Annotated in this window: 49 protein-coding genes and 1 tRNA gene; 27 read left to right on the plus strand and 23 right to left on the minus strand. The window is 64.3% G+C overall.

All coding sequences use genetic code 11. The annotated features are described in order from the left end of the window. On the minus strand, positions 1-703 hold a 703-nt coding region (locus FJ941_RS27115; RefSeq protein WP_140510492.1), incomplete at its 3' end, for a chloride channel protein. A gap of 199 nt (positions 704-902) precedes the next feature. Continuing rightward, a complete protein-coding gene (locus FJ941_RS27120; protein ID WP_140510494.1) occupies positions 903-1,202 on the minus strand; it encodes a hypothetical protein in 300 nt (99 codons plus the stop codon). Between the two features lie 243 nt (positions 1,203-1,445). Here FJ941_RS27120 and rlmN point away from each other — a divergent pair, with 243 nt between their 5' ends. From rlmN to FJ941_RS27135, 3 genes are read left to right on the plus strand one after another with little or no spacing between them, the layout of a single operon-like run. After that, entirely contained in the window at positions 1,446-2,681 is a 1,236-nt protein-coding gene (rlmN, locus tag FJ941_RS27125; RefSeq protein ID WP_140510496.1) for a 23S rRNA (adenine(2503)-C(2))-methyltransferase RlmN, read from the plus strand. Then, positions 2,678-3,124 carry a hypothetical protein gene (locus FJ941_RS27130; RefSeq protein ID WP_140510497.1) on the plus strand — a complete coding sequence of 149 codons (447 nt, stop codon included), beginning with the start codon at positions 2,678-2,680 and terminating at the stop codon, positions 3,122-3,124. Before rlmN ends, FJ941_RS27130 begins: the two co-directional genes overlap by 4 nt. Further along, positions 3,124-3,606 (plus strand): hypothetical protein, encoded by a 483-nt coding sequence (locus tag FJ941_RS27135; protein ID WP_140510499.1) that lies wholly within the window; start codon positions 3,124-3,126, stop codon positions 3,604-3,606. Before FJ941_RS27130 ends, FJ941_RS27135 begins: the two co-directional genes overlap by 1 nt. Here the strand turns inward: FJ941_RS27135 and FJ941_RS27140 are convergent. Continuing rightward, on the minus strand, positions 3,578-4,219 hold the full coding sequence (locus FJ941_RS27140) for a LysE family translocator (RefSeq protein ID WP_019862084.1): 642 nt from the start codon (positions 4,217-4,219) through the stop codon (positions 3,578-3,580). The genes FJ941_RS27135 and FJ941_RS27140 overlap by 29 nt on opposite strands. A 192-nt stretch (positions 4,220-4,411) precedes the next feature. On the opposite strand from FJ941_RS27140, the gene FJ941_RS27145 reads away from it, so the two are divergent. Continuing rightward, entirely contained in the window at positions 4,412-5,635 is a 1,224-nt protein-coding gene (locus FJ941_RS27145) for an argininosuccinate synthase (protein ID WP_140510500.1), read from the plus strand. Positions 5,636-6,007: 372 nt separating this feature from the next. On the opposite strand, the gene FJ941_RS27155 is transcribed toward FJ941_RS27145, so the two are convergent. Further along, complete coding sequence (locus FJ941_RS27155) at positions 6,008-6,805, minus strand: lytic transglycosylase domain-containing protein (protein WP_140510503.1); 798 nt, start codon at positions 6,803-6,805, stop codon at positions 6,008-6,010. 293 nt (positions 6,806-7,098) lie between these two features. Between FJ941_RS27155 and FJ941_RS27160 the strand changes: the two genes are divergently transcribed. The 7 genes from FJ941_RS27160 (at position 7,099) to FJ941_RS27195 (ending at position 13,749) form a co-directional block, all read left to right on the plus strand. Beyond that, the gene (locus FJ941_RS27160) at positions 7,099-8,193 is read left to right on the plus strand and encodes a putative zinc-binding metallopeptidase (protein WP_140510505.1); all 1,095 of its coding nucleotides are present in this window, start codon (positions 7,099-7,101) and stop codon (positions 8,191-8,193) included. Between the two features lie 63 nt (positions 8,194-8,256). After that, on the plus strand, positions 8,257-8,853 hold the full coding sequence (locus FJ941_RS27165; protein WP_140510507.1) for a DUF1236 domain-containing protein: 597 nt from the start codon (positions 8,257-8,259) through the stop codon (positions 8,851-8,853). Positions 8,854-9,027: 174 nt separating this feature from the next. Continuing rightward, the gene (locus FJ941_RS27170; RefSeq protein ID WP_140510509.1) at positions 9,028-9,981 is read left to right on the plus strand and encodes a type II CAAX endopeptidase family protein; all 954 of its coding nucleotides are present in this window, start codon (positions 9,028-9,030) and stop codon (positions 9,979-9,981) included. A 392-nt stretch (positions 9,982-10,373) separates the two neighbouring features. After that, positions 10,374-11,969 (plus strand): signal recognition particle protein, encoded by a 1,596-nt coding sequence (ffh, locus tag FJ941_RS27180; RefSeq protein WP_140510511.1) that lies wholly within the window; start codon positions 10,374-10,376, stop codon positions 11,967-11,969. Positions 11,970-11,976: 7 nt separating this feature from the next. Continuing rightward, positions 11,977-12,303 (plus strand): chorismate mutase, encoded by a 327-nt coding sequence (locus FJ941_RS27185; protein WP_027146221.1) that lies wholly within the window; start codon positions 11,977-11,979, stop codon positions 12,301-12,303. Positions 12,304-12,352: 49 nt separating this feature from the next. Next, positions 12,353-12,754: a 30S ribosomal protein S16 gene (gene rpsP, locus FJ941_RS27190; protein WP_027146222.1), complete on the plus strand. Its 402-nt coding sequence runs from the start codon at positions 12,353-12,355 to the stop codon at positions 12,752-12,754. A gap of 149 nt (positions 12,755-12,903) precedes the next feature. Next, positions 12,904-13,749 (plus strand): acyl-CoA thioester hydrolase/BAAT C-terminal domain-containing protein, encoded by an 846-nt coding sequence (locus FJ941_RS27195; RefSeq protein WP_140510512.1) that lies wholly within the window; start codon positions 12,904-12,906, stop codon positions 13,747-13,749. A 103-nt stretch (positions 13,750-13,852) separates the two neighbouring features. On the opposite strand, the gene FJ941_RS27200 is transcribed toward FJ941_RS27195, so the two are convergent. Together FJ941_RS27200 and FJ941_RS27205 are read right to left on the minus strand one after the other, a co-directional pair. Beyond that, positions 13,853-14,116 (minus strand): YMGG-like glycine zipper-containing protein, encoded by a 264-nt coding sequence (locus tag FJ941_RS27200; protein WP_027146224.1) that lies wholly within the window; start codon positions 14,114-14,116, stop codon positions 13,853-13,855. Positions 14,117-14,239: 123 nt separating this feature from the next. Continuing rightward, positions 14,240-14,650: a DoxX family protein gene (locus tag FJ941_RS27205; RefSeq protein ID WP_140510514.1), complete on the minus strand. Its 411-nt coding sequence runs from the start codon at positions 14,648-14,650 to the stop codon at positions 14,240-14,242. A gap of 199 nt (positions 14,651-14,849) precedes the next feature. Between FJ941_RS27205 and FJ941_RS27210 the strand changes: the two genes are divergently transcribed. Further along, a complete protein-coding gene (locus FJ941_RS27210; RefSeq protein WP_140510516.1) occupies positions 14,850-15,257 on the plus strand; it encodes an ACT domain-containing protein in 408 nt (135 codons plus the stop codon). Positions 15,258-15,481: 224 nt separating this feature from the next. On the opposite strand, the gene FJ941_RS27215 is transcribed toward FJ941_RS27210, so the two are convergent. Next, positions 15,482-16,516 carry an aspartate-semialdehyde dehydrogenase gene (locus tag FJ941_RS27215; RefSeq protein ID WP_140510518.1) on the minus strand — a complete coding sequence of 345 codons (1,035 nt, stop codon included), beginning with the start codon at positions 16,514-16,516 and terminating at the stop codon, positions 15,482-15,484. Between the two features lie 550 nt (positions 16,517-17,066). On the opposite strand from FJ941_RS27215, the gene FJ941_RS27220 reads away from it, so the two are divergent. From FJ941_RS27220 to FJ941_RS27235, 4 genes are all read left to right on the plus strand, one after another. After that, on the plus strand, positions 17,067-18,935 hold the full coding sequence (locus tag FJ941_RS27220) for a DEAD/DEAH box helicase (protein ID WP_140510520.1): 1,869 nt from the start codon (positions 17,067-17,069) through the stop codon (positions 18,933-18,935). Between the two features lie 130 nt (positions 18,936-19,065). Further along, positions 19,066-19,785: a DUF805 domain-containing protein gene (locus tag FJ941_RS27225; protein ID WP_140510522.1), complete on the plus strand. Its 720-nt coding sequence runs from the start codon at positions 19,066-19,068 to the stop codon at positions 19,783-19,785. A gap of 135 nt (positions 19,786-19,920) precedes the next feature. After that, positions 19,921-20,349 (plus strand): polyketide cyclase, encoded by a 429-nt coding sequence (locus FJ941_RS27230; protein WP_140510524.1) that lies wholly within the window; start codon positions 19,921-19,923, stop codon positions 20,347-20,349. After that, positions 20,342-20,791 carry a MarR family winged helix-turn-helix transcriptional regulator gene (locus FJ941_RS27235; RefSeq protein WP_140510526.1) on the plus strand — a complete coding sequence of 150 codons (450 nt, stop codon included), beginning with the start codon at positions 20,342-20,344 and terminating at the stop codon, positions 20,789-20,791. Before FJ941_RS27230 ends, FJ941_RS27235 begins: the two co-directional genes overlap by 8 nt. On the opposite strand, the gene leuB is transcribed toward FJ941_RS27235, so the two are convergent. From leuB to leuD, 6 genes are all read right to left on the minus strand, one after another. Further along, the gene (gene leuB, locus FJ941_RS27240; RefSeq protein WP_140510528.1) at positions 20,792-21,895 is read right to left on the minus strand and encodes a 3-isopropylmalate dehydrogenase; all 1,104 of its coding nucleotides are present in this window, start codon (positions 21,893-21,895) and stop codon (positions 20,792-20,794) included. A 228-nt stretch (positions 21,896-22,123) separates the two neighbouring features. Then, entirely contained in the window at positions 22,124-22,474 is a 351-nt protein-coding gene (locus FJ941_RS27245; protein ID WP_140510530.1) for a VOC family protein, read from the minus strand. 13 nt (positions 22,475-22,487) lie between these two features. Then, on the minus strand, positions 22,488-22,871 hold the full coding sequence (locus tag FJ941_RS27250; RefSeq protein ID WP_140510531.1) for a RidA family protein: 384 nt from the start codon (positions 22,869-22,871) through the stop codon (positions 22,488-22,490). A gap of 182 nt (positions 22,872-23,053) precedes the next feature. After that, entirely contained in the window at positions 23,054-24,205 is a 1,152-nt protein-coding gene (locus FJ941_RS27255) for a L,D-transpeptidase (RefSeq protein WP_246674028.1), read from the minus strand. A gap of 112 nt (positions 24,206-24,317) precedes the next feature. After that, positions 24,318-25,235 (minus strand): hypothetical protein, encoded by a 918-nt coding sequence (locus FJ941_RS27260; RefSeq protein ID WP_140510533.1) that lies wholly within the window; start codon positions 25,233-25,235, stop codon positions 24,318-24,320. Positions 25,236-25,289: 54 nt separating this feature from the next. Beyond that, entirely contained in the window at positions 25,290-25,895 is a 606-nt protein-coding gene (gene leuD / locus FJ941_RS27265) for a 3-isopropylmalate dehydratase small subunit (protein ID WP_027145969.1), read from the minus strand. Between the two features lie 156 nt (positions 25,896-26,051). Here leuD and FJ941_RS27270 point away from each other — a divergent pair, with 156 nt between their 5' ends. The 5 genes from FJ941_RS27270 (at position 26,052) to FJ941_RS27290 (ending at position 28,704) form a co-directional block, all read left to right on the plus strand. Next, entirely contained in the window at positions 26,052-26,537 is a 486-nt protein-coding gene (locus FJ941_RS27270; RefSeq protein ID WP_140510535.1) for a GNAT family N-acetyltransferase, read from the plus strand. A gap of 75 nt (positions 26,538-26,612) precedes the next feature. Beyond that, positions 26,613-26,930: a metalloregulator ArsR/SmtB family transcription factor gene (locus tag FJ941_RS27275; protein ID WP_084636878.1), complete on the plus strand. Its 318-nt coding sequence runs from the start codon at positions 26,613-26,615 to the stop codon at positions 26,928-26,930. After that, positions 26,930-27,376, plus strand: coding sequence for an SRPBCC family protein (locus FJ941_RS27280; protein WP_140510536.1), 447 nt, complete (start codon positions 26,930-26,932; stop codon positions 27,374-27,376). Before FJ941_RS27275 ends, FJ941_RS27280 begins: the two co-directional genes overlap by 1 nt. Positions 27,377-27,416: 40 nt before the next feature. Beyond that, positions 27,417-27,908: an SRPBCC domain-containing protein gene (locus tag FJ941_RS27285; protein WP_140510538.1), complete on the plus strand. Its 492-nt coding sequence runs from the start codon at positions 27,417-27,419 to the stop codon at positions 27,906-27,908. Between the two features lie 70 nt (positions 27,909-27,978). After that, the gene (locus FJ941_RS27290; RefSeq protein ID WP_140510540.1) at positions 27,979-28,704 is read left to right on the plus strand and encodes a DUF72 domain-containing protein; all 726 of its coding nucleotides are present in this window, start codon (positions 27,979-27,981) and stop codon (positions 28,702-28,704) included. Positions 28,705-28,757: 53 nt separating this feature from the next. Here FJ941_RS27290 and FJ941_RS27295 read toward each other — a convergent pair whose 3' ends face one another. Genes FJ941_RS27295 through FJ941_RS27310 form a run of 4 tightly spaced genes read right to left on the minus strand, consistent with a single transcriptional unit; the run spans position 28,758 to position 32,608 of the window. After that, positions 28,758-29,924 carry an FAD-binding oxidoreductase gene (locus FJ941_RS27295; protein WP_140510541.1) on the minus strand — a complete coding sequence of 389 codons (1,167 nt, stop codon included), beginning with the start codon at positions 29,922-29,924 and terminating at the stop codon, positions 28,758-28,760. A gap of 24 nt (positions 29,925-29,948) precedes the next feature. After that, entirely contained in the window at positions 29,949-31,544 is a 1,596-nt protein-coding gene (locus FJ941_RS27300; protein WP_140510543.1) for an ATP-binding protein, read from the minus strand. Further along, positions 31,535-32,227, minus strand: coding sequence for a response regulator transcription factor (locus tag FJ941_RS27305; protein ID WP_140510545.1), 693 nt, complete (start codon positions 32,225-32,227; stop codon positions 31,535-31,537). Before FJ941_RS27305 ends, FJ941_RS27300 begins: the two co-directional genes overlap by 10 nt. A 3-nt stretch (positions 32,228-32,230) precedes the next feature. After that, complete coding sequence (locus tag FJ941_RS27310) at positions 32,231-32,608, minus strand: DUF4173 domain-containing protein (RefSeq protein WP_246674030.1); 378 nt, start codon at positions 32,606-32,608, stop codon at positions 32,231-32,233. Positions 32,609-33,096: 488 nt separating this feature from the next. Here FJ941_RS27310 and FJ941_RS27320 point away from each other — a divergent pair, with 488 nt between their 5' ends. Continuing rightward, positions 33,097-33,987, plus strand: coding sequence for a CoA ester lyase (locus FJ941_RS27320; RefSeq protein WP_140510547.1), 891 nt, complete (start codon positions 33,097-33,099; stop codon positions 33,985-33,987). A 37-nt stretch (positions 33,988-34,024) separates the two neighbouring features. Continuing rightward, on the plus strand, positions 34,025-34,231 hold the full coding sequence (locus FJ941_RS27325; RefSeq protein WP_027145959.1) for a DUF1737 domain-containing protein: 207 nt from the start codon (positions 34,025-34,027) through the stop codon (positions 34,229-34,231). A gap of 94 nt (positions 34,232-34,325) precedes the next feature. Here FJ941_RS27325 and FJ941_RS27330 read toward each other — a convergent pair whose 3' ends face one another. After that, positions 34,326-34,748, minus strand: coding sequence for a metallopeptidase family protein (locus FJ941_RS27330; RefSeq protein ID WP_140510548.1), 423 nt, complete (start codon positions 34,746-34,748; stop codon positions 34,326-34,328). 176 nt (positions 34,749-34,924) lie between these two features. Between FJ941_RS27330 and FJ941_RS29565 the strand changes: the two genes are divergently transcribed. The 3 genes from FJ941_RS29565 to FJ941_RS27345 are packed head-to-tail and all read left to right on the plus strand — an operon-like array spanning position 34,925 to position 40,723. Continuing rightward, positions 34,925-35,968 (plus strand): hypothetical protein, encoded by a 1,044-nt coding sequence (locus tag FJ941_RS29565; RefSeq protein ID WP_140510549.1) that lies wholly within the window; start codon positions 34,925-34,927, stop codon positions 35,966-35,968. After that, positions 35,910-37,388: a DUF6504 family protein gene (locus FJ941_RS27340; RefSeq protein ID WP_140510550.1), complete on the plus strand. Its 1,479-nt coding sequence runs from the start codon at positions 35,910-35,912 to the stop codon at positions 37,386-37,388. Before FJ941_RS29565 ends, FJ941_RS27340 begins: the two co-directional genes overlap by 59 nt. Further along, positions 37,385-40,723 (plus strand): error-prone DNA polymerase, encoded by a 3,339-nt coding sequence (locus FJ941_RS27345; protein ID WP_140510551.1) that lies wholly within the window; start codon positions 37,385-37,387, stop codon positions 40,721-40,723. The genes FJ941_RS27340 and FJ941_RS27345 overlap by 4 nt, the downstream gene beginning before the upstream one ends. Before the next feature lie 71 nt (positions 40,724-40,794). On the opposite strand, the gene FJ941_RS27350 is transcribed toward FJ941_RS27345, so the two are convergent. From FJ941_RS27350 to FJ941_RS27365, 4 genes are all read right to left on the minus strand, one after another. Then, positions 40,795-41,046, minus strand: a complete 252-nt coding sequence (locus FJ941_RS27350) for a Trm112 family protein (protein WP_140510552.1) — start codon at positions 41,044-41,046, stop codon at positions 40,795-40,797. 36 nt (positions 41,047-41,082) lie between these two features. Continuing rightward, positions 41,083-41,754, minus strand: coding sequence for an LON peptidase substrate-binding domain-containing protein (locus tag FJ941_RS27355; RefSeq protein WP_140510553.1), 672 nt, complete (start codon positions 41,752-41,754; stop codon positions 41,083-41,085). Positions 41,755-41,861: 107 nt separating this feature from the next. Further along, the gene (gene trxA / locus FJ941_RS27360; RefSeq protein WP_140510555.1) at positions 41,862-42,869 is read right to left on the minus strand and encodes a thioredoxin; all 1,008 of its coding nucleotides are present in this window, start codon (positions 42,867-42,869) and stop codon (positions 41,862-41,864) included. Positions 42,870-42,953: 84 nt separating this feature from the next. Continuing rightward, on the minus strand, positions 42,954-43,451 hold the full coding sequence (locus FJ941_RS27365; protein ID WP_140510557.1) for a prolyl-tRNA synthetase associated domain-containing protein: 498 nt from the start codon (positions 43,449-43,451) through the stop codon (positions 42,954-42,956). 209 nt (positions 43,452-43,660) lie between these two features. Here FJ941_RS27365 and FJ941_RS27370 point away from each other — a divergent pair. Then, positions 43,661-43,735, plus strand: a tRNA-Gly gene (locus FJ941_RS27370). Between the two features lie 420 nt (positions 43,736-44,155). Here the strand turns inward: FJ941_RS27370 and FJ941_RS29570 are convergent. After that, positions 44,156-44,338: a DUF2934 domain-containing protein gene (locus tag FJ941_RS29570; protein ID WP_181170014.1), complete on the minus strand. Its 183-nt coding sequence runs from the start codon at positions 44,336-44,338 to the stop codon at positions 44,156-44,158. Positions 44,339-44,402: the final 64 nt, after the last annotated feature.

Raw genomic sequence — 44,402 nt, forward strand, 5'->3', positions numbered from 1 at the left:
AGATCGTCTCCTTGGACAGGCCGAAATAGGTGTAGTTGCCGAGCACGCCGAGCGAGGCGAGGCCGGCCAGGATGACCGCCGTCAGCACCAGCCCGTTGGTGCGCGCCTCATAGGTGCGGCCCATTTCCTCGATGGCAAAGACGATGCCGGCAAGCGGCGTGTTGAAGGCGGCGGCGATGCCGGCGGCCGATCCCGCCAGGATCAGGCCCCGCGCCTGCGCCATGCCGCCCCAGCGCGCCGCCTGCAGCATCAGCGACGCGCCGACCTGCACGGTCGGCCCCTCGCGGCCGATGGACGCACCGCAGAACAGGCCGACAAGGGTGAGCGCTATCTTGCCCGCCACCAGCCTGAGCGACAGGATATGGCTGCGGTCGTCGTCGTCGCGCAGGTGCCGGGCGGCGATCGCTTGCGGAATGCCGCTGCCTTGCGAGCCCGGAAAGAAGGCGTGCGCCAGCCACGCGCACAGGACAAAGCCGAGCGGCGTGATCGCCAGCGGCAGATAGAAGCGCCAGCCGCCATCATTGCCGATCACCACATGAAACAGCGCCTGTGCCTTGTCGGCCAGCACGGCAAACAACACGCTGATCAGGCCGATCGAGATCGCACCGGCCCAGAACACAAGGCGCGGCTGCCAGACGCGGCGCGAGGCCCACATGGCGCGCGAACGCCGCAGCATGGGATGTCTTCGCGATTGGCCGGCCATGTCTGTCCTCGCGGGGAAAACCCAGCCCTAGCACAGGCATGACACCGATCAAGCAAGAGTCTGACGATCGGCCGGGATCAACGGGCCGCGGTGTTGGGCGTCCGCTCGCGCGCATGATCCAGAGAGCGCCTCCGTCAATCGAAGTGAAAGCTGCGCGACCCGCCGACCTCCACGCCGGCGGGCAATCGTTGCGAGATCGTCACATGGCCATTTTTTCACATTCGGCCTGGGCCTTCTTGGTCGACGTGTCGATCATATACGCCTTGCCCTTGGCGTCGGTCATTATCATCATGCAGTGCTTGATCGGCTTGGCCATCTTCATCATATCGGCGCCCATCTTCGCGTCCGGCATCATGGTGCCCATGTGCCCGTCCGGCATGATCGCCGTTACTTGCCCACCTTTCATCATGGTCATGGTACCCATCGTGTCCTCGGCGAACGCCTGCGAGGCGCAGAGAGCGGCGAGGCCGGCAATGACGGCGAGCTTGATCGATTTCATTCCACATACTCCCATTGTGCAGGGGCACAGTTGCCCCTTCAGGGTTCGCGGATGGCGCGCCGGCCGTTACGCTGACACGAATATGTGATCGATCGCGCACTGGGGGAGCACCACTGCCCGGCGGCGGGACAGGCTGCCCGATCGCCCGCGGCATGACTCTGCCGCCAAGCTGTGCTATGCGCCCCGCTTGAGATCAGGCACGATGGATGAAATCGGCCGTAAACCGCTTATATCTGTGCAACCATGACCCTTTCACTCAACCCCACCGCCGAAGGTGCCCGTGACGCCTTGCGTACCCGCGCCATGCCGGCCGAAAAACCGTCGCTGATTGGCCTGACACGGGCCGAGCTCGCGGAGGCCCTGGTCGCTGCAGGCATCGTGCCGGAGCGTCAGGCAAAAATGCGCGCACAGCAGCTCTGGCACTGGATGTATGTACGCGGCGTTTCCGACTTCGCCGGCATGTTCAACATCTCCAAGGACCTGCGCGCCGAGCTCAACAGGCATTTCACCGTCGCCCGGCCCGAGATTGTAGAGGAGCAGATTTCCGCCGACGGCACGCGAAAGTGGCTGTTCCGCTTTCCGCCGCGCGGCGCCGGCCGGCCGGTCGAGATCGAAACCGTCTATATCCCCGAGGAAGGCCGCGGCACGCTCTGCATCTCCTCGCAGGTCGGCTGCACGCTGACCTGCTCGTTCTGCCACACCGGCACGCAGAAGCTGGTGCGCAATTTGACGGCTGAGGAAATCCTCGCCCAGTTGCTCACCGCCCGCGACCGGCTCGGCGACTTCCCCGACCGCGACACGCCGGATGGCGCCATCGTGCCCGCCGAGGGCCGGAAAGTATCCAACGTCGTCATGATGGGCATGGGCGAGCCGCTCTATAATTTCGAGGCGGTCAAGAAGGCGCTGCTGATCGCCTCCGACGGCGACGGACTTTCCCTGTCGAAGCGCCGCATCACGCTGTCGACCTCCGGCGTCGTGCCGGAGATCTTCCGCACCGGCGAGGAGATCGGCGTCATGCTGGCGATCTCGCTGCATGCCACCAATGACGATCTGCGCGACCTCTTGGTGCCGATCAACAAGAAGTATCCGCTCAAGGAGCTGATCGCCGCCTGCCGCGCCTATCCCGGCCTGTCCAACGCCAGGCGCATCACCTTCGAATATGTGATGCTGAAGGACGTCAACGATTCCATTGAGGACGCCAAGGGGCTGATCAAGCTGCTCAAGGGCATTCCGGCCAAGATCAACCTGATCCCGTTCAACCCGTGGCCTGGCACCAACTACCAGTGCTCGGACTGGGAGACGATCGAGAAGTTCGCCGACTATATCAACAATGCCGGCTATGCCTCGCCGATCCGCACGCCGCGCGGCCGCGACATCCTGGCCGCCTGCGGCCAGCTGAAGTCGGAATCGGAGCGCATGCGCAAGGTCGACCGGCTGGCGCTGGAAGCCATGATGATCGCGGGGCACGGCGAGGTGTGAGCCGTCTCGTCGCCTGCTCGAAGCGCTTCGCCATCATAACAGTCGGCTACGTCGCCGCTGTGCTCACCTCCATCCTGGTGCCGGTGCTGCTGATCGTTCTTCTGGCCGGGATCGAGGACGGCAACTGGTCGATCATTTTCACATTCGACTGGCTGGCCTCCTTCCCGCTCGCCGTGTTGACCGTGGCGATCTGCGCGCTGCTGATCGTCGGCCCAGCGATCTTCGTCGCCGAACGGCTGGCGCTGCGAGGATGGTTCTACTTTGCCGTCACGGGCGCGGTCACGTCGATCGCCTTCGGTGTTTTTGTCCCAGGCTCCGCCGGCGGCTTCGTTTTCAATCCGGGCTTCCTCGGTTTTCTGGCCGCGGCCGGTATTGCCGCCGGCTGGGTCTACTGGCTTCTGGCTGGACACAAGTCCGGTCATCTCACGGGCCGTGATCCCTGATGAACCGTCTCGTCGCCTATATCGTGCGCTTCGCCGTCATCCTATTCGGCTACACCATCGCCTCGCTGGCGGCGAGCGCCTTCCTCAACATCCTGTTCCTGGCCTCGCTCGGTTACGCGCCGGCGCAAGCCCATCCGGCGGCGACGGCATCGCTCTATTTTTCAATTCCTTTCGTCGCTCTGTTTGTCGCTTATTTCGGCTTCATGCCGGCCGCGGTCGTCATCCTGATTGCCGAAATCCTCGGCCGGCGCGACTGGCTGTTCTACGCGCTGGCGGGCGCGCTGGTGTCGGGGGTTTTCCTGGGCCTCGTCGACAATATCCGCGATTCCGCTTTTGCCGTCACCGAGACCAGCGCGATCATGGCGGTGCTCGGTGGTGGCATGGTCGGCGGCATCTTCTATTGGCTCAGCGCCGGCCGCTGGGCCGGAAGCTGGTGGAAGGACGAGAAAGCTCCTACTTCGCCTGGGCCGTCAGGATCTTGAGCGCGAAGGCCGAGAAAACGCCGGCGAAGAGATAGTCGACCACGCGCGTCACGCGCGGGCTGGCCTTCATCGCCGCCGAGAATTTTTCCGCCGCCAGCACCATGGGTGCCGTCACCGGGATCGACAGCACGATGAACATGGAGCCAAGGAAGAACAGCTTCCCGGGCGCATTCGGATCGTGCGCGGACACGAATTGCGGCAGGAAGGTCATGAAGAACAGGATGATCTTCGGATTGAGCAGGTTGACGCCAAGCCCCGCGGCCCAGCTGCGCAGCAGCGAGATCTGCGGGCCCGTCTTCTTTTCCGGCGAAAAGGCCGAGCCCTTGGCGATCGCCTGCCAGGCCAGGAAGACGAGATAGCCGGCGCCAAAGATCTTCAGCACGAAGAAAGCCATAGGCGAGGCGACGATCAGCGCCGAGACGCCGACCACCACCAGCGTGGTATGGATCAGCGTGCCGCACAGCGCGCCGGCCATCGAGGCAAAGCCGGTGGCCCGACCCTGGCTCAGCGTGCGCGACACGAACAGCGTCATGTCAGGGCCTGGCGTGATCGCCAGGATCACGGTGGCTATCGCGAACTGGATCAGCGTGGCGGTGTCGGGAATGAAGGACATGGGCAGGCCTTTGGGTTGGGGACGTCAGGCTATAGAGGATGCCGCCCCTTCTTGCCAGCGGCCGGACGGCAAGAGTGCTGATCCAGCCCTGCTCGATCCTGGTGTCACCACCTGCCTCGTGTTCATCCCTTGCGCAGCCTGGAAGCGGCGTGATACCTCGCGCGCCGAGAACTCCTGTCGTGGAACTGCCAAATGTCCAAGATCAAAGACGTCAAGAAGGTCGTGCTCGCTTATTCCGGCGGTCTCGACACATCCATCATCCTGAAATGGCTGCAGACCGAACTCGGCGCCGAAGTCGTCACCTTCACCGCCGATCTCGGCCAGGGCGGCGAGCTGGAGCCGGCGCGCCGCAAGGCCGAGATGATGGGCATCAAGGACATCCGCGTCGTCGACGTGCGCGAGGAATTCGTATCCGACTTCGTCTTCCCGATGTTCCGCGCCAACACCGTCTATGAAGGCACTTACCTGCTGGGAACCTCGATCGCACGACCGCTGATTTCCAAGCACCTGGTCGAGATCGCCAGGGAGACCGGCGCCGATGCGATTGCCCATGGCGCCACCGGCAAGGGCAACGACCAGGTTCGCTTCGAGCTTTCCGCCTACGCGCTCAACCCCGACATCAAGGTCATCGCGCCGTGGCGCGACTGGTCGTTCAAGTCGCGCACCGACCTGATGAACTTCGCCGAACAGCACCAGATCCCGGTGCCGAAGGACAAGAAGGGCGATGCGCCGTTCTCGGTCGACGCGAATCTGCTGCACTCCTCGTCCGAGGGCAAGGTGCTGGAGGATCCATGGGTGGAGCCGCCGGAATTCGTGCATCAGCGCACCGTGTCGCCAATGGACGCGCCGGATGCCGTCACCGAGATCGAGATCGAGTTCCTGAAGGGCGACCCGGTCGCGCTCAACGGCAAGAAACTGTCGCCGGCGACCATGCTGGCCGCCCTCAACGATCTCGGCCGTGATAATGGCATCGGCCGGCTCGACCTTGTCGAGAACCGTTTCGTCGGCATGAAATCGCGGGGTGTGTATGAAACGCCCGGCGGCGCCATCCTGATCGTGGCCCATCGCGCCATCGAATCGATCACGCTCGACCGCGGTGCCGCGCACCTCAAGGACGAGTTCATGCCGCGCTATGCCGAGCTCATCTACAACGGCTTCTGGTTCTCGCCCGAGCGCCTGATGCTGCAGGCGATGATCGACAAGAGCCAGGAAGACGTCGAAGGCACGGTGCGGCTGAAGCTCTACAAGGGCAATGTCATGGTCACCGGCCGCAAGTCTGGGAAGACGCTCTATTCCGACGCGCTGGTCACCTTCGAGGATGACCGTGGCGCCTACGACCAGAAGGACGCTGCCGGCTTCATCCGCCTCAATGCGCTGAGGCTGCGGACATTGGCCGCGCGCAACCGCAACAGCTAGACGGAATGCGCTGTCCCGGTCGATGCCTGGTGCCGCTGGGCGGCAGGAACCGCGTCCCGCCAACTCGTTAATTGTCGATGTTGGCGCCGCCCCTCATTGCCCTGCCGGGCATTTCTCCCCGTATAGTGACGGGGAGAAAAACGCCATAATCAACGCTTTCGTCAATCGCCAGCGCTGCAGAACGAGCGCCAACATCGCCGCAAATCCCTTCTCCCCGTCACTATACGGGGAGAAGGTGCCGGCAGGCGGATGAGGGGCAGCGCAAACGCTCGAAGAGAGCCCGTGACCGGGCTCGCCATCGAGATGTTGCTTAGACACAACTCCTGACGGAAATCGTTTCACACCTTCCCTGGAATTGTTGAGAGATTTCGATCAGTCGGCGTCGATCGCGGTGGCGATGCGGGCGATGGCCTGCTGATAGACGCTTGCGGAATTCCAGCCGGCGATCGCGCCTATATTCGACTGCGCGCTGGCGCCAGCCCGCCAGCCGTGACCCTTGAGGAAGTTGGCGGTGGAGGCCAAAGCGGTGGCCTTGTCGCGCAGGTTTCCGCTGCCGACCGCATATTTCAGGACGTTTCCGGGCAGGAACTGCGTGTGGCCGATCTCACCATGCATGGCGCCGACCGACGAGGCGGTCAACGCGCCGCGATCAACCAGCTTCAGGGCCGCGATGGCGTGCGGGCGAAAATAGTCGGGGCGGCGGCAATCATAGGCAAGCGTCAAAATGGCGGAGACCGTGTTCTGGTTGCCCATCGAGGCGCCGAAGCCGGTCTCCATGCCCCAGATGGCGAGCAGCACGCCCGGCGACACGCCGTAGTTCTGTTCGATCTGGTTGAACAGCGCCGCGTTCGACTTCTTCAGCGAACGGCCCTTGGAAATAATAGCGGACCCGCCACGGCGCTTCATGAAATCGTCCACCGAGCCGCTGAACGCCTTGTGGATAGCGCGGTCGGCGGAGATGGTCCTTGTTGCATAGGTCGCGCCGGCCAGAGCGGCCAGCCCCCTCGACCCGACACCTTCGGACTTGGCCTCGGCCGCGAAATCCTGTTTCCAGGCATCGAAGCCGGCGCCGGTCTTGCCGCAGCTGGCCGCCGCTTGCGCGCCCGTTGCCAGCCCCAGCACCGCCACCACCGCAGCTGCTAAAATCCTACCCTTGGCAAGAAATGCCATGTTGTTCTCCTGGTTGCCTGATTCACGTCCCGATTGCGAATTTGCCAGCGAAAGGCACATTTGTCACCGTCTGTGGCGCGATGCTGGCGAATGCCGGGGAATTTGCCTACGATCAAGTGATTATTATGGCGAGGCCATGCATGAAAGACGTTGATGCCGGCCGTGGACCGCATCGGAGCGCCTGGACCAGCGAAGCGAGATAGTCTCGCCGGACCGCGGAACACCGGCCGGTGGCTCGCGTTTGGGCACGGGCCGCCATGCATCCTGTGCCCTTCTGATGAATTGAGACCGAGATGAAACTTTTCGACTGCCCGCATTGCGGCCACCGTCTCTATTTCGAGAACGCCCAGTGCCTGAACTGCAGCAGTCTCGTGCTCTATGATCCTGAGCGCGCGCGCTTTGTCCTGTCCGGCGTCGACGGCGCCATCCAGTGCACCAATGCCGACGAATGCGCCTGCAACTGGATGGCCGAGCCGGGGCAGGTCTTCTGCCGTGCCTGCGTGCTGAACCAGCTGATCCCCGACCTCTCGGTCGACGGCAACCGCCGCCGCTGGATCCGCGTCGAGGCGGCGAAGAAGCGCGCCATCTATTCGCTGCTCGCCTTCGGCCTTCCGGTGGCGCCCAAGCAAAGCCCGACGGACGAGATCGGGCTGGCCTTCGACTTCCTCGCCGATCCGATCGGCGGCGGCCCGGGCGGCGAACGGATTCTCACCGGCCACGACAATGGCCTGATCACGCTGAACGTCGCCGAGGCCGATTCAGCCGAGCGCGAAAAACGTCGCGTCGAGATGGGCGAGAACTACCGCACGCTGCTCGGCCATTTCCGCCACGAGCTCGGCCATTATTACTGGGACCGCCTGATCCGCGACGATCCGCAAGGGCTGGAAGCGTTCCGCGCTTTGTTCGGCGACGAACGCGCCGACTACGAACAGGCGCTGAAGGCCTACTACGCCAATGGCGCCGCGCCCGACTGGCAGCAAGACCACATCTCGGCCTACGCCACCTCGCATCCGTGGGAGGACTGGGCCGAGACCTGGGCTCACCATCTGCACATCACCGACACGCTGGAGATGGTCCATGCGTTGAACTTCCCGCTCGGCCGGCTGGAGACGGTGGAGGCGGCCGAACTGCCCCAGGGCGATACTGGTGGCGGGCTGCAGGCAGCGCCGTCGGAGCCTGCAAAGACGCCCGAGCCCTTCGACAAGATTCTTGCCCGGTGGCTGGTGCTGTCGGAAGCCTCCAATTCGATCAACCGCTGCATGGGCCTGCCCGACCTCTACCCCTTCGTCATTTCGGACGTGACGGCGCAGAAACTGGCCTTTGTTCACGATCTTGTGGCCGGCTTGCCGAAAGATACGGGAAATCGTGAGTTGGCTCGCGCGTTTTAACCGGAACGCATGCGCCGCTGCCCCGTTTTCGCTGGCGAGGGACCACGAAAACGGAGAGAAACCATGAAATCCGTATTGTTTCCCGCAATCGCCGGAGTGTTCACCATGATGTCGGGCGCCGCATTGGCGGACACCGCCGTATCGGCGGTCACCGATCTCAACGTGCGCGCTGGCCCGGGTCCGCAATATCCGGTGATCGGCGTGCTGGCCGCTGGCCAGTCGGCGACGCTCAATGGCTGCATCGAAAACAGCAAATGGTGCACGATCGCAGAAGCCGGCGGCCAGGGCTGGGTCTATTCCGACTACGTCACCGCCGATTTCGGCGGCAGCCGCGTGGTGCTGACGCAGCGTCGCTCCGCCGTTGCCGTCGTCTCACCGCCGGACGACATCGGCAACTATTCCACCGAGTACACCGGAGCGATCGTCACCGGCGAGCCGATCGACACCGTCGTCCGGCCTCCGGCCGAGGTCAGGACCTACGTCGACACCCATCGCCTCGACCCCGTCTATCTCGAAGGCGAGGTGGTGACCGGCGCAACCCTGCCCGACACCGTGGAGTTGCGCGAAATTCCCGACTACAAGTATCGCTATGTCTACGTGAACGGTCAGCCGACGCTGGTCGACCCGCAGACCCGGCGCATCATGTACGTGGTGCGTTGACAGAGGCCAGAGGTCGCCGAAGCGGCGGCTGACGACACTAGCAAGACCGTACCGGCACCGGACGGCGCTTGGGTGCCGCACGATCCGTTTACGATATCGATTCCGATTTCCGAGGCCATCGGCTAGATCAAGGACAGCTGGATCAGCAGCGATGGATTCGGATCGAGGACAAGCGTGACAATCGACGACACTGCCTTCGAGCGCTATCGCAACACGCCGAACGCCAGGACGACTTTGTTGCGTCTATTTCTGGGGACGCTGATCGTCGTCCTGCTCTGGGGCGCCACCACCGCGGCCGTGCTGTTGGGTGGCACACATGTCTACTTCGCCTGGCAGGTGACGGCTTCGCCATATGGCATGGAGGGTTTTCTCGCCTCGCCCATTGGCATCCTCAGCGCGCTCACCTCCTTCGCCGGGATCTGGATCGGTCTGTGGATCGCGATGCGCTGGGTGCATGGCGAGCCGCTGTCGGCCCTCCTCGGCACCGGCCGCCGCGTATCGCGACCGGACTTCCTCAAGGGTCTGATCGCGGTGCTGATCACCTCGGCTTTGTCCGAAATCCTGCTCTATTTGCTAGCGCCGGGGATCGCTCGCGGCACGATCAGCCTGTCGTCCTGGCTGCTGTTCGCGATCCCGATCGTCGCGCTCACCTTGCTGCAGACCTCGTCGGAAGAGGTGCTGTTTCGCGGCTATCTGCTGCGCGGCCTCGCCAGCCGGTTCCGCAGCCCTTTCATCTGGGCGCTGCTGCCCGGCCTGCTGTTCACCTCGCTGCACTGGAGCGGCGGTTCGTCGGCCGCCATCAATGCCTGCGTGCTGGTTTCGATCGCCGCTTTCGCGCTGCTTCTGACACTCATGGTCTACGCCACCGGCAATCTCGGCGCAGCACTTGGCGCCCATCTCGGCAACAACCTCACCGGCTTCCTGCTGATCTCGCATCAGCAGAGCTACAATTCCTTCGCCTTGTTCACCGCCAAGCCGCTCGAAGGGCCGGGATGGATGATGTCGGATGCAATTCTCATCGCCCTCATCGGCATCGCCTGCAGCTTGCTGACGATTGCTCTATTGCTGCACCCACGCTCGCCGCTCAGGGTCTCGGCCGAGGTCCCGAACGCCGTGGGTCCGGCCTGATCGCGGTCCGGGAAACGCGCGACACCGGCCTTGCCTTGACTCTCGCGCCGATTTCCTGTCTACAGCCCACCAATTCCGCGACGAGTATTCCTCCGAGCAAGCCGACCAGGACGCCGAAGCCTCTTGAGGCCAAGTGCTGTAAACAGATCCTGGAGGCCAACACCCGGCAGCGCTGTGCGCCCCCGGGTGCTTTTTGGTTTTGGGCTTTTGCTTGGACTGGCTTTTGCTTGGAGACTGGGCGCGAACGCATTACCTCTCGGGCACCATCCGGGTGCCAGGGAAAGGAAAACGAATGTTTGAATCGCTGCAGCAGCGCACAAGAGGCGTGGAGGGCCATCGGCCCGACAGGGATCACTATGACTCCAAGGCGCTCTCGCGCGGTGGGTTGATCAATGTTTGAGTCCCTGCAAGAGCGCCTTGGCTCCATCCTGAACGGCCTGACCGGCCGCGGCGCGCTTTCCGAGGCTGATGTCTCGGCGGCGTTGCGTGAGGTGCGCCGTGCGCTGCTCGAGGCCGACGTGGCGCTGGAGGTCGTGCGTTCCTTCACCGACAAGGTGCGCGAGAAGGCCGTCGGCGCCGCCGTGCTGAAGTCGATCAAGCCCGGACAGATGGTCGTCAAGATCGTCCATGACGAGCTGATCGACATGCTGGGCGCCGAGGGCGTCGCCATCGACCTCAACGCGCCTGCTCCGGTCGTCGTCATGATGGTCGGCCTGCAGGGCTCCGGAAAGACGACGACTTCGGCCAAGATCGCCAAGCGCCTGACCGAGCGGCAGAACAAGAAGGTCCTGATGGCTTCGCTCGACACGCGGCGCCCCGCCGCGCAGGAGCAGTTGCGCCAGCTCGGCGAGCAGGTCAAGGTCGCGACGCTGCCTGTGATAGCAGGCCAGAACCCGGTCGATATCGCCAGGCGCGCCGTGCAGGCGGCCAAGCTCGGCGGCCATGACGTCGTCGTCCTCGACACCGCCGGCCGCACCCATATCGACGAGCCGCTGATGGTCGAGATGGCCGAAATCAAGAAGGTGTCGAGCCCGCACGAGATCCTGCTGGTCGCCGACTCCCTGACCGGCCAGGATGCCGTCAACCTGGCGAAAAGCTTCGACGAGCGCGTCGGCATCACCGGCCTTGTGCTGACCCGCATGGACGGCGACGGCCGTGGCGGTGCCGCGCTATCGATGCGCGCCGTCACCGGCAAGCCGATCAAGCTGATCGGCACCGGCGAAAAGATGGACGGGCTGGAGGAATTCCACCCCAAGCGCATCGCCGACCGCATCCTGGGCATGGGCGACATCGTCTCGCTCGTCGAGAAGGCGGCGGAAAACATCGACGCCGAGCAGGCGGCGGCGATGGCCAAGAAGATGCAGTCGGGGAAGTTCGACCTGAACGACCTCGCCCAGCAGCTTCAGCAGATGTCGAAGATGGGCGGCATGGGCGGCATCATGGGCATGATGCCCGGCATGGGCAAGATGAAGGACCAGATGGCCGCCGCCGGCCTCGACGACAAGATGTTCGGCCGCCAGCTCGCCATCATCTCCTCGATGACCAAGGCCGAGCGCGCCAATCCCGATATACTGAAACACTCGCGCAAGAAGCGCATCGCCGCCGGCTCCGGCACCGATGCGGCCGAGATCAACAAGCTCTTGAAGATGCATCGCGGCATGGCCGACATGATGAAGGCGATGGGGGGCAAGGGCAAAGGCGGCGGGCTGATGCGCGGCATGATGGGCGGCCTCGCCTCCAAGATGGGCCTTGGCGGCATGGTGCCCGGGGGCGGCATGGGCGGCATGATGGGCGGCAGCATGCCCGACCTGTCCAAGATGGATCCCAAGCAGCTCGAGGCCTTGCAGAAACAGGCGCAGGCCGCCGGCCTCGGTGGCATGAAGGGCTTGCCCGCCCCAGGCGGCGGCTTGCCCGGCCTGCCTGGCGGCATGAAGCTTCCCGGCCTTGGCGGTGGTGGCGGCCTGCCCGGTCTCGGCAAGAAAAAGTGAGGACGCTATGAACGAAGAAAAGGACATGGCCGACGCCCGCACCATCCTGGCCGGCTATCGCGCCTCGATCGACAACATCGATGCCGCCCTCATCCATATGCTGGCCGAGCGCTTCCGCTGCACCAAGGCGGTCGGCATGCTCAAGGCCGAGCATGGCCTGCCGCCGGCCGACCCGGCGCGCGAGCAGCAGCAGATCGCCCGTCTTCGCCAGCTTGCGAAAGATGCGCATCTCGACCCGGATTTCGCGGAAAAATTCCTCAACTTCGTCGTCCGCGAAGTGATCCGGCACCACGAACAGATCGCCGCTGCCAACGGCGTGACGAAAACCGGCTGACAACCAGCCTGAACAATCAACGAAATCAGAGCTTTTAGGAGAAAAGAAAATGGCACTGAAGATCAGACTGGCCCGTGCGGGCTCGAAGAAGCGTCCTTACTACCACGTCGTCGTCGCCGACGCCCGTTCGCCCCGCGACGGCCGGTTCATCGAGTCGCTCGGCTCGTGGAACCCGCTGCTGCCGAAGGACGGCGAGCGCATCAAGGTTGACGCCGACCGCGTCAAGCATTGGCTGTCGCACGGCGCCCAGCCGACCGACCGCGTTCTGCGCTTCCTCGATGAAGCCGGCCTTGCCAAGCGCGAAGCCCGCTCCAACCCGAAGAAGGCCGAGCCCGGCAAGAAGGCGCAAGAACGCGCCGCCCTGCTGAAGAAGGCCCAGGACGACGCCGCTGCCGCCGTCGCCGCGGCCGCTGCCGCACCAGCCGAAGCGGAAGCCGCCACCGCCGAGTAATCGCTTCCTATTCCTTGCGCAAACAGAACGGCGGGCCTGTGCCCGCCGTTTTGCTGTTTGCAATTGTCACTCACCTGCCCTTTGCTGTTTCCTTGGGAAAGCTTCTGATTTTTCCTTGGGAAAGCTTCTGATTTCCGGCTGAGGATCGGATGGACGAACGAGCAGTCGCGGAGGAAATCCTGTCCGGCGGCGTCGCCGGAACCCTGTTGCGATGCGTCGATGCCACGACAGGTGTCGTGGTGTTGAGCGGATCGAGCGGCCGCGTCGATGTCGAGCGCGCACGACTGTTTGCCGATGTGGGCGTCTCTGCCCTTGCCCTCCGCTGGTTCGGCGGCGAAGGCCAGGTCCCAGGCATATGCGAAATCCCCCTGGAGACGTTTTTCGCCGCGACCGACTGGCTTGTCGGATTGGGGTGCCGGCGCATCGTCTATGTCGGCACATCCAAGGGCGCCGAGGCATCCTTGCTCGCGGCAGCGCATGACCCGCGCATCGATGCGGTGGTCGCGATCAGCCCGACATCGGTGGTCTGGGGCAACATCGGGCCTAGCCGCGACGGCATCAGTTGGCCCGAGCGGTCGTCATGGACGCTGAACGGGGTTCCATGCCCGTTTGTTCCAACCGACCCGGATTGGAAGGCATGCTACCTCGATGGCCTTGTGTCCTATCGAGGGCTTTTCGAACACTGCCTGGCAAGATTCAAACAGGAAGCGGACAGGGCCGCCATTCCCGTCGAGGTTATTTCGGCGGAGATCGTGCTGGTCGCGGGCGGCGGCGACGCCCTGTGGCCATCCCTGGATTTTGCTCGATCGATCGTCCGGCGTCGAAAAGACGCCGGAAAGGCCACGCGCCTCGTTTCGGCTCCCGACGCCGGCCACCGCATTCTCCTGCCGGGTGAAAACACGCCGCGCTCAAGCTCGCATGCCCATGGCGGCAATGACCGCGCCGACGCGGGTTTGGGGCGGGACGCCTGGCGATACGTCCGGGAGCTCCTGTAGCGCGCGCCGTGATAGTGCCTCAAACGAGTTGCAGCCAATTCATCGATCGAAAACGGCGGGTCAAAAGCCCGCCGTTTGCTCTTCATTTTTGGCATGCGGTCGTTCAATAGCCGCTTGGGCAGCGATCGACATAGGTATGGCCATTGCGGTCGCGATAGCGGCAACGGCCCGGTTCGCTGGCCCGGCCGATCAGCGCACCGGCTACGGCTCCGACGGCACCGCCGACAACCGCGCCTTGCACCGGATTATTGGCGACCGCCGCGCCAACCGCGGCACCGCCGAGGCCACCGACGGCAGCACCTTTTTCCGTTTGCGAACAGGCGCCGAGCGCCGTCGTCAGTACCAGAATGGTCAGGATTCTCTTCATTTGTCGTTCCTCTCACATGCGGATCGCCGTCTCGCCGCCAAGTCCCTAACTCTCAGACGGCTAATTTGATCCCGAGAAGAATGAAGATCGCGACGACACCTGGCAGCGATTGGCGCGGAACGGCTACCGGCTGAACGGGATCAGAGCGCGCACTTTGGGGTCACGCAGATAGAGGCCGCCCCAAAGGATGATGCCGAGATAGACGCCGAACAGCGTGTGCGAAAACAGCGGACTGCCGATACGCGCATTGGTGGCGATGGCGCCGCCCATATAGGCGGTGAGCAGGATGGCGCCGAGCGCGGAGGTGCGCGGCAGGGTGTAGAGCGCGGTCGAGACCAGGCCGATAATGCCCAGCATGCGCGCGACATTGGCGTCGGCCGGCCAGCCGAGCGGCACCATCGTCCGGGTGACGATATCGAGCGGTGGCAGCTTGATGGCGCCGTCGAAGATCATGAACAGGATGATGAGGCCGCTGAGCACGCGGCCGGTCCACAGGGCGCCGGACGAGACAGGCGCGGTTTGAGAAATGCTCATTGGTGGTCCCTCCTGATGGTTAGCCCCGTTTTCAGCGGGGTCGAACCAAGGACGTGCCGTGAGGCGGCGATCCGACAGGGGTCTGGATTTGTCTTGGCGCCGATTTCCACCATGCTGCGACTCTGCTGCCAGCAGAGCTATCGGCATTCGTCCATGGCGGGCTATTGAGGAGCGGGCAGTGCACCAGGCGAGACGACAAATGACCGGCGAGACCGATCTGAGGACATTGTTGGCGTCGATGACGCCGGAATTGCTTGATGGCACCTATGTCTTTGCCACGCTGGCGCCGCACGTGCCGCAGCCCGAAGGCCTGGAGCCGGTGATGGTGTTTCGCGAGCGCGAGGGCACGACGCTGATCGTGACCGAGGAAGCCGCCCGGACCACGGGGCTGGAGGCTTCGTTCCGCTGCCGGATGATCACGCTGAACATCCACTCATCGCTCGAAGCCGTCGGCTTCCTCGCCGCCATCACCGCACGCCTCGCCGCCGCCGGCATGGGCGTCAATCCAGTCTCGGGTTTTTACCACGACCATCTGTTTGTGCCGGCCGGGCGGGCGGAGGAGGCGATGGCGGTGCTGCGCGAACTGAGTATGGACAGCGCGAGTTGAAATCGGCGCAGAGCGGCTTTGACGGCTAATCTCATGACTCGGCAGCGCCAAATCGGTATGGCCGGCGCTGCCCCTCATCCGCCCTTCGGGCACCTTCTCCCGTAAACGGGGAGAAGGAAAGGCATCCGGCCGAAAGGCCGAGCCCGCGACGGCGGGCCGCCGGTCGTCCGGCGCCCTCGCGGAGGGCCCGCCGCGGCAGCGGCGATACGGCCCGTGAGCGAAAACTAAGCCGCCTTCTTCTTCGGCTGGATCAACCCGCGTTCGACCAGCAGTTCGGCGATCTGCACCGCGTTCAACGCCGCGCCCTTGCGCAGGTTGTCGGAGACGATCCACATCGACAGGCCGTTGTCGACGGTCGAATCCTCGCGGATGCGCGAGATGAAGGTGGCATCCTCGCCGGCTGATTCCAGCGGCGTGATGTAGCCGCCATCCTCGCGCTTGTCCAAGACCTGGCAGCCAGGCGCTTCACGCAGGATGTCGCGCGCCTCGTCGGCGGTGATCGGCTTCTCGAACTCGATGTTGACCGCTTCCGAATGGCCGATGAACACCGGCACGCGCACGCAGGTCGCCGTCAGCTTGATCTTGGGGTCGAGCATCTTCTTGGTCTCGGCGACCATCTTCCACTCTTCCTTGGTGAAGCCGTCGTCGAGGAAGACATCGATATGCGGGATGACGTTGAAGGCGATGCGTTTGGTGAACTTCTTGACGTCGACCTGGTCGGCGACGAACACGGCGCGCGTCTGCGTGAACAGTTCGTCCATGCCTTCCTTGCCGGCGCCGGATACAGACTGGTAGGTGGCGACGACGACGCGCTTGATGGTGGCGGCATCATGCAGCGGCTTCAACGCCACGACGAGCTGCGCCGTCGAGCAGTTCGGGTTGGCGATGATGTTCTTGCGCGTGAACAGCGAGATCGCGTCCGGGTTCACCTCGGGCACGATCAGCGGCACGTCCTGGTCGTAGCGGAAGGCCGATGAATTATCGATGACGACGCAGCCCTGCTTGCCGATCTTCGGCGACCACTCCTTGGAGACGTTGCCGCCGGCCGACATGATGCAGATGTCGGTGTCGGAAAAATCATACTGGTCGAGCGGCCTGACCTTCAGCGTGCGGTCGCCGAACGACACTTCCGTGCCCATGCTGCGCCGCGAGGCGAGCGCCACGACTTCGCTGACCGGAAAGCCGCGCTCTTCCAGAATGTTGAGCATTTCCCGGCCCACATTGCCCGTGGCGCCGACGACTGCAACCTTGAAACTCATAGAAATCTCCTGTCCCTCTCCGCTTGGTTCTTGGAGAAAACCCGCCGGCCAAGTGCGGGTTCCGTCCCCCGGGCCGGACCCGGGAGAGGGTGGTTAGGCCAAGGGAATCACACCGTTTTGGTGGTGGTTTTGGCCATAGTTTTGGTCGAACGGTAAGATGCACCAACGCGTCCGGCCCCACTGATGTGGCCGGGGACGTCGAAGGCAAGAAGAGCCATCAAAAGGCCGCGCATCGAGATTGATCCCGTTCGATGCCGGCTTTTACGCGGTTTGCCGCAGGAGTCAATCGCGGGGCGCAACGCGGTTCTCCCTTCTCCCTTGTGGGAGAAGGTGGCCTCGCGAAGCGAAGCGAGGTCGGATGGGGGTGCTCCAGGGAACACCAACGCCTCACTCCGCTGGAACACCCCTCAACCGTCTTGGCGCTGCGCGCCTGCCCTGTACAAAAAGGGCGGCAGGAAGTACGAACGGCCAAGTTTGTTTGGCTGACACGGCGCCAGCCCCGGCTTGTGCTCCATGATGAGCGCAGAACCCTGAATTCCGAAAGAATGAGATGTCCAACTTCGAAGGTATTGTTCCCGCGCTGGCACAAGCGCTGGAGAAACGCGGTTATTCCGACCTGACACCGGTGCAGAAGGCGGTGCTGGAGCTCGGGCAGGCCGACGCTCTGGTGTCGGCACAGACCGGCTCGGGCAAAACCGTCGCCTTCGGCCTTGCCCTGGCGCCGACGCTGCTCGACGGCGCGGAACGTTTCGGCCCGGCAGCGGCGCCGCTGGCGTTGGCGGTGGCGCCGACGCGCGAACTGGCGCTGCAGGTGACGCGCGAGCTCGAATGGCTCTACGAGCCGACCGGCGCCACGGTGGCATCCTGCGTCGGCGGCATGGACATGCGCACCGAACGGCGGACGCTGGAGCGCGGCGCCCATATCGTCGTCGGCACGCCCGGCCGGCTGCGCGACCACATCACCCGTAATTCACTCGACATGTCGACGCTCAAGGCCGTGGTGCTGGACGAGGCCGACGAGATGCTCGATCTCGGCTTTCGCGAGGACCTCGAATTCATTCTCGATGCCGCACCGGCCGACCGTCGCACGCTGATGTTTTCCGCCACCGTGCCGCGCTCCATCGCCACGCTCGCCCAGGGCTATCAGCGCGATGCCGTGCGCATCTCGGCCGCCGGCGAGGAAAAGCAGCATCTCGACATCGAATACAGGGCGCTGAATGTCGCCCAGGCCGACCGCGAGAACGCCATTATCAACGTGCTGCGTTTCTATGAGGCCAAGAACGCGCTGGTGTTCTGCAACACCCGTGCCGCCGTCAATCATCTCACGGCCCGCTTCAACAACCGCAATTTTTCCGTCGTCGCGCTCTCGGGCGAACTCAGCCAGAACGAACGCAGCCATGCGCTGCAGGCGATGCGCGACGGCCGCGCGAAAGTCTGCATCGCCACCGACGTGGCAGCGCGCGGCATCGACCTGCCCAACCTCGAACTGGTGATCCACGCCGACCTGCCGACCAATCCGGAAACGCTGCTGCACCGCAGCGGCCGCACCGGACGTGCCGGACGCAAGGGCGTCAGCGCGCTGATCGTGCCCAATAGCGCCCGCAGGCGCACCGAGCGGCTGCTGCAAAGCGCCAAGCTGACGGCGACATGGGCGAGCCCGCCCTCGGCCGACGACGTGATGCGGCGCGACGACGAGCGCATCCTTGCCGATCCGGCTTTCGACGAACCGGTGAAGGACGACGAGCGTGCGTTCATCGACGCGCTTCTTAGCCGGCATGGCGCCGAACAGGTGGCGGCCGCTTTCGTGCGCCAGTGCCGCGCCAGCCGCTCGGCGCCCGAGGATCTCATGGACGCCGCGCCTTTCACACCATCGCGTGAAAGAGGGGCGGGCGAAAAATTCGCCCATCGCGACGAGGCGCCCAGCCGCCGCGACGATTTCGGCGACAGCGTCTGGTTTTCGCTGTCGGTGGGGCGCCGCCAGAATGCCGAGCCGCGCTGGCTGATCCCGATGCTGTGCCGTGCCGGCAGCATTTCCAAGCGCGAGATCGGCGCCATCAAGATGCAGCCGGAAGAGACGTTCGTGCAGATCGCCGCCGACTGGGCCGAGCGTTTTCTCGCCGCGATCGGGCCCGACCGCAAATTGCAGGGCAACATCGTGGTCAAGCGGCTGGACGGCACGCCGGACCTGTCGCGGGCCGGCTACCAGCCGCCGAGCCCGGACAAGAAGCCGCATCGCGGCAAGGCGCCGTTCGACCCGAATGCGCCGAAGCGCAAGTTCGAGAAGCGTGCACCGGCTTCCGCCGACCAGCGCCCGGCAGCCGCGCATGAGGCAAAGCCGTGGGCGAAAAAGCCGGGCAAGCCGAAATTCGAAAATACCGGCGCGCCTAAGCACAAGAAGACGAAGAAGCGGCCGTCGTAAGACCGACGCGAAAGCCTCGCTGCTGATTTTTGCGTCATTTGCCGCGAAGGCGGTAGCTTATGGGCGGCTTGCCCATCGGTTCGGCCCTGTGCCACATCTTGGCAGGGACGTGGCGACAAGGGAGCGGGCGATGCGCGGCGAAGTGCTTCACTATGACGAGGATCAGGGCTTCGGCTTCATCACCGGCGCCGATGGCAACCGCTACACCTTCACCCGCGAGAACCTGCGCCGGCAAACCGCCATGCCCAACGGGACAGCGGTCGAGTTCCAGCCGGGCGGCGGCCAGGCGCGCGACGTCTTTTCGATCGCCGGCCAAACCACCGCGAGCTCGACCGTGGCCGCCGGCATAAACGCCGCTCCGGCTCCAGCCGGCACCGCACCCGCGGCCCGCGCACCGCAGGCACAGCATTTCGGCCGATCCAGCGAGAGCGCAACCGCCGAACCCAGTGATCTCTGGGGCTATTTCTGGCGTGGCCTGACGCGGAACTACTTCAACTTCGCCGGCCGCGCCCGCCGCAAGGAATATTGGGGCTACTGCCTGTTCTGGGTGGTCTGCCTGCTCATCACCGGCGGCATCGGCATCTTCACCGATATCGAAATGGGCAATTTCGACACAGATGTCTCGGCGGCGGTGACGGTCGGCCTCTGCGGCACCTTCCTCCTGGTGACGCTCCTGCCCGGTCTCGGCATGACCGTGCGCCGGCTGCATGATATCGGCCTTTCGGGCTGGCTCTATCTGGTGATCCTGATCCCCAGCATCGGCAGCCTGATGATCCTGGTGTTCGCGCTGATCCCGACCCAGGCGCATGAAAACCAGTGGGGACCGGTGCCTGCTGGGGTCAGGATTTAGCGGTCAGGTCCCGAGAAAAGTCACTCCAAAAACGACGGTTCAGCCGATCTTCGTCACAGATGAAGATTCCGCTTGCAATTTAATCCGCGCACAGATAGTCTGTGTGCAGATTAAATAAACCAGTGGAGCAAGACGATGTGGACCAATGAATACACCGCGACTTCCCCGCTTCCGGCGCGAGCCATCTGGAACGCGCTCAAGGCCTTGCATGAAGGCCGCCTGACCTATGAGGGGTCCGACACTTTCGTGCTGCACGGGCCGTTCGCCAAGGGCACCCGCGTCTCGGTGACGCCGGTCGGTCAGGACACGTTCGAATCGACCATCGTCGATCTCGTCGAAAACGTGACTTATGCCGACGAAACTTCGTTCGATGACACCACGCTGCTGTTCCGGCACACGCTGGTGCCCGTCGAAGGCGGCACGCAGGTGACGCACCGGCTCGATATATCAGGCCCTTCGGCCGCCGAGGTCGGCCCGGAACTCGGGCCCCAGATCAGCGGCGATTTCGACGTGTCGATGGCCAGGCTGTTCGAGCAGGCGGAGGCGTTGGCGAACCGTGGCTGAACTGGACACCCGCTTCAAGGGTGGGCCGTCGGAGAGCCCCGGATTGCTGCTCTGGCGGACCACAATGCGCTGGCAGCGTGTCATGACGGCGGCGCTGGCGCCGCTCGACCTGACGCATGTCCAGTTCGTGCTGCTCGCCTCGGCGATGTGGCTCGGCCGAAATGGCGAACCGCCCAACCAGGTGCAGCTCGCCGCCCAGGCCGGCACCGAGGTGAAGATGACCTCGGACGTCGTCGCCCGGCTGGAGGCCAAGGGATTGATTGCACGCGAGGCCGACCCCCGGGATTCCCGAGCCAAGGTGATCCGCGTCACCGCCGCCGGGGTGGCTGCGGCACAGCAAGCGATCGTCGCCGTCGAGACCGCCGACGCGGCCTTCTTCGAACCTGTGGAGGAGGCGCAGCTCGTCGGCCTGCTGCAGCAGCTTGCCGGCGAGATCCGCTGATTATCCCAGGAACTTGGCGATGATCGCGTCGCCCATTTCGACCGTACCAACCTCGGTCTTGCCGGGGGAGAAAATATCCTTGGTGCGCAGGCCCTGGTCGAGCACGGCGGCGATAGCGCCTTCAAGCTTGTCGGCTTCATCGACCATGCCGAAGGAATAGCGCAGGCACATGGCGAAGGAGGCGATCATGGCGATCGGGTTGGCGATGCCCTTGCCGGCGATGTCGGGGGCCGAGCCGTGTACCGGCTCGTAGAGCGCCTTGCGCTTCTTGGTCTTCACGTCGGGAGCGCCGAGCGAGGCCGACGGCAGCATGCCGATCGAGCCGGTCAGCATGGCGGCGATGTCGGACAGCATGTCGCCGAACAGATTGTCGGTGACGATGACGTCGAACTGTTTTGGCCAGCGCACCAGCTGCATGCCGCCGGCGTCGGCCAGCATGTGGTCGAGCTTGACGTCGGAATAGCGCGCCTTGTGGGTCTGGGTGACGACCTCGTTCCACAGCACGCCAGACTTCATGACGTTGCGCTTTTCCATCGAGGTGACGTGGTTCTTGCGGGTCCGCGCGAGCTCGAAAGCGACGCCCGAAATGCGCTCGATCTCGAACGTGTCGTAGACCTGCGTGTCGATGCCGCGCTTCTGGCCGTTGCCGAGATCGATGATCTGCTTGGGCTCGCCGAAATAGACGCCGCCGGTCAGCTCGCGCACGATCAGGATGTCGAGGCCTTCGACCACTTCCTGCTTCAGCGAGGACGAGGCGGCCAGCGCCGGGTAGCAGATCGCCGGGCGCAGATTGGCGAACAGCTCCATGTCCTTGCGCAGCCGAAGCAGGCCGGCCTCGGGCCGCACCTCGTAAGGCACGGCATCCCACTTCGGCCCGCCGACGGCACCGAACAGCACAGCGTCCGCGGCCATCGCTTTTTCCATATCGGCATCGGAAATCGCCGCGCCATGCGCATCGTAGGCACAGCCGCCGACCAGGCCCTCATCGGTGACGAAGCCGCTGCCGAGCTTTGCGTTCATGGCCGCGATCAGCTTCTTGACCTCGTCCATGGCCTCGGGGCCGATGCCGTCGCCGGGGAGCAGGAAAAGATGCTTCGTTGCCATGGAGAGCCGTCCCAGAAAGATTGCGTTTCGATTTTGCACAGCGTCCTTTGCGCGCCAAGGAGGCGCGCGGCGCTGTGCGACCGCGGCCTTGCTAAACGCCAAGCGGTTGCAGCGCAAGCCGTAAGGACGCAGCGGTGCTGAACAGTGGCCAAGCAGCGATCCTTCGCGCCCCCCTCTGTCCCGCCGACATGTCACGGAATCCAAGCCATAGCCCCACGGAACATGCCCTCACCGATGCGAGAGAATGTTGACCAGCCGGCCAAGGGGATCTCGCACATAGAAGCGCCGGACGCCCCAGGGTTCGTCGGCCGGTCCGTATTCGATGGCGAAACCGGCGGCCTTCATGGCCTCGAGCGTCGCATCGACGTCATCGACCTCGATCGACAGGTCCGGCACCGGCGTACCGGACCCGCCTTGCGCCATGAAACTGACCTGCACCTGCATCGTCTCCTCGGAACCGTAGGTTACGATCCAGCCCTGATCCATCAGGATGTCGAGGCCAAGCACGTCATGATAGAAACGGTTCGCTGCCGTCGCGTTCAGTGTCTCGATATTGGCCACGATGCGCCTGACCTTCATGGCGTAGGTCTCCTCAGGCCGTACGCCGTAGCGCCGTCACCTCGATCTCGATCTTCATTTCCGGCTTGTTGAGCTGGCACACGATCATGGTCGCCGCCGGCCTGATGTCGCCGAACGTCTCGCCGAGGATCGGGAAGACCACGTCCACGAAAGCCTGGTCGGTGACGTAGTAATGCGCCCGCACCACATCGGCCATGTCAAAGCCGCCGTCCTTCAGCGCCTTGCCGATCGTCGCCAGGCAGTTGCGCGTCTGCGCCTCGAGCGTGTCCGGCATCGTCATGGTCGCATAGTCATAGCCGGTGGTGCCGGAGACGAAACACCAGTCGCCCTGTACCACCGCACGCGAATAGCCGGCGGTCTTTTCGAACGGCGAACCGGTGGAGATGAGCTTGCGCATGAAGGACCTCGCATGGTTGCAGCTACTCTGTGGGGAAAACGCGATCCCGCCAAGGGCCAAGACGAATGGATCGACGGTGCAGGACCTGTGACGTCGATGTGCCAGCTCGTGCGCCGGCTAACGTGAGGTGCTCTCCGTGCGGCCCCGGCACCGGCTCAGGGGTCCGCATTGCCCGTCATGCGTCAGCCCGGTTGGTCGTTGGCCGATTCAGCCGTTTCTCCGGTGAAGACAACCCTTGTGCCTTTGTGCACCTCAAGGGCCAGGTCTTCGGCATCCCAATTGGTCAGTCTGATGCAACCATGCGAAAAAGTCTTCCCGATCTTGCCTGGTTCGGGCGTGCCGTGAATCCCGTAACTTTCAATGGACAGATCGATCCAGACCGATCCGACAGGATTGTTAGGCCCGGCAGCGATGGTGAAGGGTCTTTTGGTTTTGACCCCCTTGAAGGCGAAGTTGGGATCATAGTGATAGGTGGGATTGTGGACCACGCGTGTGACTTGTGCCTCGCCGCTCGGCGCCGGCTTCTCTTCGCTTCCAATCGAGGCGGGGTAGACCGAAACCACTTTGCCGGAATTGTCGAGAACGCGAACTTCGCGCGCGGCCTTGTCGACTTCGACGTTCGCAACGGCTGCGGGCGGATCGCCTCGGGCGATAGCCGGCACCAGCAACTTTGCGCCCGCCCCCCTGAAGCTGATGCCCGGGTTGAGCCTTCGCAGCAATTGTTCGCTGATGTGGAAGTGCTCTGCGATCCGTTCCAGCGAACTGCGATAGCCGAGCCTGCGCAGGCGAGCCATTCTTTCCATACCGGCCGGAATGCGCTTGGTAAACGGTCCACGCACGTCCTTGCGCGTCAGCTCGTAATTCACAAGAACCGGGCCTGGTGAGGTTGCGACCAGCTTGTCCCAGGTCTCCCGGTTGAGCTTGCCATCGGCGGGCAGAGCGTTGGCCGCCTGAAATGCCCGAACCGCCTTGGTGAAGTTCTCCGCCTGGTGGCCGTCAATGAGGCCAGGCGAGAACCGCGCGCGATCCAAAAGGATCTGCGCCTTCAGCGCGGTCGCATCGACGCCGTTCGTTGCGGCGTCGCCGAATTGAGCATTGTTGACGGCGGCTGCGTCCAGCTTTGCCGCCTCCGTGGCGCCAGCTGCGAAGGCGAACAAAACAAGCGCCAGAAGAACGAGCCTGACCATCAATTTACTCCAGGCACTGCAGCGCGAAGCTGCTTCTATGACGCCGCGCGGCCGATCTGGTTCCATTTGCCCCACGAATATCGCCGTTGACGCGGGTTGGGCAGAAGGCGATCCTCGATCTCCGCGCCGGCGATCGGCGGCACTCAAAGGAAGAACGGCGTATAAACCGCAGTCCTGCGCGCGTCGGCAACAATGGACGGTTGTCGCGCGTAAGCCGGAGGAAATTCGCCTCGCCCTGTTTTCGCCGGAAATGCTTTAGCTAATTCGCCGACCCCAGCGCCTTGTCCAGCGCCTCCTTCACGTCGGCCGGCCATGTCGCCACCGCCGGCCAGGCGTTCGGCTGGCCATTGTCGCCGCGGCGGGCGAAATAGAGCTGATGCTTGGCCGGGTCGACCGCCATGAAACCGTCATTGCCGCCGCAATCATGCGGCACGCAGCCGCTGGCGTAAAAGGCGCCGGACGCGGTCTTTTCCGTGCCGCCGCCGACCAGCAGGCTGGTCGCCATGTCGGGCATGTCCTTGCCGAGCAGTTTTTCGGCTTCCTTGTAGACGGCCTCATTGTGGAAGGCGTCGATGATGTTCTGGTACTTTTCCGGATCAATGTCTTTCCAGTCGGTGCCGGGTTCCGGCATGTAGGTGAGATTGCCCGAAATCGTCAGCCCATCCGTCGGCGACCACTGCAGCGCCGGCTTCTGGTCCCCCGGCAGGAGATACGGCACGAAATAAATGGCGTTGTCGGACACCGCGGAGGGCGGCGCGCCGCACTCGTCCTGCTCGACCGTGGTGCCCTGGATCTCGCCGCCTTCTGGCTTCCAGACGATCACCGTCGCCGGGCCGCATTGATTGCCGCCATCGCCGACATTGAACAGCGCCACCTTGATGCCGCCGACCTCCACGATCTTGTCGAAGAAGACATCGTAGTTGCTGGCCAGTTGCTTGCCGTCATAGGCCAGCACCTTTTCGCCGTCCTGCTCCGGCTGCGTGATGGTCAGCTGACCGCCCTCGAACGGGATCGGCGCCTGCTTGTCATCCTCGGCCAGCGCCACGTTGCCCGTGCTTGACGCGCCCTGGTCGGCGGCGCCGGACGCATCGTCAGTGCCGGTCTGTGCATGCGCGCCCGCGATCGTCAGAAACATCACCGCCGAAGCGCAAACGCCGGCCAGAAGCAAACGTGTCATGACTGTCCCTCCCTCGGTCGCCGCTCGGCCCGAAAGGACCGGTCTATTCGCCGCTCAGGCCCAGGGGCGCAGTTCGGCGTTCTTCTTCTCGAACGAGGCGATGGCGCCGGCTTTTTCCATGGTCAGGCCGATATCGTCGAGCCCGTTGAGCAGGCAGTGCCGCTTGAAATCGTCGAGGTCGAATGTGACCACGCCGCCGTCCGGACCACGGATTTCCTTGGCTTCGAGATCGACCGACAGAGTGGCGTTGGAGCCGCGCGAGGCGTCGTCCATCAGCTTCTCCAGGTCCTCGGGGCTGACGGTGATCGGCAGCACGCCGTTCTTGAAGCAGTTGTTGTAGAAGATGTCGGCGAACGAGGTCGAGATGACGCAGCGTATGCCGAAATCGAGCAGCGCCCATGGCGCGTGTTCCCGGCTCGAGCCGCAGCCGAAATTGTCGCCGGCGACCAGGATCTGCGCCTTGCGGTAGGCCGGCTTGTTGAGCACGAAATCCGGATTTTCCGAACCGTCGTCATTGTAGCGCATCTCGGCGAACAGGCCGGTGCCAAGCCCGGTGCGCTTGATCGTCTTGAGATAATCCTTCGGAATGATCATGTCGGTGTCGACATTGACGATCGGCATGGGAGCGGCGACGCCGGTGAGCTTGGTGAATTTTTCCATGGCTTTGGCCCGTGTTTTTCGTTGCGGGGGATTTGCTGAGGCCCGGTTTACACAAAGCCGCGCGCAAATAAAAGGCAACTGTTTGTGGGTGCCGGCAAGAGGGTTGCCGCACAAAAACGGCTTCGAAATCGCCGCCCGATGGTGCAGTCTGGTCCCATGGCAGAAAACGCCCACGTCCTCTACGCGCGCGAACCGACGCTCGGCATTCCCGAATTCCGCCGCGTGCTGGTGGAATCCGGTCTCGGCGAAGTCAGGCCCGTCGATGACGAGGCAAGGCTGAAGGCGATGATGGAAGGCGCCAACCTGATCGTGACCGCCCGTCTCGACATGGCCCCCCTCGACATGGCCCCTCTCGACATGCCCCCTCTCGACATGCCCCCTCTCGACATGGAAGCCAAGCCGCTGATTGGCGTTGCCCGCTGCCTGACCGACTTTTCCTGGGTCTGCTACATCTCCGATCTCGCCGTCTCGGCCAAGGCGCAAGGCCTGGGCATTGGCAAGGGGCTGATGGACGAGGTTGCCCGGCAGCTCGGACCGTCGGTCGCCATCAGCCTGATCTCGATGCCCGACGCTGTCGGCTTCTACGAACGCATCGGCATGAAACGTATGCCCGACGCCTTCTGGATCTCCCGCAAGCGCTGATTTCTTCTCCCGCCTACGGCCAACAACGGGCATCTTGCCGCTTGACATGCAACCATTTGGTTGCATATTAAAGCCATGAGCATGGATGCAGCCTTTCGCGCCCTGGCGGACCCGACACGCCGGCAATTGCTGGACAGCCTCCATGCCAGGAATGGGCAGACGCTGAATGCGCTGTGCGCTGAGATGGCCATGACCCGCCAGGCGGTGACCAAGCACCTGGCGATCCTGGAGGAAGCAAACCTCGTCACCACCATCCGCCGGGGCCGAGAGAAGGAGCACTACCTCAATCCGGTTCCGATCAATGAGATCGCCGAACGCTGGATCGGCAAATTCGAGCGGGGGCGGCTGACCGCCCTCAGCGAGCTGAAGAAACGCCTCGAAAGGGAAGACTGATGAGCAACAGCTTCGTTTATGTGACTTATATCCGAACCACGCCCGAAAAGCTCTGGGAAGCGTTGACCGACCCGGAGTTCAACCGGCAGTTTTTCCTCTGCTCCTATCAGGAGAGCGATTGGAAAGTGGGCTCCAGCTGGAAGCTGATCTTCCCTGACGGGCGAGTCGCCGACAGCGGCGAGATCCTCGAGATCGACCCGCCGCGACGCCTGGTCATAAAATGGCGTAATGAATGGATGCCCGAGATCAGGGAAGACGGCTATACGCGCTGCACCTTCGCCATCGAACAGGAAGGCGAGTTGATGAAGCTTGCCGTCACCCATGAAGCGGACGGGCCGCACAAGCTGATCGGCAACGTTGCCATGGGCTGGCCGCTGGTGCTGGCCAGCCTCAAGAGCCTGCTCGAGACCGGCAAGGGGTTCGAGCGCCCGCCATCGAAAGGATGAGGGCTCGTTTCGCTGGCGAAACAAATCCGTGGAGACATCCATGATGCACGCTCTCAGGGTACGGAGCATGACCAATGGCGAGACTGTCATGACGTCCGCCGAGATGGAAGCACCTCCGGAACGCATCTTCGAGGCGCTGATCGGCAAGGAGGTAGAGCAATGGTGGGGGTCAGCCGAGACCTACCGGATGGTAGACTGGTCGGCCGACCCGCGCGTCGGCGGCCGTTGGACCGTTATTGTCCGCACGGCTGACGGCATGGACCTGCCGGCCAGCGGCGAGTTCCTCGAAATCGAAGCGCCGCGCCGGATCGTGCAGACGCGGGCCTATGAGTGGGACCATCCTACGCTTGGCCGGCGGCAAACCACGGCCGCCTGGCTGCTGCAGCCCGTCGCCAATGGCACGCGCGTTACCATCTGCCATGGCGGCTTTGCCGGGCTGCATGAGGCGGCGACCGAACATGCCGAGGGCTGGGCACAGGTACTGGCCTGGCTTCAAGCGCACGTCGAGACCGGAAGGCGGGTTGCTGCGTGAGCCGCGGGTCGCTGCTTTGCATACCCTTTGTCCGCCTTGACCCGGACCTCGTCCGGTCCACATCCAATGCATGGCAAAACAGGCATGTTTCATAGGCACGGCCGGCTGGGGCATTCCGACACGATACCAGCAAGATTTTCCGCAACCCGGATCGCATCTCGAACGCTACGGCCGGCATTTTCCGATCGTCGAGATCGACACGTCCTTCTACAAGCCGCATCGCCGCGAGACCTACGAGCGCTGGGCGCGCGCCGTGCCGGAGCACTTTCGCTTCGCCGTCAAGCTGCCGAAGGCGATCACCCATGAGCGCCGTCTCGTCGACTGCGACGAGCTTTTGGAAAGCTTTCTCCAGCAGGTCGAAGGCCTCGGCGCAAAGCTGAGCGTGCTTCTGGTGCAGCTGCCGCCGAGCCTGCCCTTCGAGCCGGTTGTCGCGCGCCGTTTCTTCGACAGCAGGCGAACAAAGGCCAGGCTGGTCTGCGAGCCGCGGCATCCCGGCTGGTTCGAACCGGACGCTGAAGCGCTTCTGGCCGATCGCCGGATTGCGCGTGTCGCCGCCGACCCCGCTCCGGTGCCATCTGCCGCGGTGCCGGGCGGCTGGCCTGGCCTCGCCTACTTCCGCTGGCACGGCGCGCCGCGCGTCTATTACTCCGATTACGACGCCGAAAATCTCGCCCGATTTAGCCGACAATTGGAGGCAGCGGCCGCTGCGGGTGCCGAGGTCTGGGGCATCTTCGACAACACGGCCGGAGGCAATGCGCTTGGCGATGCCCTTAAGGTTGATGCGATGATGGCGTAGACGCTTTTTCCTTCTCTCCTTGTGGGAGAAGGGAGAGGCATGCCCGCCCCGCCTCAAATCACGTTCAATTCCCGGAACGCCCTTCCCTCGGCAACCCGGCTATACCCAAACGCCGAGCAGTCGATCGTCCGGTAGCCGCCATGTACGATCAACTCGGCCAGCGCCTTGCCGACCGCCGGCGCCTGCTGCAGGCCGTGGCCGGAGAATCCGTTGGCGAAGAGGAAATTCGCCACCTCGGGGTGCGGGCCGATCACCGCGTTCTGGTCGAGCGTGTTGTAGTCATAGTGCCCGGCCCAGGCGCGCGTCGGCTTGATGGCCTCGAAGGCCGGGATGCGGGTCGCCAGCACCGGCCAGATCACCTCTTCGAACAGCGGCCAGTCGACCTCGAAATCCCCGGCATTGGCCGGGCCGTCACCCTCTTCCGGCTCGGCGCCGCCGGTGAGGTAGACCGAGCCTTCCGGCCTGACATAGATGCCGGAGGGATCGACCAGCAGCGGCATGTCGGCATATTTCTCGCGCGCCTCGAAGACGAAGACGTTGCGCTTGCGCGGCTCGACCGGCAGCGCCAGCCCGGCAAGGGCGGCGACCTTGCCGGCATTCGGCCCTGCGGCATTGATGACGGTGCCGGCCTCCAGCCGATCGCCATTGTCGAGGCTGACGCCGGTGATGCGGTCGCCCTGCCGCTCGATGCCGGAGACCGAAGCGCTGATGAAGTCGATCTTCTTCTCCCGCAACGCCTTGCGGAACAGCATCAGCATCGCATGGGCGTCGAACCAGCCTTCGCCGCTTCGGCCATAGGCGCCGGCGGTGATGCCTTCGGCCGACAGCCAGGGGAAGCGGCGCATCAGCTGGTCGGCGTTCTCGAGCAGGATGTCTGCGCCCTCGGCGACCTGCGCCGCGTGATTGGCCTTCAGGATCGGCAGCCCGGCCTCGCCGGCAAGGATGAGATAGCCACCCTCGCGAAAACCGATATCGGCCTCGGCGCCGAATTCTTCCTTCAGCCGCCGGAACAGTTTCAGCGTGAATTGCGACAGGCGGATATTTTCCGGAATGGAGAATTGCTGGCGGATCGAGGCCATGGACAGCGTCGTCGCCGCATGGGCGAATTGCGGGTCGCGTTCGATCAGGGCGATCGAGCCGGAAAACCCTTCCTCGCGCAGATAGTAGGCGACTGAGGACCCGACGATGGCTCCGCCGATGATGACGATGTCGTAGCGCATTTTTTCTCCGATCCGCCGTCCGTCTTACGCGACCGGCAAAGTGATCTCGAAGCGCGTGCCGCGCTCGGTGTCAACCAACCGGATCGTACCATCATGCGCTTTCAGGAGGGCCAGCACGATGCCCAGCCCCATGCCGGTGCCGCCGGTAGAGCGGCGCGTGGTGAAGAACGGCTCGAAAATGCGCGCCCGATTGCTTGGCGAAATGCCGGCGCCATCGTCGCTGACCAGCAGCGTCGCCTTGCCACCGGCGCTTGCGGCAGTGATCGAAACTTGCGTCGCGCCGTGCCTGGCCGAATTATCGATGAGATTGCCAAATACGATTGCTCCGTTCTCGGCCGAGATGCGTAAGGCCAGATCGCCGCCGGCCTCGACGCGAACCGCGAGCCTGGTGTCGACGGGAAGCAGCGCCAGCGCCGCACCGACCGAGGTGCTTTCGCCGCTCGGTGCAAGGTTTTCGGCCCGTGCCAGGTCAAGCAGCCGCCGCACCAGCAAATTAAGCCGTCCGGCATCGGTGACGATGTTGTTGGAGAAGCGCCGCCGCTCGTCATCGTCCATCGCCGAGCCGGAATCGCGCAGCAGTTCGGCAGCGCCCTGGATCGCCGTCAGCGGCGACTTGAGTTCATGCGAGACATGGGTGGCGAAGGTCTGGATCGAGTCCGAGCGCGCCTGCAGTTTTTCGGCCATGTCGAGGAAGGCGGCGGACAATTCGGCCATTTCGCGCGTGCCATGATGGTCGAGCGGCCGGATCGCGCCGCGCTCGCCGGCGGCAATGCGCTGGGTGCGGTCGATCAGCGCATAGATCGGCCGGCTGACGGTGCGCAGGAAGACGAGGCCGATGAGCAGCGTGCCGCCGAGGATGGCGATCGCCGCCGCTGTCACCTTGCCGCGTTCGCCATAGAGATGTTTTATGATGTTGTTGGGCGTCCGCGAGACATAGACCACGCCGGCGACCTTGCCGTCGACGGCAACCGGCAGCGCGACGAAGACGCGCACCCTGGTGCCGCGACTGACCGAATAGAGCGACGGCGGCGGTTGGTTGGGGATGCGCAGCCTGAGCGCGCTGGCATAGCGCCCGGCGAGCGCCTCACGCACCTCCTCGACCTCGGCAAGCGACTGCCCGATCTCGTCGCGCCCGGCAATGACGACACCTGTGGGATCAAGCAACCGGAAGCCGGCCAGCGTGGTTTTCTGCGTCGCGTCGAGAATGCCGGTCAGCCGCGCGCCGATCGCGGCGAAGGCTGGATCGGCCGTCGCGGGCGTCCCCGCCGGCCGGGTCGCAAGCACGTAATCCGAGGCGAGATCGAGCTGCGGCTCGATCGGCCGATAAGGCGAATCGGCGCCTCGGCTCGCGCTGCCATTGGCCCCAGGCATTGGCACGCCGAGCTTCTCCGGTGAAATGCCGGCGTCGCGCACCTCCTGCGCATAGATGGCGGCGATGGCGGCACCCTGCGCAATCAGCTCCGCCTCGGTCTGGCGGATCAACTGGTTTTCGTAGAGGCGGAAGAAGAACAGGCCGACCAGCGGCAAGGCCATCACCAGGATCAGGATGGCGACGACGACCGTGGCGAGGCGCGGCCGCCATTTGCGGCCGCTCCACTTGCTTGAGGTCGTCAGCCGCATCGGCCGAGCCGGAAGCCGACGCCGTGTACCGTCTCGATGGCATCCAGGCATCCGACCGCCGCCAGCTTGGCGCGGATGTTGCGGATATGGCTGTCGACGGTGCGGTCGGCGACATGGATCTTGCCGGCATAGGCACTGGCCATCACCGCGTCGCGATCGAGCACGTGGGTGGGCCGCGCCAGAAACCCTTTCAGGATCGAGAATTCTATTCCGGTCAGGGCAAGCGGCCGGCCGTCGAAGCCGGCGCTATGGCTGGCCGGCACTAGCGTGAGCTTGCCATGGGTAAACTGCCTGTCGTCAACCGGTTCGGGCCCTGCCGGGCGGGCGCGCCGCAGGATGACGTTGACGCGGGCGACCAGTTCGCGCGGGCTGAACGGCTTTGTCACATAATCGTCGCCGCCCATTTCGAGCCCGAGGATGCGGTCGATCTCTTCGTCGCGCGCGGACAGGAACAGCACCGGCACGTCTGATCGCTGGCGCAGCCGCCGGCAGACCTCCAGCCCGTCCATCTCCGGCATGCCGATGTCGAGCACGACAAGGTCGGGCGTGTGCCGTTCGATCGCCTGCAGGGCGGCGGCGCCATCGGACACGGCAGCCGTCTTCATGCCGGCCTTTTCCAGCGCGAAACAGATCACTTCGCGGATATGCGGGTCATCGTCGGCGACAAGAATGTGATGCGGCATCGGTCAGCGGTCCGGCAAGGAAGGTAGCGAAGGCTGAGGAAGCACGAGCGACCCCTTGCTGTCGAGATATCGAAGCAGGCGCCAGTCACGAAAGCTCCAGCCACGCCAGTTCCGCTGGACGCTGTCGCTGGCCCGCAATCCTTCAAGTTCGCGGACAGCGCCCGCGTCCGGGGTCTTGTTCTGATGATCGAAGAAGCGATCGAGTGCCGGAAACGCGCCCCGACCGAGCGAGCGCAGATACCAGGCGTCGAGGGGAATGCCCTGGCCGGTCATTTCAACGGAATGGTCGACATTGTAGTTGGCGATCAGCACGGCGAAGTTGATGAAACAGCAGGCATAAGCGCTAGGGATAACGTCGGAAGATTGGCGGACCGCGGCCATGGATTTTCCGAGCGCGATGCGGGCGGACAAAGGGGATGACAATTGCGGCGGGCTTGGCGCGTGGCGGGTCGACCAGCCACCAGCCTTCACTGCGCAGCCGATAGGGCAGACGGGGTTTTGCTCGCTTGTGCATGCCGCCTGTCTCGCAAGCTGGCAGGGAAGCGATGCGGCGGATCGGAGGAGATTTTCCGCAGGCGAGTGCAGTTTTCGTGCAGGGCTGGTGCGCTGCCCGCCATCGGTTCCGGACGTTGGCGCCGCCCCAGCCAGGCTCCTTTCCCTCTCCCTCCGGAGGGGGCAGAGGTGGCTCGGCGAAGCCGAGACGGAGCGGGGAACGACCTGGTAACCGCCGCAAACGGACATAGGGCACTAGGCGCAAGCCTCGCATCGCCTTGCGCCCAAAGGGTCGCAGCGCAAGCTTTCGCGGTTGGCGCGTGTCAGGTACCGGGCGGACGCTTGCCTCGACCAACCACACGCGGCATAGATCGGACATGGAACCCTACCGCCCGCGCCGCTCCGTGCTCTATGTCCCGGCCTCCAACGAGAAGGCGCTGGCCAAGATCGCCCAGCTTGTCTGCGACGCCGTCATCATCGATCTGGAGGACGCCGTTGCCCCCGCCGACAAGATCGCCGCGCGCGAAAAACTGGCTGGCATTTTCGCCAATCGCCCTGATGCCGACCACAATGGCCGACGCTGCGAGATGGTGGTGCGCGTCAATGCGCTGTCCAGCGAATGGGGCACTGACGATCTTGCGGCCGTCGCCAAGGCGGAACCGGACGGCATCCTGCTGCCAAAGGTCGACACACCGCGCGACGTGCTCGAGGTCGGCGATGTGCTGGACGACAATTTTGCTCCCGACACCGTGAAACTATGGGCGATGATCGAGACGCCCAAGGCCATGCTCAACATCGGCGCCATCGCCGAACTCGGCCGTGACCCCGCCTCGCGGCTGGATTGTTTCATTGCCGGAACGAATGACCTGATCAAGGATACCGGCGTGCTGGCAACGCCGGACCGCGCCTATCTCCTGCCATGGCTGATGCAGATGCTGCTGGCGGCGCGCGCCGGCGGCCTCGACATGCTCGACGGGGTGTTCAACGACTTTCGCGATCCGGATGCGTTTGCGCGCGAGTGCGCTCAGGCCGCCGCCATGGGCTTTGACGGCAAGACGCTGATCCATCCATCGCAGATCGAGGCCGCCAACCGTGCCTTCGCCCCGTCGGCGCAGGCGCTGGCCGAGGCGCGCGCGGTGAAGGATGCCTTCGCGCTGGCGCAAAACAGCGGCAAGGGCGTCATCGCGCTGAATGGCAGGATGGTCGAGCGGCTGCACCTGGCGCAGGCCGAAAAACTGCTGGCGAAGGCCGCCGCCATCGGCGCATGATATTCGTCGACTTGGGATACATGACAGGAATTGGACGATGAAACTCTACCGCTTTCTCACCGCCCCGGACGACGCCAGCTTCTGCCATAAGGTGACGGCGGCGCTGAACAAGGGCTGGCATCTGTTCGGCTCGCCGACCTACGCCTATGACAAGAAAGCCAAGACCATGCGCTGCGGCCAGGCCGTGGTGAAGGATGTCGACGGCCAGGAATACGGGCCGGATACCAAGCTCAGCGACTGGTAGGTGGAAAGCGCGGAGGCTCCTCTCTTTTCGTCATCCTAGGGTAAAGCAAGGAGCCAAGCGAGGCGGCGCAGACCCCTAGGGTGACGAAAGTGGTCTACTCAGCAGCCTCTTCGATCTTCTCCATATCATCGTCCGACAGGCCGAAATGGTGGCCGATCTCGTGGATCAGCACGTGGGTGACGATGTCGCCCAGCGATTCCTCGTTCTCGGCCCAGTAGTCGAGCATGGCGCGGCGATAGAGGGTGATGCGGTTCGGGCCTTCGCCGGTTTGCGGGTTCCAGCGTTCGGCGATGCCGCGCCCCTCGAACAGGCCGAGCAGGTCGAACGGCGTCTCCAGCGACAAATCGTCCATGATCTCGTCGGTCGGGAATTCGGCGATCTGGATGATGATCTCGCCGGTCAGCTTACGAAATTCCTCCGGCAGATGGGCGTAGGCCTCCAGCGCCAGGAACTCCAGCTCCTCCATCGAGGGCGCGAGTTCGCCATGCCAGGTGCGGGTCTTGTAGATGCGGGCCATGCTTTGTCCTTTGATCCCGGCATATAGGCTTTCGCACTGATCCAGGCAAATGACGCCTATAGGCCGGTGTCGCCCAGGGGAGGAATAAATTCCTCATGACTCTGCTTGACTCTTCGGATCGCCTCTGGAATCCTAGAGAACATAACAGGAACAATTGTGAGTGGAAGCTGACCGTCATGGCGATGACCGCCGTGGCGCGGGAGACTGTTTTTTCCCTGCGCCGCCAGATCGCGAAAATAGAGGGAACGCTGCCCGAGCGTCTGCAGGCGCCGGCGGCGGCAACCCTTGATGCCGGCGCCGGCAGCGATCTGACGATCGTCCGGCGCGGCCTTGCCGCGGCCTTGCCGGATGCTTTCCTGCCGATCGGCATCGAGCGGCTCGATGCCGCGCTCAGCGGCGGCCTGCCGAAAGCCGCCCTGACCGAAATCCATGGCCTAGAGACCCGCGATGCGGGAGCCGTCGCCGGCTTCGCTCTGTCGCTCGTCAGCCTGATCCTCAACCGGGCGCAGGGGCTGCCCATCCTATGGATCGGGACATCGGAAATTTTCCACGAGGCCGGCTTTCCCTACGCCAGGGGGCTGCATGGCTGCTTCGGCATTGAACCCGGGCAATTGCTGTTTTCCGAGGCGCCCAGGCTTGTCGATGCGCTGTGGGTCGCCGAGGAAGCGGCCCGCATGACCGCGCTTGCCGCCGTTGTCCTGGAAATCCGCGGCAATCCGCAGCGGCTCGACCTGACCGCGACACGCCGCCTGCATGCGCGGGCGCAAGCTACCGGCCGGCCGGTGTTCCTGCTGCGGCAGGCGGCCGAGCCGGAACCGACGGCGGCGCCTGTCCGTCTGATCGCCGCGTCGGCGCCGGCCGTGCCGCGCGCCACGGTCGCCGGGCCGCTCGCCGGCTCGATCGGCTACCCCGCCTTCACCATCAGCATCGGCAAGAGCCGCACGGCCCTGCCTGGACAATTCACACTGGAGTGGAACCCCGATGAACGCAGATTCGAGGAAAGAAGGGGCGAGGAAAGACACGGTGGAGGCAGCGAATGGGCAGAGAATCCTGTCCCTGTGGTTTCCCTATCTGGCGACCGAAAGGATCCTGCGGCAGCGTCTGGGGAAATCCTGGCGTTCCCGGCCGCCGGATCATCCGCGGCCATCTCACCCACCGCTCGTGATCAGCCACCGCCAGGGCAACGCGCAGCGCATCTCGGCCCTCGACGAGCGAGCTGAGGCGCTGCACCTGAAGCGTGACATGGGGATTGCCGATGCGCGCGCCATGCATCCGTCGATCGAAATCGTCGAAGCCGATCCGGAGGCCGACCGGCGCCTGCTCGCGGGCCTTGCCGACTGGTGCGACCGCTACACGCCGCTGGTCGCGCTGGACAGCATCGACGGCCTGTTCCTCGACGTCACCGGCTGCACCCATCTGTTCGGCGGTGAACGCGCCATGCTGGACGAGATCCTGTCGCGCTTCTTCCACCAGGGGTTCGACGTCCGCGCCGGGCTTGCCGGTACGCCCGGGGCGGCCTGGGCGGCGGCACGCTTTTGCGGCGACCGCATCGTTGTATCGGGCGAGGAGGAAGCCTTGCTTGCCGCCTTGCCGCTGGCCGCCCTCCGCATAGCGCCGGAAACCCGGACCAGCCTGGAAAGTGTGGGGCTGCGCACGGCGGGCGCCGTCATGGCCGCGCCGCGCGCGCCGCTCGCCCGCCGCTTCGGCGCTTTGCTGCTCCAGCGCCTCGACCAGGCGCTTGGCCGTCTCGACGAAGCGATCTCACCGCGCCTTCCCGTCGCGCCGCTTTCCGTCGAACGCCATCTCGCCGAGCCCGTCACGCTGACGGAGGAGATAGAACGACTGGTGGGCATGCTGGCGACGACCTTGAAGACCGACCTCGAACGCCGCGGCGAAGGTGCCCGGACGCTGGCGCTGCTGCTCTTTCGCGTCGACGGCGCCGTCAGCCGCATCGCGCTCGGCACCTCGCGGCCGATGCGCGAACCCTCGTTGATCCGGAAATTGTTCCATGAAAGGCTGGCAGCACTCGAGCAGCATATCGATGCCGGCTTTGGCTTCGACCTGGTGCGCCTCTCGGTGCTGGCCGTCGGCGCTTTCGACACGCAGCAGACCGATCTGACCGGCGAGGCGGTGGATGATGGCGCCGACATCGCCCTGTTCGCCGACCGTATCCGCGCCCGCCTCGGCGAGGGCGCGGTTCTGCAGCCGGTTCCCGTGGAAAGCCATCTGCCCGAACGCGCCGTCGCCATCGTCCCCTTCAGCGAGGCGCCGCGCCGGACCACGCCGCCGAAGAAGCCGGACAGGATGCAGGCGCCGATGACCATCTTCCCGCCGGAACGGCCGATCCGGCTGTTCCGCGCGCCCGAGCCCATCGATGTGCCGGCCACCGAAATGCCGGAGGGACCGCCGCTGCATTTTCGTTGGCGCCGTGCACTTTACCGCGTTACCCGTGCCGAAGGTCCGGAGCGCATCGCCGCCGAATGGTGGCGCGAGGCGCCAGGCGATCCGGCGGCATCGACACGCGACTATTTCCGCATCGAGGATGCCGATGGCCGCCGCTACTGGCTCTACCGGCAAGGCCTGTACGGCGGCGTCTCGCAGATCCCGCCGCGCTGGTTCATGCACGGGGTCTTCGCATGAACGCGCTGACCGTCATTCCCTATGCCGAGTTCGGCATCCAGTCGAACTTCTCCTTCCTGCGCGGCGCCTCCAAACCCGAGGAACTGGTGGTCGCGGCCAAGCTCATGGGCTTCTCCGCGATCGGGCTCGCCGACCGCAACAGCGTGGCCGGCGTGGTGCGCGCCTGGCAGCAGGCCAAGGTTGAAAAGCTTGCCTATCACCCCGGCTGCCGGCTGGTTTTTGGTGACGGCACGCCGGACATTCTCGCCTATCCAAGGGACCGCAGGGGCTGGGGGCATCTGTGCCGCATGCTCACCCAGGCCAATCTGCGTGACGAGACCGAAAAGGGCGCCACCCTGCTCCGGCGCGACGACCTGCTCGAATGGGGCGACCGGATGTCGCTGGCGGTCCTGCCCGATCTGGCGGCCGGCGCGCAGGACAGCCTGGCTTTGCTCCGCCAACTCCAGGACCGCTTCGGCAGGGCCCTGCGGCTCGGCGTCTCACCCTGTTATGCCGGCCATGATCGCTTCCGGATAGAGCAGGCGGCGGCGTTTGCCGAGAGCGCCGGCATACCGCTGATGGCGACCAACGATGTGCTCTATCACACGGCCGAACGCCGCCCGCTGCAGGACGTGCTGACCGCGATCCGCCTCAATGTTCCGGTCGCCGAGGTGGGGCTGGAACTGACCGCCAATGCCGAACGCCATTTGAAGCCGCCGCTGGAAATGGCGCGCCTGTTCCGCAGGCACCCGCAAGCGCTGGCGGAGACGCTGCGTTTCGGGGAAGAGCTGACCTTCTCGCTCAGCGACCTCCAGTACAATTATCCGGACGAGCCGACGGAATCGGGCCTCGGTCCGCAGGCGGAGCTGGAAAGGTTGGCAAGGGAGGGAGCAGTCAACCGCTACCCGGCAGGTGTGCCTGAATCCGTGATCAAGCGCATCGAGGAAGAGCTCGCTCTGATCGAGCGCCTCAACTATGCCCGTTACTTCCTGACCGTCTACGACATTGTCAAATTCGCGCGCAGCAAGGATATTCTCTGCCAGGGGCGTGGGTCGGCCGCCAACTCGGTCGTCTGTTTCTGCATCGGCATCACCGAAGTGGGGCCGGAAAAGATCAATTCGCTTTTCGAGCGCTTCATTTCCGAGGAAAGGAACGAACCGCCTGATATTGACGTCGATTTCGAGCACGAAAAGCGCGAAACCGTCATCCAGTACATCTACGAGAAATACAGCTCCAAGCGTACCGCCCTTGCCGCCGCCGTCATCAGCTATCGCGGCCGTTCGGCGCTGCGCGAAGTGTCGAAGGCGATGGGCCTGTCGGAGGATGTCCGGGCATCGCTTTCCGGCTCGATCTGGGGCTGGTCGACCTCGGAACTCGGCGAGAAGGAGGCGAGGGCCGGCGGCCTCGACCGCAGCGACCCCATATCGCGGCATGTGATGGAACGCGCCAACGAGATCATGGGCTTCCCCCGTCACCTCTCCCAGCATGTCGGCGGCTTCGTCATCACCAGGGACCGGCTCGACGAGATCGTGCCCATCGTCAAGACGGCGATGGACGAGCGCAAGATGGTCGAATGGGACAAGGACGATCTGGACTCGGTGAAGATCCTGAAAGTGGATGTGCTGGCGCTCGGTATGCTGACTTGCCTGCAACGCGCCTTCACCCTGCTCACGGACCATTATCCGAAGGCGCGAGACGAATTTGGCCGGCCCTATGTGCTGGCCACTCTCCCGGCGGAGAACCAACGTGTCTACGACATGATCTGCCGTGCCGATACGCTCGGCGTCTTCCAGATCGAATCGCGCGCGCAGATGTCGATGCTGCCGCGTCTCAAGCCACGCGAATTCTACGACCTCGTCATCGAGGTGGCGATCGTACGCCCCGGCCCTATCCAGGGCGACATGGTCCACCCTTATCTGCGTCGCCGGCAAGGCAAGGAAGCGGCCGAGTATCAAAAGCCGGAACTGGAAGCGATCCTCGGCAAGACGCTTGGCGTGCCCCTGTTTCAGGAACAGGCGATGAATATCGCGATCGTCGCCGGCGGTTTCAAACCGGGCGAGGCCGACGAATTGCGCCGCGCCATGGCCACCTTCAAGCGTACCGGCACCATCGGCAACTACCGCCAGCGCATGATCGACGGCATGGTCGGCAAGGGCTACACGAAGGACTTCGCCGAGCGCTGCTTCAAGCAGATCGAGGGTTTTGGCGAATACGGCTTTCCCGAAAGCCATGCCGCCTCCTTCGCGCTGCTCGTCTACGCCTCCTGCTGGTTCAAGACCTTCTATCCCGACGTGTTCTGCGCCGCGATCCTGAACTCGCAGCCGATGGGCTTCTATCAGCCGGCGCAGCTGGTGCGCGACGCCCGCGACCATGGCGTCGACATCCGCGAGGTCGACGTCAATTTCTCCGTCTGGGACTGCACTTTGGAAAAGGCGTCTTTCGACCCGGCCCGTATCCTGCCGCGCCATGCCGACATGCGCGGTGTCATCGAGACAAGTCATGCGCTGCGGCTCGGCTTCAGGCAGGTCAAGGGACTTTCCAAGGAACGCATGGTGGCTTTCGTCGAGCGGCGCGGCGCCGGCTACTCGACCGTCCGGGATGTCTGGCTGCGCTCCGGCCTCAATGTCGACGAGATCGAGAAGCTGGCGCAGGCCGATGCCTTTCGGTCCATCGGCCTCGACCGCCGCGCGGCACTTTGGGAGGTCCGCGCGCTCGACGGCAAGAGTGCCGCCGAGAAGCTGCCGCTGTTCGACCAGCCGGCGCTCGGCCTGCGCGAGCTGGAGCCGCAGACGAAGCTGCCGAAAATGCCGCTCGGCGAGCATGTCATCCACGATTACCGCTCGCTCGGCCTGTCGCTGAAGGCGCATCCGGTCGCCTTCCTGCGCGAACGGCTCGACCGCGCCGGCGTCACCCCCAATGCCAGCCTGCCGTCCGTGCGCGACGGCAGGCGGGTCTCCGTTGCCGGTCTGGTGCTGGTGCGCCAGCGCCCCGGCAAGGGCAACGCGATCTTTCTCACGCTGGAAGACGACAAGGCCGTCGCCAATGTCATCTTCTGGGAAAGAACTTTTACCCGCTTCCGGCCCATCGTCACGGGCGCGCGCTTCGTCAAGGTCAGCGGAAAACTTCAGTCGGAATCAGGTGTCGTCCACATCGTCGCCGAGAAGATCGAGGACCTGACGCCCTGGCTGACCGTGCTCCTGGAAAAAGTCAGTGCGGCCGCACCGCTGGCCGCCACGGCAGAGGGTCCGGATCGCGATGCCCTACCTGTGCCCCGCAACGCGCCGGTCGGTCAGAATCTCGCAACGCTGTCGGAAGAAGCGGAAAGGGTCATGCCCAAGGGGCGTAATTTTCAGTAGGCGTGGCCCCTCACCATCAAGCGCTGGCGGGACAGCGCGGTCGAACACCAACCTCAATGTCCGGCCACACTCTATGACGCCGAACTGCCCGGCCCGCCCAGCTTTGGCGGCGACAGCACATCCTCGGCCGAGATGGTCCGCGCTTCCGAGGGAAGCATGATCGGGATGCCGTCGCGCACGGGATAAGCGAGCTTGGCGACCCGCGAGACCAGCTCGCCACGTTCGGGGTCCCAGGCCAGCGGCCCCTTGGTCAGCGGGCAGGCCAAGAGTTCCAGCAGCTTCGGGTCGACCTTGGTTTTCTTTCCATCACGCCCATCCGCCATTGCGTCCCCTTTCCAGCTTTCAGGCCTGCGTTCACCTCACTGCAGGCTCGAGCCAAAATCCTCATTCTCGCGCGCCAGCGTCATCTCGGTGATGGCGATCAGCGTCTCGGCCCTGGTTTTCAGGTCCGCGGCCTCGAGCAATGCCTGCTTCTCGGCTGGTCCGTAGGGCGCCATCATCGACAGCGCGTTGACCAGCATGGCGTTTTCGGCGCGGCTGACGCTTTCCCAGTCGGCTTCCAGATCATTGGCCTGCAGATAGGCGCGAAAGGCCCGCAGCAGCGCCGGCCGGTCGATTTCATCAGCCGCCTGCTCCTCGTCGAGATCGGCGAGGAAGGGCGCCGGTTTGCACTGGCGGAACGGCGTCTTGACCGTCAGCTCGTGGGTGATGCGGAACCGGCACACGCCTTGCAGCGAGATCAGGTAGCGGCCGTCGCCGGTCTCCGAAAAAGCGATGATGCGGCCGATGCAGCCGACATTGCAAAGTTCCGGCTCGCCATCCTCGCGCAAGGCGCCATTGAGGCCGGGCTGGATGATGCCGATGACTCGCGAGCCGGCGACCGCCTCGTCCACCATCTGCAGGTAGCGCGGCTCGAAGATGTTGAGCGGCATGCGGCCGCCCGGCAGCAGGAGCGCGCCCTCGAGCGGAAAAAGCGGGATCGTCGGCGGCAAATCCTTGGCGAGCCGGTAATGCGCGTTTCCCGCTTGCACCTCGTTCCTCCCGATCGCTTCCTTTGCGAAGCGTCAACCTGCCCTGTCCTATCTGGCGCTCAGGCCCGACACCACAAGCCCGTGCGACAAAACAACCGATAACCGGCTCAGGAAAACAGCAACGCCGATAATTTGCGGCGCGCGGCAAGCGTCGCCTCGTCGGTCATGCCCCAGGCCTCGAACAGCTGCAGCAACTGCGTCCTGGCGCCATCCTCGTTCCAACTCCGGTCGGCCTTGATGATGGCCAGCAGGTTGTCGGCGGCTGCCGTGCGATCACCCTTGGCGTTCTGGATCATGGCCAGATCGAAACGCGCCTGATGGTCGGCGGGGTTTTCGGCCAAGCGCCGTTCGAGCTCGGCCGGATTGCCCAACGCCGCCGCCTGCGCGGCCAGCGCGATCTTGGCACGCAGGGCAGCCAGCGGCGGTGCATCCTTCTTGGCCTCCGGCGCCGTTGCCAGGAGCGCCTCGGCACCCTCGGTGTCGCCAGCCTCGAACAACAGGTCGCCCAGCCCGCCAATCGCCTCGACCGTTTCCGGCGCCTGCGCCAGGATGGCGTCATAGATGTCGGCGGCTGCCTGCATGTCGCCGGCATCGCGGGCCTCGGTTGCCGCGGCCAGGGCCTCGGCCACCGGCGGCGCGCCATTGCCCTTGCCGCCGACCTTGGTGATGAACTCGTTGATCTGGCTCTCGGGGATGGCGCCCATGAAGCCGTCGACCGGCTGGCCGTCCTTGAAGGCGATCACAGCCGGAATCGACTGAATGCCGAGCTGGCCGGCGATCGAGGGATGGTCGTCGATGTTCATCTTGACCAGCTTGACCCTGCCGCCGGCGGCCTTGACCGACTTTTCCAGCTGCGGGGTGAGCTGCTTGCAAGGTCCGCACCATGGCGCCCAGAAATCGACCAGTACCGGCTGACGCCGCGATTCCTGGATGACGTCGGCGGCGAAGGCGGCGGTCGTCGTGTCCTTGATGACATCGCCGCCGGCAGGGCCCGCGGGCGCATCGCCAAGCGCGGCCTTCGCCGGCGCCGGCGCCGTTCCGCCATACTGGACCGTGGTGGCATACTGGCCGCCAGTGTTTCCGAATGATCCGCCAAACGGATTGTTGTCGCTCATCTCGTCACCCTTTCGGTCGCGCCCCCGGCCCGCGGCTCGGCGCCATGTCTCAATTGGAAATCGGCTTCGCCATCCATGTGGCGATCATGCCGAGACTTTCAAGATAGCAGCATCGTGCCCGGTTGCCTCGACGAATCTGATGAGGTCGGCCGCCGCGATCGATGTCGTCGCCTCGTTGGTCAGTGGATGCGCGTTGATCACGGCATGGTCCATCAGATCCTTGTCGAGCACCAGCTTGACCCTGTTTTCCCTGTCGTTGATGACGCCGAAGACGGTGACTGCGCCCGGCGTGACGCCCAAAAGCTCCATCAGCATCTCCGGCTTGCCGAAGGAAACCCGGCCGGCGGCGCCGATCGACTGGTGGATCTGCTTGAGATCGACGACCGCATCCTCGCCGACGGTGACCAGGAAGAAATTGTCCTTCTTGTCCTTCAGGAACAGGTTCTTGGTGTGTCCGCCGGCGATTTCGCCGCGCAGCGCCTGCGAATCAGCCACCGTATAGAGCGGCGCATGGCGTATTGTCGAAACGGCGATGCCGAGTTCGGCAAGAAAGGCCATCAGTTCAGCTTCGGTCTTCGGCATCGATCTTCTTCTCGTCCGTTTCTTGGCCTTGCCGTTTACGGCCAATGCGGCGGCCGACACAAGACCGTCGCGCAAGGAGCGATGAAATCGGCGCGTCGCGGACGGTTGCCGGCATCGTTCGAGAGTTGCAAAAAGCCTGCTATTTCCCTGTTGCAATCGCCGCGCTCTTCAGCCATATAGGCCCGGCTTGCGGCCAAGACGCCGTGTGAGCGGGTGTAGCTCAGGGGTAGAGCACAACCTTGCCAAGGTTGGGGTCGAGCGTTCGAATCGCTTCACCCGCTCCAGTTTCCTCCGGGGGATCAAGCATCGAAAAGCCGCGGTTCGCCGCGGCTTTTTCGTTTCCTAGGGCACCGGAACCACAGCTACCTCAGGGCCTGCGAAAAGGCCGTGGTCACCGCCCGGTTACCAAATTTGCGGATTCGGCGTAGCGCGCAATCGTAGCGTCGAAGGTGTGCGGCAGTGCAGTACCTCTAGGCAGAACGGGCAAGCGCTGGCCACCATAGAGCCATGGCAAAGCAATGAACGTTCTTTATCTGATGCTTAACGTGATAATGCTTTCCCGCGCGTCTCCCGTTCGCGGCCTTCGGATACTTGACGCCACATTTCGTGGGTGGAGGAGATGCTGCGGCCCAAACCCAGCCCGACAATCCCCCGGGGATAACATGGAATCGCAGGAAGCTCGCCTCCCGCCAGGCAGCCGCGTGTCAGTGTTTGGCACCCGACGTGTCGCCGGCGGCATCCGCGCCAGCCTGCTTTCGTCCGGCGGTCAGTTTACCGGACTCGAACTCCTCGACCGCCTTGTCCCAGCAGGCCTTTTCACGGTCGGGCATCAGGCCTTCCCGTTCCCAAAGTTCGTGGGCCCGCTTCCTGATATGAGGCCTTTGCACGGAACCGGGTTGGTGATTCCGTGCGTAAGGAATGAAGAGGGATGATTCGGATGGTCGATCGTTT

It is taken from the genome of Mesorhizobium sp. B2-3-13 (assembly GCF_006442195.1).
Classification (GTDB): domain Bacteria; phylum Pseudomonadota; class Alphaproteobacteria; order Rhizobiales; family Rhizobiaceae; genus Mesorhizobium; species Mesorhizobium salmacidum.

Coding starts and splice junctions, on each gene's coding strand:
- FJ941_RS27120 (WP_140510494.1), bottom strand. CDS start 1,202: ATGAAATCGATCAAGCTCGCCGTCATTGCCGGCCTCGCCGCTCTCTGC.
- rlmN (WP_140510496.1), top strand. CDS start 1,446: ATGACCCTTTCACTCAACCCCACCGCCGAAGGTGCCCGTGACGCCTTG.
- FJ941_RS27135 (WP_140510499.1), top strand. CDS start 3,124: ATGAACCGTCTCGTCGCCTATATCGTGCGCTTCGCCGTCATCCTATTC.
- FJ941_RS27140 (WP_019862084.1), bottom strand. CDS start 4,219: ATGTCCTTCATTCCCGACACCGCCACGCTGATCCAGTTCGCGATAGCC.
- FJ941_RS27145 (WP_140510500.1), top strand. CDS start 4,412: ATGTCCAAGATCAAAGACGTCAAGAAGGTCGTGCTCGCTTATTCCGGC.
- FJ941_RS27155 (WP_140510503.1), bottom strand. CDS start 6,805: ATGGCATTTCTTGCCAAGGGTAGGATTTTAGCAGCTGCGGTGGTGGCG.
- FJ941_RS27160 (WP_140510505.1), top strand. CDS start 7,099: ATGAAACTTTTCGACTGCCCGCATTGCGGCCACCGTCTCTATTTCGAG.
- FJ941_RS27165 (WP_140510507.1), top strand. CDS start 8,257: ATGAAATCCGTATTGTTTCCCGCAATCGCCGGAGTGTTCACCATGATG.
- ffh (WP_140510511.1), top strand. CDS start 10,374: ATGTTTGAGTCCCTGCAAGAGCGCCTTGGCTCCATCCTGAACGGCCTG.
- FJ941_RS27185 (WP_027146221.1), top strand. CDS start 11,977: ATGAACGAAGAAAAGGACATGGCCGACGCCCGCACCATCCTGGCCGGC.
- rpsP (WP_027146222.1), top strand. CDS start 12,353: ATGGCACTGAAGATCAGACTGGCCCGTGCGGGCTCGAAGAAGCGTCCT.
- FJ941_RS27195 (WP_140510512.1), top strand. CDS start 12,904: ATGGACGAACGAGCAGTCGCGGAGGAAATCCTGTCCGGCGGCGTCGCC.
- FJ941_RS27200 (WP_027146224.1), bottom strand. CDS start 14,116: ATGAAGAGAATCCTGACCATTCTGGTACTGACGACGGCGCTCGGCGCC.
- FJ941_RS27205 (WP_140510514.1), bottom strand. CDS start 14,650: ATGAGCATTTCTCAAACCGCGCCTGTCTCGTCCGGCGCCCTGTGGACC.
- FJ941_RS27210 (WP_140510516.1), top strand. CDS start 14,850: ATGACCGGCGAGACCGATCTGAGGACATTGTTGGCGTCGATGACGCCG.
- FJ941_RS27215 (WP_140510518.1), bottom strand. CDS start 16,516: ATGAGTTTCAAGGTTGCAGTCGTCGGCGCCACGGGCAATGTGGGCCGG.
- FJ941_RS27220 (WP_140510520.1), top strand. CDS start 17,067: ATGTCCAACTTCGAAGGTATTGTTCCCGCGCTGGCACAAGCGCTGGAG.
- FJ941_RS27225 (WP_140510522.1), top strand. CDS start 19,066: ATGCGCGGCGAAGTGCTTCACTATGACGAGGATCAGGGCTTCGGCTTC.
- FJ941_RS27230 (WP_140510524.1), top strand. CDS start 19,921: ATGTGGACCAATGAATACACCGCGACTTCCCCGCTTCCGGCGCGAGCC.
- leuB (WP_140510528.1), bottom strand. CDS start 21,895: ATGGCAACGAAGCATCTTTTCCTGCTCCCCGGCGACGGCATCGGCCCC.
- FJ941_RS27245 (WP_140510530.1), bottom strand. CDS start 22,474: ATGAAGGTCAGGCGCATCGTGGCCAATATCGAGACACTGAACGCGACG.
- FJ941_RS27250 (WP_140510531.1), bottom strand. CDS start 22,871: ATGCGCAAGCTCATCTCCACCGGTTCGCCGTTCGAAAAGACCGCCGGC.
- FJ941_RS27260 (WP_140510533.1), bottom strand. CDS start 25,235: ATGACACGTTTGCTTCTGGCCGGCGTTTGCGCTTCGGCGGTGATGTTT.
- leuD (WP_027145969.1), bottom strand. CDS start 25,895: ATGGAAAAATTCACCAAGCTCACCGGCGTCGCCGCTCCCATGCCGATC.
- FJ941_RS27270 (WP_140510535.1), top strand. CDS start 26,052: ATGGCAGAAAACGCCCACGTCCTCTACGCGCGCGAACCGACGCTCGGC.
- FJ941_RS27275 (WP_084636878.1), top strand. CDS start 26,613: ATGAGCATGGATGCAGCCTTTCGCGCCCTGGCGGACCCGACACGCCGG.
- FJ941_RS27280 (WP_140510536.1), top strand. CDS start 26,930: ATGAGCAACAGCTTCGTTTATGTGACTTATATCCGAACCACGCCCGAA.
- FJ941_RS27285 (WP_140510538.1), top strand. CDS start 27,417: ATGATGCACGCTCTCAGGGTACGGAGCATGACCAATGGCGAGACTGTC.
- FJ941_RS27290 (WP_140510540.1), top strand. CDS start 27,979: ATGGCAAAACAGGCATGTTTCATAGGCACGGCCGGCTGGGGCATTCCG.
- FJ941_RS27295 (WP_140510541.1), bottom strand. CDS start 29,924: ATGCGCTACGACATCGTCATCATCGGCGGAGCCATCGTCGGGTCCTCA.
- FJ941_RS27300 (WP_140510543.1), bottom strand. CDS start 31,544: ATGCGGCTGACGACCTCAAGCAAGTGGAGCGGCCGCAAATGGCGGCCG.
- FJ941_RS27305 (WP_140510545.1), bottom strand. CDS start 32,227: ATGCCGCATCACATTCTTGTCGCCGACGATGACCCGCATATCCGCGAA.
- FJ941_RS27310 (WP_246674030.1), bottom strand. CDS start 32,608: ATGGCCGCGGTCCGCCAATCTTCCGACGTTATCCCTAGCGCTTATGCC.
- FJ941_RS27320 (WP_140510547.1), top strand. CDS start 33,097: ATGGAACCCTACCGCCCGCGCCGCTCCGTGCTCTATGTCCCGGCCTCC.
- FJ941_RS27325 (WP_027145959.1), top strand. CDS start 34,025: ATGAAACTCTACCGCTTTCTCACCGCCCCGGACGACGCCAGCTTCTGC.
- FJ941_RS27330 (WP_140510548.1), bottom strand. CDS start 34,748: ATGGCCCGCATCTACAAGACCCGCACCTGGCATGGCGAACTCGCGCCC.
- FJ941_RS29565 (WP_140510549.1), top strand. CDS start 34,925: ATGGCGATGACCGCCGTGGCGCGGGAGACTGTTTTTTCCCTGCGCCGC.
- FJ941_RS27345 (WP_140510551.1), top strand. CDS start 37,385: ATGAACGCGCTGACCGTCATTCCCTATGCCGAGTTCGGCATCCAGTCG.
- FJ941_RS27350 (WP_140510552.1), bottom strand. CDS start 41,046: ATGGCGGATGGGCGTGATGGAAAGAAAACCAAGGTCGACCCGAAGCTG.
- trxA (WP_140510555.1), bottom strand. CDS start 42,869: ATGAGCGACAACAATCCGTTTGGCGGATCATTCGGAAACACTGGCGGC.
- FJ941_RS27365 (WP_140510557.1), bottom strand. CDS start 43,451: ATGCCGAAGACCGAAGCTGAACTGATGGCCTTTCTTGCCGAACTCGGC.